General features: G+C 60.7%; 60 protein-coding genes (2 of these 60 running past the window's edge). 39 read left to right on the top strand and 21 right to left on the bottom strand.

Annotated features, from left to right (window positions below; genetic code table 11):
• Positions 1-1,097, bottom strand: the 5' portion of a protein-coding gene (locus ABK249_RS09740; protein WP_348862736.1) for an MFS transporter. Its footprint begins 130 nt before the window's first position; only the first 1,097 of its 1,227 coding nucleotides appear in the window; it begins with the start codon at positions 1,095-1,097; its stop codon lies off the left edge, out of view.
• A 143-nt stretch (positions 1,098-1,240) separates the two neighbouring features.
• Positions 1,241-1,723, bottom strand: a complete 483-nt coding sequence (locus ABK249_RS09735) for a DUF2306 domain-containing protein (RefSeq protein WP_348862735.1) — start codon at positions 1,721-1,723, stop codon at positions 1,241-1,243.
• A gap of 104 nt (positions 1,724-1,827) precedes the next feature.
• Between ABK249_RS09735 and ABK249_RS09730 the strand changes: the two genes are divergently transcribed.
• The 6 genes from ABK249_RS09730 (at position 1,828) to ABK249_RS09705 (ending at position 10,861) form a co-directional block, all read left to right on the top strand.
• Positions 1,828-2,637 carry a LytTR family DNA-binding domain-containing protein gene (locus ABK249_RS09730; protein WP_348862734.1) on the top strand — a complete coding sequence of 270 codons (810 nt, stop codon included), beginning with the start codon at positions 1,828-1,830 and terminating at the stop codon, positions 2,635-2,637.
• Positions 2,638-2,791: 154 nt separating this feature from the next.
• Positions 2,792-6,277 carry a carbamoyl-phosphate synthase large subunit gene (gene carB, locus ABK249_RS09725; protein WP_348862733.1) on the top strand — a complete coding sequence of 1,162 codons (3,486 nt, stop codon included), beginning with the start codon at positions 2,792-2,794 and terminating at the stop codon, positions 6,275-6,277.
• An 8-nt stretch (positions 6,278-6,285) separates the two neighbouring features.
• A complete protein-coding gene (locus tag ABK249_RS09720) occupies positions 6,286-7,572 on the top strand; it encodes a UDP-N-acetylglucosamine 1-carboxyvinyltransferase (RefSeq protein ID WP_348862732.1) in 1,287 nt (428 codons plus the stop codon).
• Between the two features lie 173 nt (positions 7,573-7,745).
• On the top strand, positions 7,746-8,954 hold the full coding sequence (locus tag ABK249_RS09715) for a T6SS phospholipase effector Tle1-like catalytic domain-containing protein (RefSeq protein ID WP_348862730.1): 1,209 nt from the start codon (positions 7,746-7,748) through the stop codon (positions 8,952-8,954).
• Positions 8,955-9,283: 329 nt separating this feature from the next.
• Complete coding sequence (greA, locus tag ABK249_RS09710; protein ID WP_037147954.1) at positions 9,284-9,760, top strand: transcription elongation factor GreA; 477 nt, start codon at positions 9,284-9,286, stop codon at positions 9,758-9,760.
• Between the two features lie 42 nt (positions 9,761-9,802).
• Positions 9,803-10,861 carry a glycosyltransferase family 4 protein gene (locus ABK249_RS09705; protein ID WP_348862775.1) on the top strand — a complete coding sequence of 353 codons (1,059 nt, stop codon included), beginning with the start codon at positions 9,803-9,805 and terminating at the stop codon, positions 10,859-10,861.
• Here the strand turns inward: ABK249_RS09705 and ABK249_RS09700 are convergent.
• Genes ABK249_RS09700 through ABK249_RS09685 form a run of 4 tightly spaced genes read right to left on the bottom strand, consistent with a single transcriptional unit; the run spans position 10,845 to position 14,237 of the window.
• Positions 10,845-11,867: a glycosyltransferase gene (locus ABK249_RS09700; protein ID WP_348862729.1), complete on the bottom strand. Its 1,023-nt coding sequence runs from the start codon at positions 11,865-11,867 to the stop codon at positions 10,845-10,847. The genes ABK249_RS09705 and ABK249_RS09700 overlap by 17 nt on opposite strands.
• Positions 11,864-12,895, bottom strand: a complete 1,032-nt coding sequence (locus ABK249_RS09695) for a glycosyltransferase (protein ID WP_348862727.1) — start codon at positions 12,893-12,895, stop codon at positions 11,864-11,866. Before ABK249_RS09695 ends, ABK249_RS09700 begins: the two co-directional genes overlap by 4 nt.
• A gap of 14 nt (positions 12,896-12,909) precedes the next feature.
• Positions 12,910-13,719 (bottom strand): glycosyltransferase family 2 protein, encoded by an 810-nt coding sequence (locus tag ABK249_RS09690; protein WP_037147960.1) that lies wholly within the window; start codon positions 13,717-13,719, stop codon positions 12,910-12,912.
• 8 nt (positions 13,720-13,727) lie between these two features.
• The gene (locus ABK249_RS09685) at positions 13,728-14,237 is read right to left on the bottom strand and encodes an Lrp/AsnC family transcriptional regulator (protein WP_233469781.1); all 510 of its coding nucleotides are present in this window, start codon (positions 14,235-14,237) and stop codon (positions 13,728-13,730) included.
• 176 nt (positions 14,238-14,413) lie between these two features.
• Between ABK249_RS09685 and trxB the strand changes: the two genes are divergently transcribed.
• The 4 genes from trxB (at position 14,414) to ABK249_RS09665 (ending at position 18,357) form a co-directional block, all read left to right on the top strand.
• Positions 14,414-15,388 (top strand): thioredoxin-disulfide reductase, encoded by a 975-nt coding sequence (gene trxB / locus ABK249_RS09680; RefSeq protein WP_037147964.1) that lies wholly within the window; start codon positions 14,414-14,416, stop codon positions 15,386-15,388.
• A 15-nt stretch (positions 15,389-15,403) separates the two neighbouring features.
• A complete protein-coding gene (locus ABK249_RS09675) occupies positions 15,404-16,300 on the top strand; it encodes a LysR family transcriptional regulator VtlR (RefSeq protein WP_037148640.1) in 897 nt (298 codons plus the stop codon).
• A gap of 597 nt (positions 16,301-16,897) precedes the next feature.
• A complete protein-coding gene (locus ABK249_RS09670) occupies positions 16,898-17,194 on the top strand; it encodes an ArsR/SmtB family transcription factor (RefSeq protein ID WP_037147966.1) in 297 nt (98 codons plus the stop codon).
• A gap of 41 nt (positions 17,195-17,235) precedes the next feature.
• A complete protein-coding gene (locus tag ABK249_RS09665) occupies positions 17,236-18,357 on the top strand; it encodes an alkene reductase (RefSeq protein WP_037147968.1) in 1,122 nt (373 codons plus the stop codon).
• Between the two features lie 191 nt (positions 18,358-18,548).
• Here ABK249_RS09665 and ABK249_RS09660 read toward each other — a convergent pair whose 3' ends face one another.
• Positions 18,549-19,559, bottom strand: a complete 1,011-nt coding sequence (locus ABK249_RS09660; RefSeq protein ID WP_037148643.1) for an NAD-dependent epimerase/dehydratase family protein — start codon at positions 19,557-19,559, stop codon at positions 18,549-18,551.
• Between the two features lie 96 nt (positions 19,560-19,655).
• On the opposite strand from ABK249_RS09660, the gene ABK249_RS09655 reads away from it, so the two are divergent.
• Positions 19,656-20,564 (top strand): LysR family transcriptional regulator, encoded by a 909-nt coding sequence (locus ABK249_RS09655; protein WP_348862726.1) that lies wholly within the window; start codon positions 19,656-19,658, stop codon positions 20,562-20,564.
• A 15-nt stretch (positions 20,565-20,579) separates the two neighbouring features.
• Here the strand turns inward: ABK249_RS09655 and ABK249_RS09650 are convergent, their stop codons facing one another.
• Entirely contained in the window at positions 20,580-20,843 is a 264-nt protein-coding gene (locus tag ABK249_RS09650; protein ID WP_037147972.1) for a DUF2188 domain-containing protein, read from the bottom strand.
• A 209-nt stretch (positions 20,844-21,052) separates the two neighbouring features.
• On the opposite strand from ABK249_RS09650, the gene ABK249_RS09645 reads away from it, so the two are divergent.
• The 4 genes from ABK249_RS09645 to ABK249_RS09630 all read left to right on the top strand — a co-directional run bounded on the left by ABK249_RS09645 (position 21,053) and on the right by ABK249_RS09630 (position 25,427).
• Entirely contained in the window at positions 21,053-22,168 is a 1,116-nt protein-coding gene (locus ABK249_RS09645; RefSeq protein ID WP_415926433.1) for a calcium:cation antiporter, read from the top strand.
• 168 nt (positions 22,169-22,336) lie between these two features.
• The gene (locus tag ABK249_RS09640) at positions 22,337-23,452 is read left to right on the top strand and encodes a 5-methyltetrahydropteroyltriglutamate--homocysteine S-methyltransferase (RefSeq protein ID WP_081952745.1); all 1,116 of its coding nucleotides are present in this window, start codon (positions 22,337-22,339) and stop codon (positions 23,450-23,452) included.
• Positions 23,453-23,557: 105 nt separating this feature from the next.
• Positions 23,558-23,968 carry a DUF3597 domain-containing protein gene (locus ABK249_RS09635; protein WP_348862724.1) on the top strand — a complete coding sequence of 137 codons (411 nt, stop codon included), beginning with the start codon at positions 23,558-23,560 and terminating at the stop codon, positions 23,966-23,968.
• Positions 23,969-24,200: 232 nt separating this feature from the next.
• Entirely contained in the window at positions 24,201-25,427 is a 1,227-nt protein-coding gene (locus tag ABK249_RS09630) for a PQQ-dependent sugar dehydrogenase (RefSeq protein WP_348862723.1), read from the top strand.
• A gap of 34 nt (positions 25,428-25,461) precedes the next feature.
• Here ABK249_RS09630 and ABK249_RS09625 read toward each other — a convergent pair whose 3' ends face one another.
• From ABK249_RS09625 to ABK249_RS09615, 3 genes are all read right to left on the bottom strand, one after another.
• Positions 25,462-25,854, bottom strand: a complete 393-nt coding sequence (locus ABK249_RS09625; RefSeq protein WP_348862722.1) for a type II toxin-antitoxin system VapC family toxin — start codon at positions 25,852-25,854, stop codon at positions 25,462-25,464.
• The gene (locus tag ABK249_RS09620; protein ID WP_037147984.1) at positions 25,851-26,123 is read right to left on the bottom strand and encodes a type II toxin-antitoxin system Phd/YefM family antitoxin; all 273 of its coding nucleotides are present in this window, start codon (positions 26,121-26,123) and stop codon (positions 25,851-25,853) included. The genes ABK249_RS09625 and ABK249_RS09620 overlap by 4 nt, the downstream gene beginning before the upstream one ends.
• Before the next feature lie 101 nt (positions 26,124-26,224).
• Positions 26,225-27,427 carry a pyridoxal phosphate-dependent aminotransferase gene (locus tag ABK249_RS09615; RefSeq protein WP_227703227.1) on the bottom strand — a complete coding sequence of 401 codons (1,203 nt, stop codon included), beginning with the start codon at positions 27,425-27,427 and terminating at the stop codon, positions 26,225-26,227.
• Positions 27,428-27,637: 210 nt separating this feature from the next.
• On the opposite strand from ABK249_RS09615, the gene ABK249_RS09610 reads away from it, so the two are divergent.
• The 3 genes from ABK249_RS09610 (at position 27,638) to ABK249_RS09600 (ending at position 29,325) form a co-directional block, all read left to right on the top strand.
• Positions 27,638-28,579: an EAL domain-containing protein gene (locus ABK249_RS09610; RefSeq protein WP_348862721.1), complete on the top strand. Its 942-nt coding sequence runs from the start codon at positions 27,638-27,640 to the stop codon at positions 28,577-28,579.
• A 71-nt stretch (positions 28,580-28,650) separates the two neighbouring features.
• Positions 28,651-28,923, top strand: a complete 273-nt coding sequence (locus ABK249_RS09605; RefSeq protein ID WP_348862720.1) for a hypothetical protein — start codon at positions 28,651-28,653, stop codon at positions 28,921-28,923.
• Between the two features lie 186 nt (positions 28,924-29,109).
• On the top strand, positions 29,110-29,325 hold the full coding sequence (locus ABK249_RS09600) for a cold-shock protein (RefSeq protein ID WP_003494703.1): 216 nt from the start codon (positions 29,110-29,112) through the stop codon (positions 29,323-29,325).
• Positions 29,326-29,404: 79 nt separating this feature from the next.
• On the opposite strand, the gene ABK249_RS09595 is transcribed toward ABK249_RS09600, so the two are convergent.
• Together ABK249_RS09595 and ABK249_RS09590 are read right to left on the bottom strand one after the other, a co-directional pair.
• Positions 29,405-30,052: an MBL fold metallo-hydrolase gene (locus ABK249_RS09595; protein WP_348862716.1), complete on the bottom strand. Its 648-nt coding sequence runs from the start codon at positions 30,050-30,052 to the stop codon at positions 29,405-29,407.
• A 173-nt stretch (positions 30,053-30,225) separates the two neighbouring features.
• Complete coding sequence (locus tag ABK249_RS09590) at positions 30,226-30,429, bottom strand: hypothetical protein (protein ID WP_037147989.1); 204 nt, start codon at positions 30,427-30,429, stop codon at positions 30,226-30,228.
• Positions 30,430-30,596: 167 nt separating this feature from the next.
• Between ABK249_RS09590 and ABK249_RS09585 the strand changes: the two genes are divergently transcribed.
• The 5 genes from ABK249_RS09585 to ABK249_RS09565 all read left to right on the top strand — a co-directional run bounded on the left by ABK249_RS09585 (position 30,597) and on the right by ABK249_RS09565 (position 34,668).
• Entirely contained in the window at positions 30,597-31,226 is a 630-nt protein-coding gene (locus ABK249_RS09585; protein WP_227703231.1) for a DUF1236 domain-containing protein, read from the top strand.
• 228 nt (positions 31,227-31,454) lie between these two features.
• Positions 31,455-31,931: a MarR family winged helix-turn-helix transcriptional regulator gene (locus ABK249_RS09580; protein WP_348862773.1), complete on the top strand. Its 477-nt coding sequence runs from the start codon at positions 31,455-31,457 to the stop codon at positions 31,929-31,931.
• Between the two features lie 36 nt (positions 31,932-31,967).
• Positions 31,968-32,666: a response regulator transcription factor gene (locus tag ABK249_RS09575; RefSeq protein ID WP_348862715.1), complete on the top strand. Its 699-nt coding sequence runs from the start codon at positions 31,968-31,970 to the stop codon at positions 32,664-32,666.
• A 27-nt stretch (positions 32,667-32,693) separates the two neighbouring features.
• A complete protein-coding gene (locus ABK249_RS09570) occupies positions 32,694-34,073 on the top strand; it encodes an ATP-binding protein (RefSeq protein ID WP_348862714.1) in 1,380 nt (459 codons plus the stop codon).
• Positions 34,074-34,086: 13 nt separating this feature from the next.
• A complete protein-coding gene (locus ABK249_RS09565; RefSeq protein ID WP_348862712.1) occupies positions 34,087-34,668 on the top strand; it encodes a DUF1349 domain-containing protein in 582 nt (193 codons plus the stop codon).
• A gap of 23 nt (positions 34,669-34,691) precedes the next feature.
• Here ABK249_RS09565 and ABK249_RS09560 read toward each other — a convergent pair whose 3' ends face one another.
• The 5 genes from ABK249_RS09560 to ABK249_RS09540 all read right to left on the bottom strand — a co-directional run bounded on the left by ABK249_RS09560 (position 34,692) and on the right by ABK249_RS09540 (position 37,783).
• Positions 34,692-35,033, bottom strand: a complete 342-nt coding sequence (locus tag ABK249_RS09560; RefSeq protein WP_037147995.1) for a tRNA-binding protein — start codon at positions 35,031-35,033, stop codon at positions 34,692-34,694.
• Positions 35,034-35,044: 11 nt separating this feature from the next.
• Positions 35,045-35,863, bottom strand: a complete 819-nt coding sequence (proC, locus tag ABK249_RS09555) for a pyrroline-5-carboxylate reductase (protein WP_227703236.1) — start codon at positions 35,861-35,863, stop codon at positions 35,045-35,047.
• The gene (locus ABK249_RS09550) at positions 35,863-36,363 is read right to left on the bottom strand and encodes a type III secretion system chaperone family protein (protein WP_037147997.1); all 501 of its coding nucleotides are present in this window, start codon (positions 36,361-36,363) and stop codon (positions 35,863-35,865) included. Before ABK249_RS09550 ends, proC begins: the two co-directional genes overlap by 1 nt.
• A 330-nt stretch (positions 36,364-36,693) precedes the next feature.
• Entirely contained in the window at positions 36,694-37,494 is an 801-nt protein-coding gene (locus tag ABK249_RS09545; RefSeq protein ID WP_348862711.1) for a hypothetical protein, read from the bottom strand.
• A gap of 34 nt (positions 37,495-37,528) precedes the next feature.
• A complete protein-coding gene (locus tag ABK249_RS09540) occupies positions 37,529-37,783 on the bottom strand; it encodes an accessory factor UbiK family protein (protein WP_210052843.1) in 255 nt (84 codons plus the stop codon).
• Positions 37,784-38,013: 230 nt separating this feature from the next.
• On the opposite strand from ABK249_RS09540, the gene lgt reads away from it, so the two are divergent.
• The 8 genes from lgt (at position 38,014) to ABK249_RS09500 (ending at position 44,864) form a co-directional block, all read left to right on the top strand.
• Positions 38,014-38,841 (top strand): prolipoprotein diacylglyceryl transferase, encoded by an 828-nt coding sequence (gene lgt, locus ABK249_RS09535; protein WP_415926432.1) that lies wholly within the window; start codon positions 38,014-38,016, stop codon positions 38,839-38,841.
• Positions 38,842-38,858: 17 nt separating this feature from the next.
• The gene (locus ABK249_RS09530) at positions 38,859-39,959 is read left to right on the top strand and encodes a class I SAM-dependent methyltransferase (RefSeq protein ID WP_227703240.1); all 1,101 of its coding nucleotides are present in this window, start codon (positions 38,859-38,861) and stop codon (positions 39,957-39,959) included.
• A 102-nt stretch (positions 39,960-40,061) separates the two neighbouring features.
• Positions 40,062-40,856, top strand: a complete 795-nt coding sequence (gene pgeF / locus ABK249_RS09525; RefSeq protein ID WP_227703241.1) for a peptidoglycan editing factor PgeF — start codon at positions 40,062-40,064, stop codon at positions 40,854-40,856.
• Between the two features lies 1 nt (position 40,857).
• On the top strand, positions 40,858-42,009 hold the full coding sequence (locus ABK249_RS09520; RefSeq protein WP_348862709.1) for a M24 family metallopeptidase: 1,152 nt from the start codon (positions 40,858-40,860) through the stop codon (positions 42,007-42,009).
• Positions 42,010-42,093: 84 nt separating this feature from the next.
• Positions 42,094-42,855, top strand: coding sequence for a hypothetical protein (locus ABK249_RS09515; protein ID WP_348862708.1), 762 nt, complete (start codon positions 42,094-42,096; stop codon positions 42,853-42,855).
• 139 nt (positions 42,856-42,994) lie between these two features.
• Complete coding sequence (locus ABK249_RS09510; protein ID WP_037148006.1) at positions 42,995-43,927, top strand: ribose-phosphate pyrophosphokinase; 933 nt, start codon at positions 42,995-42,997, stop codon at positions 43,925-43,927.
• A gap of 61 nt (positions 43,928-43,988) precedes the next feature.
• Positions 43,989-44,492, top strand: coding sequence for a Kazal-type serine protease inhibitor family protein (locus ABK249_RS09505; RefSeq protein WP_415926430.1), 504 nt, complete (start codon positions 43,989-43,991; stop codon positions 44,490-44,492).
• A gap of 114 nt (positions 44,493-44,606) precedes the next feature.
• Positions 44,607-44,864, top strand: a complete 258-nt coding sequence (locus tag ABK249_RS09500; RefSeq protein ID WP_037148011.1) for a hypothetical protein — start codon at positions 44,607-44,609, stop codon at positions 44,862-44,864.
• A 31-nt stretch (positions 44,865-44,895) separates the two neighbouring features.
• On the opposite strand, the gene ABK249_RS09495 is transcribed toward ABK249_RS09500, so the two are convergent.
• Positions 44,896-46,341, bottom strand: a complete 1,446-nt coding sequence (locus tag ABK249_RS09495; protein ID WP_348862705.1) for a hypothetical protein — start codon at positions 46,339-46,341, stop codon at positions 44,896-44,898.
• Positions 46,342-46,580: 239 nt separating this feature from the next.
• Between ABK249_RS09495 and ABK249_RS09490 the strand changes: the two genes are divergently transcribed.
• The 5 genes from ABK249_RS09490 (at position 46,581) to prmB (ending at position 52,384) form a co-directional block, all read left to right on the top strand.
• On the top strand, positions 46,581-47,195 hold the full coding sequence (locus tag ABK249_RS09490) for a 50S ribosomal protein L25/general stress protein Ctc (RefSeq protein ID WP_037148015.1): 615 nt from the start codon (positions 46,581-46,583) through the stop codon (positions 47,193-47,195).
• A 221-nt stretch (positions 47,196-47,416) separates the two neighbouring features.
• The gene (locus tag ABK249_RS09485; RefSeq protein WP_348862704.1) at positions 47,417-49,795 is read left to right on the top strand and encodes an EAL domain-containing protein; all 2,379 of its coding nucleotides are present in this window, start codon (positions 47,417-47,419) and stop codon (positions 49,793-49,795) included.
• Between the two features lie 65 nt (positions 49,796-49,860).
• On the top strand, positions 49,861-50,586 hold the full coding sequence (locus ABK249_RS09480; protein ID WP_348862703.1) for a substrate-binding periplasmic protein: 726 nt from the start codon (positions 49,861-49,863) through the stop codon (positions 50,584-50,586).
• A gap of 82 nt (positions 50,587-50,668) precedes the next feature.
• Entirely contained in the window at positions 50,669-51,397 is a 729-nt protein-coding gene (gene pth, locus ABK249_RS09475; RefSeq protein WP_348862702.1) for an aminoacyl-tRNA hydrolase, read from the top strand.
• A gap of 45 nt (positions 51,398-51,442) precedes the next feature.
• The gene (gene prmB, locus ABK249_RS09470; protein WP_348862701.1) at positions 51,443-52,384 is read left to right on the top strand and encodes a 50S ribosomal protein L3 N(5)-glutamine methyltransferase; all 942 of its coding nucleotides are present in this window, start codon (positions 51,443-51,445) and stop codon (positions 52,382-52,384) included.
• A gap of 31 nt (positions 52,385-52,415) precedes the next feature.
• Here the strand turns inward: prmB and clpS are convergent, their stop codons facing one another.
• Positions 52,416-52,724 carry an ATP-dependent Clp protease adapter ClpS gene (clpS, locus tag ABK249_RS09465; RefSeq protein WP_037148023.1) on the bottom strand — a complete coding sequence of 103 codons (309 nt, stop codon included), beginning with the start codon at positions 52,722-52,724 and terminating at the stop codon, positions 52,416-52,418.
• Between the two features lie 180 nt (positions 52,725-52,904).
• Between clpS and ychF the strand changes: the two genes are divergently transcribed.
• From ychF to ABK249_RS09450, 3 genes are read left to right on the top strand one after another with little or no spacing between them, the layout of a single operon-like run.
• On the top strand, positions 52,905-54,008 hold the full coding sequence (gene ychF / locus ABK249_RS09460) for a redox-regulated ATPase YchF (protein WP_348862700.1): 1,104 nt from the start codon (positions 52,905-52,907) through the stop codon (positions 54,006-54,008).
• Between the two features lie 20 nt (positions 54,009-54,028).
• Positions 54,029-54,499 carry a MaoC family dehydratase gene (locus ABK249_RS09455; RefSeq protein WP_348862699.1) on the top strand — a complete coding sequence of 157 codons (471 nt, stop codon included), beginning with the start codon at positions 54,029-54,031 and terminating at the stop codon, positions 54,497-54,499.
• Positions 54,496-54,963, top strand: coding sequence for a MaoC family dehydratase (locus ABK249_RS09450; protein WP_348862698.1), 468 nt, complete (start codon positions 54,496-54,498; stop codon positions 54,961-54,963). The genes ABK249_RS09455 and ABK249_RS09450 overlap by 4 nt, the downstream gene beginning before the upstream one ends.
• A gap of 37 nt (positions 54,964-55,000) precedes the next feature.
• Here the strand turns inward: ABK249_RS09450 and ABK249_RS09445 are convergent, their stop codons facing one another.
• Positions 55,001-55,208, bottom strand: partial view of an adenine phosphoribosyltransferase gene (locus ABK249_RS09445; RefSeq protein WP_037148030.1) — the 3' portion only. 332 nt of this gene lie beyond the right edge of the window; only the last 208 of its 540 coding nucleotides appear in the window; its start codon lies beyond the right edge, outside the window — the gene reads right to left on this strand; the stop codon is at positions 55,001-55,003.

The raw sequence follows: 55,208 nt of genomic DNA, 5'->3' as shown, positions 1-55,208 counted from the left end.
GCAATGCCGCCGATCCCGAAGGCGATCCCGAAGAAGATACCGGCGATCATGCCGACCCGGCCCGGCACCAGTTCCTGCGCCATGACGACGATCGCCGGGAAGGACGATGCCATGATGAAGCCGATGATGGCCGAGAGCGCGATCGTCACCGGCAGGTTGGCGAAAGGCATGGCGAGCGTGAAGGGCAGCACGCCGAGAATGGAGAACCAGATCACCACCTTCGAACCGAACCGGTCGCCGATCGGTCCGCCGATGACGGTGCCGAGCGCCACGGCGCCGAGGAAGATGAACAGCATGATCTGCGACTGCTGAACCGTCACGCCGAAACGCTCGATGACGAAGAACGTGTAGTAGCTGCCGATCGACGCCATGTAGGCATTCTTGGAGAAAGTCAGAAGCGCCAGCACCGCGAGCGCAATGGTAACCGTCCGCCTTGAGAGGTTGTGGGCGTTCAGCACCCGCTTGCGCCCTTTGTTGGCGATCATATGCGCCTTGTACCAGCGCGCCACCCCGGTGAGGATGATGATGCCGAGCATGGCGCCGATCGAGAACCAGGCGACACTCCCCTGCCCGTTCGGCACAATGATGAAGGCTGCGAGCAGCGGGCCGATCGACTGGCCGAAATTGCCGCCGACCTGGAAGACCGACTGCGCGAAACCATAACGGCCTCCGGAGGCAAGCCGCGCGACCCGCGATGATTCCGGATGGAAGACGGCGGAGCCGATGCCGATCAGCGAGGCGGCTATGACCAGTACGGCATAGGAATGCGCGCTCGCCAGCATGAAAAGGCCGATGAAGGTCGAGCCCATGCCAACCGGCAGCGAATACGGAAAAGGCTTCTTGTCGGTAATGATGCCGATCACCGGCTGGAGGAGCGAGGCCGTGCACTGGAAGGCCAGCGTCAGGATGCCGATCTGCCAGAAATCCAGCGCGTAATCCGTCTTCAGCATCGGGTAGATCGATGAGATCATCGACTGCATGATGTCGTTGATCATGTGGCAGAAGCTGACTGCCAGGATGATCGGCAGCACCGTCACGTCAGCCGCGGCGGCTGCCATCGTGGGGCCAGAGACGGGTTTTGAGGTTGCATCGGCCATCTTCGTTTCCTCCGCGCAAGCGGTCGTCGTCTCGGATGGCCGTTGCTACAGTTTTCTTTCCTGCAGCACTAATCCGGTAAGCCCAGCCTGTCCATGTCAGCAAGGCTGCTATCGGTACGGTTTGGAAAAATTTTTGACGGAAATCAAGTCTCGCGCGCTGCAAGCTTGCGCTGCAAAAACAGCAGCCCAGCGATCGCGGCAATGGCAAGCATCAGGCCCCAATCGGGTCCGCCGGAAAAGACGACGGCGTTCATGATGCGCCCGGGAATGAGCGTGAACAGGCCGGCGCCCACGATGCCGCCGATATACATGCCGACTACCGACGCCTTATGCGCCCGGATATTGTGGGCCCGTGCGGCGCTGATCGCGCGCCAGACACCGACAAGCACGAAGATCGAGAGCAGATGGATCGGGCTGAAGCCATAGAACAAATTGATCTCGTGGATGAAGAAGCTGGAGAAAGAGGTGATGACCATCAGCGCCATCCAGATCTTGCCGAGCAGCCGGTGTGCGGGCGTGCCCTTGCGGTTCACGAGGATATAGGCGCCGAGCACGGCGGCCGGCAGGACGGCTGCCACATGGATCTGCACGGCAAGCGGGGAATCGAGAAGCGGCTGGAGATTCATGGAGAACGCCTCATGGAATTCGTCGAGCGATTGAACTTGGCGCCTGTTTCCGCCACAACTGACCCACCCCACAACCGGAATGGCGCAGACGGCGGATAAACTTCGTGATTCACCCGTTTTTCAGCTCCACGCTTCGTGAATTGCAGCTGTTCATCCGCTCCTGGCGCTTCTGGACGACCTTCGCGCTTATCGTTCTCATCTTTGCCGTCAGCGGTCCCTACGGCACGTCGGAGCGAATGATGTTCGGCGTCCGGCTCGGTTACTGGCTGATCGTGCATGCGGTCACCTGGACGATCGCCATCGGTCTTTCCGTCACCGCCGAAGTGCTGTTGCGCAATCGCCTTCGCCATACGCTGGCGCGGATGATGATCGGTTCACTGGTCGCTGCCCTGCCGATCGGCTTTGCGCTCGGCGTGATCGACTTTGCTTTCTCCGGCGCGTGGAACGAGATGAACAACGGCCTGCAGCGGGCGCTGGTGGCCCTGCCGCTTTGCGCCCTCTTCTGCCTGCTCACTTATACCGCCATGCACCGGCAGATCGCCGAGGTTTCGACGCCGCCGCCGGTAACGCCCGCACCGGCGGCGTCGATACCGTTGGCGGACCCGGAAATCCTCAGCCGCCTCAAACCACAAAATCGCGGCCCGCTCGTTCGGCTCTCGGTTGAGGACCATTATACGGAAGTGGTGACGACGCGCGGCCGGGAGTTGATCCTGCTGCGCTTCGCGGATGCCTTGAGAGAGCTCGGCACTACGCCCGGACTCCAGGTTCACCGGTCGCATTGGGTGGCGGATCAGCATGTCGAGAAACTGAGGCGCGATGGCGGCAAACTCTTCGTTGTCATGAAGGACGGCGTGGAAGTCCCCATCAGCCGGCCCAACATGGATGCGGCGAAGGCGCGCTTCGGAGACCTTTAAGGATTCTGTCGATTTGGCGATTTATGGGGTTCCGTTCGGAAAAACATTTGCCTATAAGCCGCTTCTAGCCTGAAAAGACCTTAAATTGCGCACCCGGCCGGCAAATCTTCGCCCTGGCCGGTTTTTCGCGCAGGAAAAAAGCGGAAAGACTTCTATGCCCAAGCGCCAAGATATCAAATCGATCCTCATCATCGGCGCGGGCCCGATCGTCATCGGCCAGGCATGCGAGTTCGACTATTCCGGCACCCAGGCCTGCAAGGCGCTGCGGGAGGAAGGCTACCGGGTCATCCTGGTCAATTCCAACCCTGCCACCATCATGACCGATCCCGGCCTTGCCGACGCGACCTATGTCGAGCCGATCACGCCGGAGGTCGTCGCCAAGATCATCGCCAAGGAACGCCCGGACGCGCTGCTGCCGACCATGGGCGGCCAGACGGCGCTGAATACTGCCCTCTCCCTGAAGCGCATGGGCGTGCTCGACCGCTACAATGTCGAGATGATCGGCGCCAAGCCCGCCGCGATCGACATGGCCGAGGACCGAGCCCTCTTCCGCGAAGCCATGGCCCGCATCGGCCTCGAAACGCCGAAATCAATGCTGGCCAACGCCACCGACATCAAGGATGCCGACCGCAAGACCCATGAGGCCGAGCGCGCCAAGCTGCGCGACAGCCTTTCCGGCGCCGAGCTCGACAAAGCGCTCGACGCGCTGGAAAACCAGTGGAACCTCGGCGAGAGCGACCGCAAGCAGCGCTATATGAATCATGCCATGGCGATCGCCGCCCAGGCGCTCGACCATGTCGGCCTTCCGGCGATCATCCGCCCTTCCTTCACGCTCGGCGGCACCGGCGGCGGCATCGCCTACAACCGCTCGGAATTCTTCGAAATCGTCTCGGGCGGCCTCGACGCCTCGCCGACCACCGAAGTGCTGATCGAGGAATCGGTGCTCGGCTGGAAAGAGTATGAGATGGAAGTGATCCGCGACAAGGCGGACAACTGCATCATCATCTGCTCGATCGAGAACATCGATCCGATGGGCGTCCACACGGGGGATTCGATCACGGTTGCGCCGGCGCTGACGCTGACCGACAAGGAATACCAGATCATGCGCAATGCCTCGATCGCGGTGCTGCGCGAGATCGGCGTCGAGACCGGCGGCTCGAACGTCCAGTTCGCCGTCAACCCGAAGGACGGCCGCCTCGTCGTCATCGAGATGAACCCGCGCGTGTCGCGCTCCTCGGCGCTAGCCTCGAAGGCGACCGGCTTCCCGATCGCCAAGGTCGCGGCGAAGCTCGCCGTCGGCTATACGCTGGACGAACTCGAAAACGACATCACCGGCGGCGCGACGCCCGCTTCCTTCGAACCGTCGATCGACTATGTCGTGACGAAGATCCCGCGCTTCGCCTTCGAGAAGTTCCCGGGCGCCGAGCCGATCCTGACGACCGCGATGAAGTCGGTCGGCGAGGTCATGGCGATCGGCCGTACCTTTGCGGAATCGCTGCAGAAGGCCTTGCGCGGCCTCGAAACCGGCCTGACCGGTCTCGACGAGATCGAAATCCCCGGCCTCGAAGAGGGCGAAGACCGCCACAACGCCATTCGTGCCGCAATCGGCACCCCGACGCCGGACCGTCTGCGCATGGTCGCCCAGGCGCTGCGCATGGGCATGTCCGAGGCGGAAGTCCATGAGGCCTGCAAGATCGACCCGTGGTTCATCGCCCAGCTCAAGGCGATCATCGACATGGAGGCCCGCATCCGCGAGCACGGCCTGCCGACCGACGCAGAAAACCTGCGCATGCTGAAGGCCATGGGCTTCTCCGACGCCCGCCTCGCGAGCCTCTCGGGCAAGCGCCCGAAGGAAGTCGCCGAACTGCGCAACAGCCTCGGCGTCCGCCCGGTCTTCAAGCGCATCGACACCTGCGCCGCCGAGTTCGCCTCACCGACCGCCTACATGTATTCGACCTACGAGACGCCCTTCGTCGGCGCACTCCGTTCGGAAGCAGAAGTCTCCGCGGCCAAGAAGGTCGTGATCCTCGGTGGCGGCCCGAACCGCATCGGCCAGGGCATCGAGTTCGACTATTGCTGCTGCCACGCCGCCTTCGCTCTCAAGGATGCGGGCTATGAAGCGATCATGATCAACTGCAACCCGGAGACGGTCTCGACCGACTACGACACCTCCGACCGCCTCTATTTCGAACCGCTGACCGCAGAGGACGTGATCGAGATCCTGCGCGCCGAGCAGGAAAAGGGCGAAGTCGTCGGCGTCATCGTCCAGTTCGGCGGCCAGACGCCGCTGAAGCTCGCCGAAGCGCTCGAAAAGAACGGCATCCCGATCCTCGGCACAGCGCCCGACATGATCGACCTTGCCGAAGATCGCGACCGCTTCCAGAAGCTGCTGATGAAGCTCGACCTCAACCAGCCGAGGAACGGCATCGCCTATTCGGTCGAACAGGCACGCCTCGTCGCCGCCGAGATCGGCTTCCCGCTGGTGGTGCGTCCTTCCTACGTGCTCGGCGGCCGCGCCATGCAGATCATCCATTCGGAATCGATGCTGCAGACCTACCTGCTCGACACTGTTCCGGGCCTCGTGCCGGAAGACATCAAGCAGCGCTACCCGAACGACAAGACCGGCCAGATCAATACGCTGCTCGGCAAGAACCCGCTGCTCTTCGACAGCTACTTGACCAATGCGATCGAAGTGGACGTCGACTGCCTTTCCGACGGCACGGACGTCTATGTCGCTGGCATCATGGAGCATATCGAGGAGGCCGGCATCCATTCGGGCGATAGCGCCTGCTCGCTGCCGCCCCGTTCGCTCTCGAAGGAGACGCTTGACGAGTTGGAACGCCAGGCCAAGGCGATGGCGAAGGCGCTCAATGTCGGCGGCCTAATGAACGTCCAGTTCGCCATCAAGGACGGCACGATCTACGTGCTCGAAGTCAACCCGCGCGCCTCGCGCACCGTGCCCTTCGTCGCCAAGACCATCGGCGCACCGATCGCCAAGATCGCCGCCCGCGTCATGGCCGGCGAGAAGCTCGACGCGACCTTCGCCGCCTATGGCAAAAAGCCCGATCCGCGGGCGCTGAAGCATATCGCGGTCAAGGAAGCCGTCTTCCCGTTCGCCCGCTTCCCCGGCGTCGATACGCTTCTGGGTCCTGAGATGCGGTCGACCGGCGAAGTCATCGGCCTCGACACGGATTTCGCGCTCGCCTTCGCCAAGAGCCAGCTCGGCGCCAATGTTGAACTGCCGCGCGACGGCACCGTCTTCGTCTCCGTCCGCGACGAAGACAAGGTACGCGTGCTCCCGGCGATCCGCATCCTGACGGAGATCGGCTTCAAGGTGCTCGCAACCGGCGGTACCGCCCGCTTCCTTGGCGAACACGGCATCACCGCCACCAAGATCAACAAGGTTCTGGAAGGCCGTCCGCATATCGAGGATGCGATCCGCAACCGCCAGGTCCAGCTCGTCATCAACACGACCGACGGCAACAAGGCGATCTCGGATTCGAAATCGTTGCGCCGCGCGACGCTGATGCAGAAGGTGCCCTACTACACCACCATGGCCGGTGCCGAAGCGGCAGCACTCGCCATCAAGGCGCTGAAGGCCGGCAATCTCGAAGTCCGGCCGTTGCAGAGCTATTTTTAGGAAAACCGATGGCTGACCTGATCATCGACGGCGGGCGCCCAGTCTCCGGAACAGTTCGGCCCTCCGGCAACAAGAATGCCGTCCTGCCGATGCTGTGCGCTTCATTGCTGACCGATGAGGCGGTGACACTGGAGAATGTGCCCGAGATCAGCGACATCGACAAATTGCTGCAGTATTTCGCGGCGATGGGCTCGACTATCGACCGCGATCTGGATGGTCAGCGTCTGACGATCAGGCATGATGCAGCAGCCTTCAAGAACGGCCAGGCGCAACTGCCGGTCGGCATTCGCGCCGCCGTGCTACTCCTCGGTCCGGTCCTGCTGCGCAACGGCCGCCTTACATTCGACACCACCGCCAAGGGCTGTGCGCTGGGTGTGCGCGAGATCGACCCGCATCTCGACATCATCGAAAGGCTGGGCGGCCGCATCGTCGCCGATCATCCCTATGAGATCGAGCGTCAAGGCGCGATGGTCGGAGCGGACCTATGGCCGGATTATGCTTCGGTAACGGCGACGGAAACCTTTGCGATGATCGCCGCGCTCGCAGAAGGCACGTCCACACTCACCAATGCAGCCTCCGAACCGCATGTGCAAGCGCTGTGCGAGATGCTGCTGGCCATGGGCGCCAGGATCGAAGGTATCGGCACATCGCGCCTTACGATTCACGGTGTCGATCGCCTCGGCGGCACGGTCGCACGCGTTCCCGACGATCACCATGAAGTCGCAACCTATCTGGCCATTGGTGCCGTCACCGGTGGACGCCTGACTGTCGAAACGGATATGGGCGGCCATATGCCGCTGATCCTGCGCCAGTTCGAAAAGCTTGGCCTCCGCTTCGAAATCGGCGATGGAGCGATCACCGCAAGTGGCTGGACGCGCTCGATCACCGAACCCTATACGCTGGAAATGCTGCCCAAGATCGAGGCCGCGCCCTGGCCCTATTTCCCTGCCGATCTCCTGCCGCAGGCGATTGGCGTATCGGTCGGCTGCACTGGCGATATCCTGTTCTGGAACAAGGTCTACGAAGGCGCGCTCGGTTGGAGTTCCGAGCTTTTGAAATTCGGTGCACGGGTGCATCTGTCCGATCCGCATCGTCTGATTGTCTGTGGCGGCAACCAATTGCGCCCGGCCACAGTCGAGGCGCCTTACATCATCCGCGTGGTGCTCGCGCTGTTCATCGCCGCCATCCAAATCGATGGCCGCTCCACCATCCGCAATGCCGACCCGATCCGCCGCGCCTATCCGCATTTTGTCGAGAAGCTCACCGCACTCGGCGCCGAGGTGCGCTGGCAGTAATCCCTTGCGCGGGCGGGGGCTGATATGCAGCGCCCTGACGCACCGTAGGAGTATTTCCAGGCAAGGGGGCTACCGCTTTGAGTTGCAAGATTCGGAGAGCATTCTGGCAATCTACCCAGAATTGAAGTTTGCTGCTCCGGATGCTACCTTGCGCTTGGCATTCGGGGGCGGCCATGTCCAAGAATATCATCATTCTCTTCGATGGCACGTCGAACGAAATATCGGCGGACCGGAGCAATATCCTGAGGCTGTTCGGCACGCTGAGGCGATCTGCCGAGCAGATCGTCTATTACGACCCCGGTGTCGGCACCTTCGGCGCGGCCAATGCCTGGTCCAGATTCTACCGGAAGTCCTTCGAAGTGTGGGGGCTTGCGACCGGTTGGGGCCTCGACCAGAATGTCAAGCAAGCCTACCGATTTCTGGTCGAGAACTACGACCAGGGTCCTGCCGATGCCAATGGCCGCCATCCCGACCGCGACCGCATCTATATCTTCGGCTTCAGCCGCGGCGCCTATTCGGCGCGCGTGCTGGCCGGCTTCATCCATGCTTTCGGCCTGACGACCAGATATCATCTCAATCTGCTCGATTACGCCTACAGGACCTACAAGGGCATTCCTGATCAGGAGGAGAGCAGTGGAAATGCCCCCGGCGAGGGAGAAACGCCATCAGCTTTCCTCAGCATGCGGCTCTACGAGCGGATGCTCCGCAACGATCGCCCGCCGATCAGGCTGCTCGGGCTCTTCGATACGGTGGCTTCGGTCATCGAGCCGGGCAAGTGGTATCCCCAGTTCAAGACGCATCCCTTTACCCGCAAGAACCCCAGCGTCGAATGGGTGCGGCATGCGGTGGCGATCGACGAGCGGCGCACCATGTTCCAGCCCGAACTCTGGACGCCCGGACAGGAGTATTGGGGAAGCCCCTTCAAGCCGAAGACCCCTGCGCCACAGGATTTCAAGGAGGTCTGGTTCGCGGGCGTCCATGGCGACGTGGGCGGCGGATACGCGGAAGAGGAAGGCGGCCAGATCAAAATACCGCTCGACTGGATGATCCGCGAGACGGAGCCAGCAGGGCTCGTCTACGTCACGCGCACGATCAACAACATCGTGCTCGGCAGGAACGACAACAAATATGTTCCTCTCGATCCGCTGGCATCCCTCCATGATTCCATGACGATCGGCTGGAAAATCCTCGAATATGCCCCGCGCAGCGTACCCGAGACCTCCTGGCGCAAACGCGGGCATCGGGGCGGGTTCTACATACCGCTCGGCGACCGGCGCCTGGTGCCGGAAGGCGCGATGATCCACGAAACGGTCAGGGCGCGCATGAATGCGGGCGGCTACAATCCGCCCAACCTGCCGGACAATCCACAATTCGTTGCCTGAACTCATCATCCTGCAACCCCTGCGGAAACAGCCGTATCCGTCAACGCCGGCCCGGATATCCGGGCGATTTCTGGCGATTTCCTCACTCGCTTTGTTCGTCGAATGTTCTTTCATCCGTTTGTCAAGTCATTGACAAAACGGCGGCCTTGGATTCTCATGTGAGCATGGGGAACTCCTCCGACAGAGTGTCGAAATTCCTAGCGTTCGCTGTCGAAATTCTGTTATAGTGACCCAAATTCTGATGTTGCGATGGTTCCGAAGTTTTACTCCGGAACCTGTTTCTTTTTGTGTCCGCGGTAACCGCGGGCATGAGTCTGAAGGACAGTGAAATGGTTGAAAAGGTACCGATGACGCAGAACGGTTTTGCCAAGCTGCAGGAAGAACTGCGCTGGCGCCAGCAGGAGGAGCGTCCCCGTATCATCGAGGCAATTGCGGAAGCGCGCGCCCATGGCGACCTTTCGGAAAATGCCGAATACCATGCCGCCAAGGAGGCCCAGAGCCACAATGAAGGCCGCATCACCGAACTCGAAGACCTGACGGCGCGCGCCGAGGTGATCGATCTTTCCAAGATGTCCGGCTCGAAGATCAAGTTCGGCGCAACCGTGAAACTTGTCGACGAGGATACCGACGAGGAAAAGACCTATCAGATCGTCGGCGACCAGGAGGCCGATGTGAAGGCAGGCCGCATCTCCATCTCTTCGCCGATCGCCCGCGCCATGATCGGCAAGGAAGCCGGCGATTCCATCGAAGTGGTCGCCCCCGGCGGCTCCAAGGGCTACGAGATCCTCTCCGTTTCCTGGGGCTGATCGCCTTTGGAAAACAGGGGGGGAAAGAACGGCGATCCCGCCATCATCGATATCCGCGACGTCGAAGTGATCGCGCCGAATTTCAAGCGGCGCCTCTCCGGCGTCACGTCGACGATCATCCAGCTCATCCCGGTCCAGAGGTCGCTCGGCCAGAAGGTTGCAGCGCTTGGGCCGGGCCTGCCTGCCGATCTGCCGCATATCCGATATCGCGATCTCCTCGCCCTCTGGCATCCGCCCCTCGGCAAACGTTTCCGCATCTGGCATGCCCGCCGCAATGTCGAGATGCTGCCGGCGATTTTCATGCGCGACGTGTTGCGCATGCCGCTGAAGATCGTCTTCACCTCGGCCTCGCAGCGCCGCCATACAGGCTGGACGAAATGGCTCATCTCGAAGATGGACAATGTGATTGCCGTCTGCGGCAAGACGGCCGATTACCTTACCGTCCCGAACACGGTCATCCTGCATGGCATCGACACTGACCGCTTCTCACCACCCGGAGACAAAGCTGAAGCCAGGCGAGCACGCGGCCTCGATCCTGCGAAAAAATTCGTCGGCTGCTTCGGCCGCGTGCGGCACCAGAAAGGTACGGATGTCTTCGTGGATTCGATGATCCGCCTGCTGCCCGACCGGCCTGACTGGGCGGCGATCGTCGCCGGGCGCGCCACCGGCCCGCATGTGGATTTCGAGAAGGGCCTGAAGGACAAGGTCGCTGCCGCCGGTCTCGCTGACCGCATCCTCTTCGTCGGCGAGCACACCAATATCAACGAATGGTACCGCGCCCTCGACCTCTTCATCGCCCCGCAGCGCTGGGAAGGCTTCGGGCTCACCCCCCTCGAAGCCATGGCGACGGCCGTACCGGTGATCGCCACCGATGTCGGCGCCTTCCCGGAGCTTCTGGTCATCGGTGAAGATGAAACCGGTGTGATCATCGACCGCGGCAGCGTCGATGCCATGGCCGAAGCCGCGGCCCTCTTCATGGATGATGACGGGCGGCGGCAAGCCGCGTCGATCCGCTCGCGTGATCATGCGGTCGCGAATTTCAGCATCGAGGGCGAGGCAAAACGCCTCAGCAATATCTACCGGATCACGGCTTCCGCGTGAAAAGCCTCATATAAGCGCCGGCAACCGCCTCCTCGGAAAACTGCTGCATCAGCGTTTTGTATCCGCCTTCTGCGACCGTCGCGGCGAGCGCCCTGTTCGTGATCAGCTCTGAGATCGCCCGCGAAAATCCGGCGGGGTCGTCGATATCGACCAGCAGTCCGTTTTCTCCGTCGCGCATGAACCAGGTCGGCCCCTCCGAGCGTGACGAAACGACCGGCCGCTTCTGCGCCCAGGCCTCCAGAATGACATTGCCGAGCGGCTCATGGCTGGACGGCATGACGAAGATATCGGCGGCGGCAACGTAAGGCCTTGCATCCTTCTGCCAGCCAAGGAAGCGCACGCGACCGGTCATGCCCCGTTCCCTGACCTGCGCTTCGAGCGCTTCCTGCTCTTCTCCCTCGCCAGCCAGCCAGAGATAGGCGTCCGGCACCGCCGCCATTGCATCGATCAGCGTATGAAAACCTTTCCGCTTCACGAAACGGCCCATGGACATGATGACCGGCACGTCCTCCGGCGTATCTGCCGAAGCACGCGAGGCCGGCGGCATGGCATCCGCATTGGTGAAATTGGAGATTACCTCGATGCCGCGCGTCCAGCCGAGTTTCCGGACCTGATCCGCAATGCCGGGTGTGTTGCAGACGATGACATCCGTGTTCTTGAAGTAACTGAGCCTGGCCGGATAATCGCCCAGTCGTGAAATCTTGATGCAGCCTTGATAGGCCGGCATCAGTTCGCTGGCGCGCGGAGCCCACGCCATCAAGGCATCCGGCTTTTCTTTCTTCGCCAGTCGAGCGACCTTCGCCGGCAGCAGGAGGCGATCGAGCGAGAGATTGCGAAAATTGCTTTCGATAATCTCCGCCACGCCCTCGATATCTTTCCGCCAGACACGGCCGGGTCTGATGATGGCGCGTTGTTCGACACCGCGACGGGCGAGCGCGTTGACGAGATGGACGAAAAAGCGTTCCGCGCCGCCATCCTTGCCGAAATGATAGTGATGGACCTTCATGACGCGGTTGAGCCGGTTTCGAACAGACGGATATAGGCATCGGTGATCGCCTTTTCCGAGAACCGCTCCTGAAGGGTGCGATGCCCTCCATCCACAAGACGTTGCCTGAGTGCCGGATCGTCCATCAGGCGCCGGATCGCCGTTGCCAGGCCGTCATGGTCGCCCGGATCATACATGAGCGCATCCGTCTCATCCGTCATCGCCCAGGAGGGGCCTTCCGCCCGCGACGACACGGTCGGCTTTCCGGCCGCCCAGCCCTCAAGGCAGACATTCCCGAGTGGCTCGTGCAGGGAGGCGATGGAAAAAACATCGGCGGCGGCGATATAGGCATAGGCATTCGTCTGCCAGCCGGCAAAGCGCACGCGCGACCGAAGACCGAGCTCATCGACCAGCCGTTCGAGATTTTCCCGCTCCGGACCGTCGCCGACCAGCCAGAGATAGGCATTCTCGGCCTTCGTCATGGCGCGGATCAGTGTATCGAAACCCTTTCTCGGCACGAAGCGGCCGAGCCCCAGAACGACGAAGGCATCCGCCGGCGTCTGAAGACTCTCCCGCGATACCGGGCTCACCGGAGCCGCTCGCGTGAAATTCGTGATGACTTCCAGCCCCCGCTTCCAGCCGAACGAGCGTACCTTCTCCGCCACGTCCGGCGTCAGGCAGACGAGGATTTCGGAATTCCGGTAATACCCCAGATGCTCCGGATAGTCGCCGAGCCGGGAAATCCGCCGCGCCTTCTTGTAATCGGGCATGAAGCGGCTCGCCCTTAATTGCCATGTCATGATCACATCGGGCTGGTATTCGCGCAGGATCCTCCACATGCGGAACGACAGCCAGAAGCGCGACAGCGAGATGCGCCGGAATATGCCCAGATAAACCTTGCCGCATTTCTCGAGATCCTTCTGCCAGGTCCGTCCCGGCCGGATCAGCATGCGCTGCTCGATGCCGCGTTCGTGCAGGGAGTTGGCGAGATTGACGAAAAAGCGTTCCGCGCCGCCCTCCTTGCCGAAATGGATGTGCAGGACCTTCATGCGTGTCTCCCGTTTCAGCGCGTCGGCGCGTCGTCCCGATTGGGGCGCTCCGTCAGCGCCTGGCGTTGGTAAAGCTTGGCCTCGGTGAGGAAGGCGTAGACCGCGACCGTCATCGCCTCGATGAACCCTGGCGCGCCGCAACGCCACAAACCGTTTCTCAGGTAAAGCCGGTAGAAATAAAGCAGGGGCGAAATGAAGAGCTTGACCGGCCTCGGCTTCTTGCCCTCCGCGAATTTCTGGTCCGCCTTGAGCGTTGAATACTTGTTTTCTTTAAGAATCTGCTCGTCGATGAGGATCGGCCGGTAGTGCAGCAGGCTGCCGGTCTTCGTCCTGGCGACCTTGCCGTCCGGCACGATACCCTCATGCACCGCCTGGTCGAGGTCGAAAGCGCCCCTTCCCTTGCGGATCAGCCGCAGGATCTTGCGCTCGTGAACCTTCTCGGGCGTGTAGCCGTAACCGATGAGATAGGGCCGTCGCGCCATCTTCCAGCCGACGATCTCCATGGGAGCCGCGACAAGCTCCGGCAGGAGCTTCCGCAGGGATACGTCCAGCCGCTCATCCGAATCGATGCTGAAACACCACGGCTCCCCGCACTGCTCCAGCGCGAACTGCTTCTGCCCCGCGTATCCACGCCATTTCTCATGGAAAAGCCGGATCGGCCAACCTTTGTCGATATAGGACTGGACCAGATCGATCGTTCCGTCCGTAGATCCAGAATCGACGATGACGATATCGGCGAAGTCGACGAGGCTCTCGATGCAGTTGCCGAGATAGGCTTCCTCGTTCTGGCAGATGATGAATGCGGAGATCGGAAGCCTGGCCATTGCCGAACTCAGATTTCCACGAGGCCGAGTTGTTTCACCTGCCGGATCGTCAGCATGGTGCGGACGGTATCCACATGTTCGTCCGCCGTCAGGACCTCGATGACAAAATCCTGGAAGACGGTGAGGTTCTGCGCCGTGCAGCGCAGCAGGAAATCGCTGTCTCCGTTGACCATCCAGGCCTCGCGCACCAGCGGCCATTGCTGCACCTTGGAAGCGAAGGCCTTGAGATCCGCATCCGACTGGCGCTTCAGCCCGACCATGCAGAAGGCGACGAGATCGAAGCCGAGCTTCGGGCCGTTCAGAAGCGCGTGATAACCCTCGATGATGCCGGCTTCCTCGAGCTTGCGCACCCGGCGCAGGCACGGCGGCGCGGAGATGCCCACACGTTCCGCGAGCTCGACATTCGTCATTCGCCCGTCGCGCTGAAGCTCTCTGAGGATTTTGATATCAATGGCGTCCAGATCGGCACGAAGCACGGCTTTCCCCTTTTGTCGAAAGGCTTTTAGCGGAAACGGCATTTAACGCAAGGATCATGGCCCCGCATGCCAACTGATCTGTTGTTAATGCAAAGCTGCCCTTGCATTCCTGCATGGATCGATCTTAGATGACGTTTTAAAGCGGCAGACCGGAAATCGACCCCCTATATGTGGGCTGAAAAAACATGAGTCGATCGGTCTTTGAAAGGAAACTGCATATGTCCGCCCGTCACACGGAGGTTTTGATCATCGGTTCCGGCCCGGCCGGTTACACCGCCGCCATCTATGCGGCACGCGCCATGCTGAAACCCGTGCTGATCGCCGGCCTGGAACAGGGCGGACAGCTCATGATCACCACGGATGTGGAGAACTATCCCGGCTTCGGCGATCCGATTCAGGGGCCCTGGCTGATGGAGCAGATGCTGAAACAGGCGACGCATGTGGGGACAGAAATCGTCAACGATCTCGTGACCGAGGTCGAGCTCGACCACCAGCCGTTCACTGTCCGCACGGATTCCGGCGCCGTCTGGACCGCCGATACGCTCATCATCGCCACCGGCGCCAAGGCGAAATGGCTCGGTCTTGAAAGCGAGCAGCACTTCCAGGGATTCGGGGTCTCCGCCTGCGCCACCTGCGACGGTTTCTTCTACCGCAACAAGGATGTGATCGTGGTCGGCGGCGGTAATTCCGCGGTCGAGGAAGCGCTCTATCTCTCGAATATCGCCAGGTCCGTGACTGTGGTCCACCGCCGCGATAGTTTCCGCTCCGAAAAAATCCTGCAGGAACGCCTTTTCCAGCGTCCGAATGTCAGCGTGCTGTGGAACACGGAAGTGGCCGAAATCACCGGCAAGCCGGCCAAGGCGCCACTGCCGCCATCCGTCGAGGGCGTGAAGCTGCGCAACACTGAAACGGGCGCGATCACCGAGCGGCCGATCGATGGCGTCTTCGTGGCGATCGGCCATGCGCCGGCGACCGAACTCTTCAAGGGCAAGCTGAAGACGAAGCCGAACGGCTATTTGTGGACGGCACCGGACTCCACCGCGACCGACGTGCCCGGCGTCTTTGCGGCCGGCGACGTGACGGACGACACCTTCCGCCAGGCGGTCACCGCTGCCGGCATGGGCTGCATGGCAGCTCTGGAAGCTGAACGTTATCTCGCCGGTCTCCAGCCGGTGGCCGTGGCCGCGGAGTGACGTTCAGGGATGGGTATGCCGCTTGATTGGGATAAATTGCGCATTTTTCACGCTGCGGCGGAGGCTGGTTCGTTCACCCACGCGGCGGACAAGCTTCACCTTTCCCAGTCGGCGATCAGCCGTCAGGTCAGCGCGCTGGAACAGGATGTCGGGGTAAAACTCTTCCATCGCCACGCGCGCGGCCTGATCCTCACGGAGCAGGGCGAACTCCTTTACCGCACCGCGCATGACGTCTTGCTGAAGCTCGAAACAGTCAAGATGCAGCTCACCGAGACGACGGAGAAGCCGTCCGGCAAGCTGCGCGTCACCACGACGGTCGGCCTTGGCCAGGGCTGGCTGACCGACAAGGTGCAGGAGTTCCTTCAGCTCTATCCGGAAATGTCGATCCAGCTCATCCTCGACAACGAGGAACTGGATGTGAACATGCGCCATGCGGACTGCGCGATCCGGCTCCGTCAGCCGCAACAGTCCGACCTCATCCAGCGCAAGCTCTTCACCGTGCACATGCACGTCTATGCCGCCCCCTCCTACATCAATCGCTATGGGGAGCCGCAGTCGATCGAGGATCTCGACAATCACCGCATCATCACGTTCGGCGAACCGGCGCCGAGCTATCTGCTCGACGTCAACTGGCTGGAATATGCCGGCCGCTCGTCGGACAACACGCGCACGCCGCATCTGCAGATCAACAGCCAGACCTCGATCAAGCGGGCCTGCCTGCTGGGAATCGGGATAGCCTGCCTGCCGGATTACATCGTCGGCCGCGACCCTGGACTGATTCAGCTCGCGATCAATGCGGATATTCCATCCTTCGATACCTATTTTTGCTATCCGGATGAAATGAAGAACGCCGCGAAGCTCAAAGTCTTTCGTGATTTCGTCGTCGGCAAGGCCCGCAACTGGAATTTCTGAGCACCGATCAGGCGGTTCAGATGCGCCTCAAGCCCTTTAAACCTGAAGGATTCCAGCGCCCTAGCGTTGCCTGATATGTGTTTGCCGAGATCTTCCGATTGCAGCATTGCATGTTGCGCATGGCTGGCCTGCACAAAAGGGCATTGTTCACTGCACAAAAAACCACCATATCGCACACAGCTGATGCACATGGTGGCTTTTTCCTCCCAGTTCCACCGCAGCAGCTGTTCCCCTCTGGAGGTTTTTTGACCTTCACACTTATAGGGCCCTGGAGCGATCCGGTGGCCCTCTTTTTTTGCCCTGCGTGCAGCGAGCTCTTTTTTCTCCCGTCTCAAAACCTCTGTTCAATATTCCATCCGCACCCTTGTCGAGCGGTCTGCCCTTCCCCATATACTCTGGTAGCTGGCGCCTCCCGACGACATCCCAGTCGTCTGCGCTGGCTGTTCCCCTCTGGAGGTTTTGACCTTCACAACTGAAAGGGCCCTGGAGCGATCCGGCGGCCCATTTTTTTTACGGACTTTCGTTTTTCGCAAACGCCTTCCTTTAAATCGTCATTGGACGATCTATATATCGGTAAACTCCGATGCGGATCCTCAGATGGACAAGACGGAAATCCTGAAGGCGCTGGCGCATCCGACCCGGGTCGAATTCCTGGAATGGATGAAGGAGCCCGAGCGCCATTTCTCAGATCAGGCGCATCCGCTCGAAATGGGTATCTGCGCCAACCAGTTCGAAAAGCGCTGCGGCCTCTCCCAATCGACGGTCTCCGCGCATCTTTCGACGCTCGAAAAGGCTGGATTGCTGAAGATCGATCGCGTCGGCCAATGGGCGTTCTACCACCGCAATGAGGAAACCATTGCGGCCTTTCTCGACGAGCTCAGGTCAACCCTCTGATGCCGGCTCAATCCTCCCAAGTGCAAAAAAAGGAATTTCCGATGGCCAATCTTTTTGATCCGACCAAATTCGGCGACATCGAACTCGCCAACCGCATCGTCATGGCACCGCTCACCCGTAACCGATCGCCGAAGGCAATTCCGAACAATCTCAACGTCACCTATTACGAGCAACGTGCTACGGCCGGCCTGATCATCACCGAGGGAACGCCTGTCACCCAGCAGGGCCAGGGTTATGCCGATGTCCCGGGTCTTTACCTGCCGCAGGCAGTCGAGGGCTGGCAGAAGGTCACTGATGCCGTTCACAGGAAAGGCGGCAGGATCGTCACCCAGATCTGGCATGTCGGCCGTGTCTCCCACGTCTCGCTGCAGCCGAACGGTGCTGCGCCCGTTGCCCCCTCCGCCATCCCAGCCGGTACGAAAACCTACATCATCAATCCGAACGGCAGCGGCGCCTTTGTCGAAACCTCTGCGCCACGGGCGCTCGAACGCTCCGAAATCGCCGGTATCGTCGACGATTTCCGCAAGGGTGCCCGCGCCGCAATCGATGCCGGCTTCGACGGCATCGAACTGCACGGCGCTAACGGCTACCTGATCGACCAGTTCCTGAAGTCAGGTGCCAATCAGCGCACCGACGACTATGGCGGCTCGATCGAGAACCGCGCTCGCTTCCTGCTGGAGGTCGTCGATGCGGTCACCAGGGAAATCGGCGCCGGCCGGGTCGGCATCCGGCTGTCGCCGGTTACCCCGGGCAACGGCATCACCGAGACCGATCCGCAGCCCCTCTTCAACTACGTGGCCAAACAGCTCGGCCCGCGCGGCCTCGCCTTCATCCATGTGATCGAGGGCGCAACCGGGGGTGATCGCGATTTCTTCCAGGGCGACAAGCCCTTCGATTATCAGGAGCTCAAGGCCGTCTATCGCAAGGCCGGCGGCACCGGCGGCTGGCTGGTCAATAACGGATACGATCGCGAAAGCGCCATCGAGGCGGTCGAGAGCGGATATGCCGATGCGGTCGCCTTCGGCAAGCTGTTCCTTGCCAATCCGGACCTCGTTGATCGGCTCCGGCAGAATGCGCCTCTCAATGAGCCGGACAAGGCCACCTTCTATGGCGGCGGCGCAAAGGGGTATACCGATTATCCCGCGCTCGAAGCCGTCGCTTGATAGGAAAGCGAGGGGCCGCGCCATGAGGCCCTTTCGCTGGTGACTAAACCTCGCATCTCACTCGGCGTCATCCTCGGGCTTGTCCCGAGGACTTGCCCACATCGACCGTTTGTAGATCCTCGGGTCAAGCCCGAGGATGACGAAGGAACAGCCGACGGCCTTCCCAAGAGCAGTCAGCAGGCCCTTTTTCGTTAGGCCAGCAGTGCCACCGGCTTTGCCCCCTTGGCCAGCTTCGCTTCCAGGCACCCAAGGTCGATAAGCGCCGCCCTGACCGCCTCATCGATCGGCGTCGACGGCTCCTCCCCGAGGAACGCCAGAAGCTTGTCGTTGCGCATCCGGACCGGCATCTTCCAAAGGTAACGCATCTCGCCGAGCTCGCGGAACAGGGGCACGAAGGGTGACGCAAGCGTCAGCAGCCACCAGGGGAAGGCCTTGACCTTCGGTTTCCTACCGACGACACGACCGATCGCTGCGATCATTTCACGACCGCCCTCATCCCAGAACCCGTTCATGTGGAAGAGCGTAAAACGCGGCAATTCACTCTCCCTGCCGATCAGGCGCAGCATGGTTTCCGCGACATCCGGGAGGTAGGCCCATTGATGGCCGACGTCCCTGGCATTCGGCCGGCTGACGGACGTCACCGGCTTGCCGGCCTTCACCAGTCCCTGGCCGAACCAGCTATTGCCCGCGCCGGGACCGAAATAATCGCCGGCCCGCACGATCAGCACCGGCACGCCCTCCTCCGAAGCCGCCTTCAGTCGACGCTCCATCTCGACGCGGATCTTTCCCTTGCGGGTGACAGGGTTTTGCGGGCTTTCCTCGGTAACATTCGGAAAGACGTCCGGCCCGTAGTTATAGACCGTACCCGGCAGCAGGATGCGGGCACCTACGTCTCTTGCCGCCGCGACCGTATTGTCCAGCATCGGCAGGACCAGCTTTTCCCAGTCCTTGTAGCCCGGCGGATTGACGGCGTGGACGATCAGCCTGACGTCCTGGGCAGCGCGACGAACATCGGCGGCACTCATCGCATCGCCTTGGATCCAATGGAAACGCGGCTCGCGCCGGGTAGCTTCGTCGGCCTTTCGGTTCAACGCGCGAACAGTCCAGCCGCGGGCTACGAGTCCGCGCGCCACATAGCCGCCAATGCCGCCGGTGGCACCGAGGACAAGAGCGACCGGTTTGGCGATCGAGATATTGGTCATGGCGATATTCCTTTTCAGTGCGGTTTCGATGGCTGGAATATCGCGCGGTTTCGCACTATACGGAATTGACGGAAACTTTTTGGCATCCATACAAAAATGAATGACATCAGCTGGGATTTCTACCGAACCTTCCTCGCCGTGCTGCGCTTGGGCTCGCTTTCAGCGGCGGCACGCGAACTCGGCCTCACCCAACCCACCGTCGGCCGGCATATCGACGCCCTGGAACAGGCGGTCGGCTACCAGCTCTTCACCCGCTCGCAACAGGGTCTTTTGCCTACCGATCCGGCGCTGGCGTTGAAACCCTATGCCGAGAACCTAGCCGCCACGACGGCTGCCATGCAGCGGCTCGCGTCGGGTGAATTCGGCGCCATACGAGGCACGGTCAGGATCAGCGCCAGCGACGTGGTCGGCGTGGAAGTCCTGCCGCCAATTCTCGCGGCGCTTCAGGACGAACATCCAGGCCTCGAACTGGAACTCTCACTTTCGGACTCATTGGAGGATCTTCTGAAGCGCGAGGCGGATATCGCCGTGCGCATGACGAGCCCGGCTCAGGAAGCGCTCGTCGCCCGTCATATCGGAGACATTCCGCTCGGGCTCTATGCTCATCGCCGCTATTTGGAGCGGCACGGACCTCCGGAAAATGCGGAAGGACTTCTGGCCCATCGGCTGATCGGCTTCGATCGTCGCTCGGCCTTTGTCCGCGCGGCGGCGGACCGCATCCGCACCAGCGCCCCGGCCTTTCCGGATCTGGAACGCGTCCGCTGGAGCTATCGCGCCGACAGCAACCTCGCCCAGCTTGCGGCGATCCGGGCCGGCGCGGGCATCGGCATCTGCCAGGTCGGCATCGCCCGGCGCGATCCGGATCTCGTCCGGGTCCTGCCGGATATCTTTCAACTGCCGCTCGACACCTGGGTCGCCATGCACGAGAACCTGAAATCCTCACCGCGCTGGCGCGTTACCTTCGACGCACTCGTGAAAGGCCTTCTGAAGTACGCCCGCAACTGACGGCCTTGACCGGCATCAGCGGGCGTCGGCGCCCTCGTCCCCATCCACGACCTCGGCTTCCGGGCGATCACCGCCCTCGCTGTATTCGGTGTGCCAGACGCCCTTTTCGTCCTGCCAGCTGATCTCCTCCGGTTCGCCGCCAACCTGCTGTTCTGCAGCCACGATACGGGCTGCCTGCAGGGCATCTGAATGCGTAGGGAAAGTTTCCGAATAGACGTCACCCTGACGATATGCCCAGCCGCCGTCGTGCTGTACGACCTTGTAGACGATCTTGGTCATTCTTCCTCCTTGTCCTTTCATGGCCACAACGATCTCTCCGGATCCGTCTCCAGACGCGGTATCGGGGTAAAGAAGCAAAAGAGGTGCCCCGAAGTTCCAGGCCACATGTTAAATTATGGCATCAAAGCGCGGCTGTCGCAAATCCTTGAAGAGAAAAACGAACCTCCTTGATGCCGCAAGTCGCCGCGTTAGATTGTGTCCGCAAAAGCATGGAGCCGCCGGTGGGACTTCTCCCTCTTCTGAAACAGGAACGATCCCTCATCGCAGCGCTTGCGGCAGCCTTTATCGCCTATGCCGTTGAGCATTCGATCCTGGAAGGCGGCCGGACCGCCTCGGCGGTCGCCGCCGTGGTACTGATCGCGGTCATCATCCTCGCGTCGACGCGCGTCGCCCACCATGCGGAAGTGCTCGCCCACAAGGTCGGCGATCCCTACGGCACGATGATCCTGACGCTTTCGGCCGTCGCGGTGGAAGTGCTGATCCTCGCGATCATGATGGGCAACACGACATCGCCCACACTTGTACGCGACACCATCTATGCCGCGGTCATGCTGGACATCAACGGCATCCTCGGCCTTGCCGCCCTGCTCGGTGGACTTCGCCATGGAGAGCAGCCTTATAACGACGATTCCAGCCGCACCTACAGCGTTATGATCCTGACGGCCATGAGCATCTCCATGGTGGTGCCGGAGTTCATTCCGACCTCCAAATGGCATTACTATTCCGCCTTCACGATCGGTGCGATGATCGCGCTCTACGCCCTCTTCCTGCGCATGCAGGTCGGCACGCACAGCTATTTCTTCAGCTACAGCTATCCCCGCACGAAAACGGCAGCAGGGGGGCACACCCCGCAGAAGGAAGCCAAGGAGGAGGAGGCTGTGGCCTCCATTGTCATCATCCTCTTCGGCGTCCTGATCATCGGCTTTCTCGCGGAATTCATGTCGGCCTTCATGAACGTCGGGCTCGATGGCACCGGCGCGCCGCCGGCCTTGATGGCGGTCGTGGTCGCGGCCATTTCCGCGGCACCCGAAATCCTGACTGCGCTGCGTGCTGCGCTCCGCAACCGCATGCAGTCGGTCGTCAACATCGCCATGGGTGCCTCGCTGTCGACGGTCATCCTCACCGTGCCGGTGATGGAGGCGATCGCTCTTTACAGCGGCCAGCCCTTCATCATGGCCATGACTCCGGTCCAGACGGTGATGGTGGCCGTCACGCTGGTTGCCGTGGCGATCAACCTCAACGACGGCCAGACGAATGCTATCGAGGGCATGACCCATTTTGTGCTTTTCGCCACGTTCGTGATGCTGACGGTCCTCGGGCTCTGACAAAAAGCGATTCCGGAACAACAACTTGCATATGCATACGGAATCGGGTTGAGAAGACGTTGAATCAACCTGCGAAATGTGCTGTTTCACCTTCAAAGGCGCATACCTGTATACACGCCTTCGCCGCTGCACGGCTGTTGCAGCTTATATCCGTGAATGGAGGACCCCATGCCGACACCGCCCTATAGAGCCGATCACGTTGGTTCGCTCCTGCGCCCCGCTTCCGTCAAGGAGGCCCGCAGGAAGTTCTACGAAGAGAAGAGCATTTCCGCCGACGAGCTGAAGGCTGTCGAGGACGAGGCCATCAAGGACCTCGTGAAGCTGCAGGAAGGCGTCGGCCTCAAGGTCGTCACCGACGGCGAAGCGCGCCGCCATTTCTGGCACTATGACTTCCTCGGCGAGCTCGACGGGATGGAGTTCGTCACCCGCGAAGCGCATAAGGGCGTCACTTTCCACGGCGTCAAGCTGCCGCCGACCTTCCCGACCATCAACGGCAAGCTCGACTTCCCGGATAATCACCCGCATCTGGAGCATTTCAAGTATCTCGCTTCGGTGACCAAGGTTACGCCGAAGATCTCCATTCCCGGCCCGAGCGTCGCTCACTACCGCACCGCCAAGGCGGACATCCATCCTGCCGAATATCAGGACGTCGAGGTACTGTTCGCCGATCTCGCCAGGACCTATGCTAAGGCCGTGCAGAAGTTCTACGAAGCCGGCTGCCGCTATCTGCAAATGGACGACATCTACTTCGCCTATCTGGGTGACGAGAAGCAGCGTGCCATGAAGCGGGAAGAAGGTTTCGATCCTGACTGGCTGATTCAGAAATACGCATGGATGATGCATGAGGCGATCAAGGACCGTCCGAAGGACATGCTGATCGGCATGCATATGTGCCGTGGCAACTTCCGTTCCACCTGGGCTGCCGAGGGCGGCTACGACGCAGCAGCCGACGCGATCTTCAACCATACCGGCGTCGACATGTTCTTCATGGAATACGATACCGAGCGGGCCGGCGGGCTGCAGCCGCTCAGTCTTCTCAAGAAGGGCAAGCAACGCGTCTATCCAGGCTTCATCACCACCAAGACCGGCGAACTGGAAAGCCTGGATTCGCTCCGCCGTCACTTTGACGAGGCTTCGAAATACGTCGATCTCGACCAGCTCGGCATCGCACCCCAATGCGGCTTTGCCTCGACCGAGGAAGGCAATTCGATCACCGAGGACGACCAGAAGCGCAAGCTGGAGCTCGTCGTCAAGACAGCCGAAATGATCTGGGGCACGGCCTGACAAGTTACGCGGCCGCAGCCCGCGACGGATTGCGGCCCCTCCTCTTGAGAAAAAAATCCTCCGCGATAATTCTTAGTTGGTACGTAGCCAACGAGGGACCACGACATGGGTATTTTCGACAAGATCAAGAATGCTATTTTCGGACGGGCGGAAGCGGCTGAGACTGCAGCGCCCGCCACCTCCGCCCCGACTGCGGCGCAATTGGCTCCGGCAGCTACGCAGGCAGCACCGGCGGCCCCTGCTCCCTCCACCTCGACGCCGGTGGACGTCACGCCCGTTCTGGACGCCGCCGTCAAGAAAAGCGGCCAGAAGCTCGACTGGCGCAAATCGATCGTCGACCTGATGAAGGCACTTGATCTTGATTCCAGCCTTTCCGCCCGCAAGGAACTGGCGGACGAATTGGGATATGCCGGGGCGAAGGACGGCTCGGCCGAAATGAACATGTGGCTCCACAAGGCCCTGATGAAGAAACTTTCCGAGAACGGCGGCAAGGTTCCTGCCGACCTTCTCGACTGAGTTTCCGGGACAACGATCAGACGAAAGGCCCGCCGCATTGGCGGGCTTTTTTGCTTGTGAAGGGGCAAGCGAAGAGCTCGACAGGAGCCAGATAAAATTATCTTGAATGGGGCGTGTGCGATCATTCCGGGTAGACGCCCTAGATGAAGGTGTCGTTCGACACGCGTTCGCCGCATGCGGAGTGTCGGTTCTGGCTTCGCGGCGAACGCCGCCTCATTGAAGGGAGTTTACGATGAAACGCCTCAGCCTTCTCCTGACCGGTTCGGCTCTCTCCGCAGCGTTGATCGCGGCGCCGGCCTTTGCCCAGACGACCGGCCAGCCTGTGGAAACCAAACGCCCCAATGCTCCCGACCAGCGGCCCGCCTTTGCCGGCCAGACGCGCGCGCCGCAACCCGCGCAGATGCCGAAGATCGCGCCTGAGGTCGTTGCGGAAGACCTGCCGCATCTCTGGGCCATGGAATTCCTGCCCGATGGCCGCATGCTGGTAACCGCCAAGCAAGGCGCCATGCACATCATCTCGGAAGAAGGCGAAGCCGGGCCGGCGATCGATGGTGTTCCCGATGTCCTTTCCGGCGGCCAGGGTGGATTGCTGGATGTCGCGCTCGCGCCCGATTTCGCCACCTCCGGCATGATCTTCTTCTCCTTTTCTGAGGAGCGGGAAGACGGCAACGGTACATCGGTCGCCTCGGCAAGGCTGGTTCCGGGCGATAACGGCGGCGGCAAACTGGAAAACGTCAATGTCATCTTCCGTCAGATGCCGAGCTACGACGGCAACAAGCATTTCGGCTCGCGCCTCGTTTTTGGCCCGAACGACGAGCTTTACGTCACCGTCGGCGAGCGCTCCGATCCCGAACCGCGCGTCCAGGCGCAGGATCTTTCAAGCGGTCTCGGCAAGGTCTTCCGCATCGACAGGAGTGGCAAGGCCCTGCCGGACAACCCCTTCGTCAACCGCGAGGGCGTACAGCCGGAAATCTGGTCCTACGGTCACCGGAACCTGCAGTCGGCCACGCTCGACGGTCAGGGCCGCCTCTGGACGGTCGAGCATGGCCCCCGTGGCGGCGACGAGTTGAACCGGCCGGAAGCCGGCAGGAATTACGGCTGGCCGGAGGTCACCTACGGCATCGATTACAGCGGCGCTCCGATCGGCGAAGGCATCACCGCCATGAGGGAAACGGAACAGCCGGTCTACTATTGGGATCCGGTCATCGCGCCATCCGGCATGGCCTATTACGATGCTGATCTTATCCCGGAATGGAAAGGCGCATTCCTGATCGGCGGGCTCGTTGCACAGGGCGTTGTCGTTGTCCACATGGATGACGACAAGGTCGCCTACGAGGAGCGCGTGCCGCTCCAGGCCCGCATCCGCGATGTCAAGGTCGGTCCAGACGGCGCAGTCTACGCGGTCACCGAACGGCGCGGCGGCGGTGGATCGACGATCCTCCGGCTGACCAAGAGCTGATAGGCCTACAAGGTACTCTCCCGCGCCGCCTCCGCTAGAATTTGAACGCGAGGCGGTGCCCGACGAGTGCTCGGTCTATCGTCACGAGCTGCAATCCTTCGATCTGGCATTGCGCCAATAGCAGCCGGTCGAAGGGATCGCGCGTTTCGGGTTCCGGCTCGGCGGCGGTGATGACGTGCGGAATGCCGATGGGCAGAATGGTGAGACCTCCGCCTTCCAGAACGATCTGCATGTCCTCAAGCGGCACGCCAGGATCGAGCTTTCCGAGGCGCGACTTGATCGCGATCTCCCAAAGGCTGGCGACACTGACGAAACCGGAGAAATCCGCGGCGCTGATGAGCTTGCTTATGTTTGGGAACCGTTGACGCGTGTCGGCACGCAAAATAGCTAGAATGATATGCGTGTCGAGAAGACACGGCTTGGTCAAGGCAACGGCCTCAGTAGGAAATCTTCCGGCAGCGGATCGTCGAAATCATCCGAAATATATGGGACGGGATTGGTAATGCCCCGAGCACGAAGATGAGCCTGGATCGCATCCAAATCAATCCCGCCTTTCTTCTTCGGCAGCTCTTGATGCGGCACGAGGTCGAACACCGGCTTGCCGTCGCGCGTCACGATGACGGTCTCGCCTTGCTCCACATCCTGGGCAAGTTCGTCGAGACGGCTCTGAGCTTCGCGAATAGAGACGGTTTTCATACGAGAAATGTATGTTCGGCTGCGCCTATCGTCAACAGAAGCCTTCGAATGCAAAACCCGCCGTCGCCGGCGGGTCTGGTCGTTAAAATGTGGCCGCGGCTTTACTTGCAGGCAGCACAGAAGCGCTGGATGCGCATGCAGGCTTCCTCGAGCAGGGTTTCCGAAGTTGCATAGGAGATGCGGAAATTCGGGCCGAGACCGAAGGCGGAGCCGTGAACGACGGCAACTCCTTCCGATTCCAGAAGCTCGGTGACGAAATCCTCGTCCGTTTCCATAACCTTGCCGCTCGGCGCGGTCTTGCCGATAAGGCCCGCACAGGACGGATAGACGTAGAAGGCGCCTTCCGGAACCGGGCAGGAGATACCGGATGCCTGGTTCAGCATGGAAACGACGAGGTCGCGCCGCCCCTGGAAGATCTTCTTGTTCTTCTCGATGAAGTCCTGCGGGCCGTTGAGCGCCTCGACGGCAGCCCACTGCGAGATCGAAGAGGTGCCGGAGGTCTGCTGGCTCTGGATCGCATCCATGGCCTTGATCAGTTCCTTCGGGCCGGCCGCGTAGCCGATACGCCATCCGGTCATGGCATAGGCCTTCGATACGCCGTTCATGGTCAGCGTGCGATCGTAAAGCCTGGGCTCGACCTGAACCGGCGTCGCGAACTTGAAATCGTCGAAGGTCAGGTGCTCATACATGTCGTCCGTCAGGATCCAGACGTTCGGATATTTGACGAGGACGTCCGTCAGGGCCTTCAGTTCGTCATGCGAATAGGCGGCACCAGACGGGTTCGACGGCGAGTTGAAGATGAGCCACTTGGTCTTCGGCGTGATCGCGGCTTCGAGGTCAGCCGCCGTCAGCTTGAAATTGTTTTCCTGCTTGGTGGAAACGAAGACATTCGTTCCGCCAAAAAGGGCGACCATTTCCGGATAGGAAACCCAATAGGGCGCCGGGATGATGACTTCATCGCCGGGGTTAACCGTCGCCATCAGCGCGTTGAAAAGAATCTGCTTTCCGCCCGTCCCGACGATTACCTGCGAGGCATCGTAGTCGAGATCGTTTTCACGCTTGAACTTCCTGGCGATAGCCTCGCGCAGAGCCGGGATGCCGGATACCGGCGTGTATTTGGTCTCGCCGCGGTTGATGGCATCGATTGCCGCCTGTTTGATATTGTCCGGCGTGTCGAAATCCGGCTCGCCCGCCCCCAGGCTGATGACATTGCGACCCTTGGCTTGCAACTCGCGCGCCTTCTGGGCGACGGCGATGGTAGCGGAGGGCTTCATGCGGGAGAGAGCGTCGGCGAGAAAGGCCATGATCTGGGTCCTGAGGAGCTGTTGAACAAGGGCGGGATCGCGCGAGGAGACCGCCGCTAAGCTCTATGTCTAAACTACGACGCCGTTTCAAGCGGAAAGCTTGAATATGAGCCATCAAAGACGCTGATAAAACCTTCTAAATCTTCTTTACAGCCGCGTAACCCTTCGCTGCTACAACCATCGGGATCAGCAACGAAAAGTCCGACAAGCATGACGCCGAGAAGCATTTTCGCCAATCTGGTGCGCAGCGAAAGCGGGGCCTTTTCCACCGGCTACGGTCCCTTCACGCTGCAATCCGCCCTGCAGCCGATTTTCCGCTCGAACGGCACTGGTCTGGAGATAGAAGCATTCGAAGGTCTTGTGCGCGTTTCGCGCCATGACGAGCCGGTCTCGCCGGGCGAATTCTTTCGCCTCGTTTCGTCCACCGATATAGCCGATATCGACAGCATCCTGCGCACCATCCACATCCTCAACACCGGGCGGCTCAATCGTTCACGGACGGGGATATTCGTCAAGTTTCATCCCGGCCTCTTCCGTGCGCCGCAGGAAATGCGCCAGGAGGTTGAGCGCATCAAACTCGCCGGCCATGAGGCAGGTCTTGGACCCGCTCGGATCGTCTGCGAGATCTCGGAAAAGTTCGGTGTGGCCGACGACATCGTCGCTTCCTTCATCGAACACATGCGGGCGATAGGTTTCCGCGTTGCGATCGATGATTACGGCGCGGGCGATTCCGATCTTGCCCGGCTGAAGCGCGTCAAACCGGACTACGTGAAGTTCGACGCCTCCTGGGTCCGTGACTTCCTCGACAATTCCGCCGGCTATGCGCTCCTGCGCGTCATCGTCCGGCAGATGCTGGACGAAGGCATCGAGCCGATTTTCGAGGCGCTCGAAGAGGTCTGGCAGGTCGATCTGTGCGAGGAGCTCGGCGTTCCGCTGATGCAGGGTTATGCGCTCGCCCGGCCGGAACTTGCACCGACAACCTTCAATGAGACCTTCCCGGAAAGCCTTGCGGATTTTGCCGGCGCACCGGCGCCTCGCAATGAAGATGCGCCGTCGGTCGATCACCCTGCGCCGTCGCCCACTCCCGTTTCCCGACCCGCATTGGCAAGACACGCACGCACTTTCGGCCGGCGGCAATCCGCAACGGAATGAAACGGTCCGAAAATACACGGGATTCCTGAAACTCATGCCGTCTGCCGGCTGAAATCCGGCATAAAACCGTCTTGACAGGCGCTCTGCGTGCCGACCGGAAAAAAATCTTCCTTTCTCCTGGTTGGCTCAAAAACGGCGCAGGCGCCTGTCAAGAAAGCATTGCCGACGATGATTTCCTCCTCCGGATGTCAACAAAAGGCCGCAACCCAGTGTTCTCAGTCATCTTTGCCGATGTCAGCTTTCTCCTCATCGAACCGGTTCAAAAAACTTTTTCTTGCCAATTTCTGATAAACACAGCACTCTGTGCAAGTTCGGGCAATTTACGAGCATGGGAAGACCTATAATGATGCGCTCCGAAGGCGCGAAGACTTCGGGCGGTAGGCTGGGGGCAGAGATATTCAAAGCTATTCCTGCCGGTCACCGCGGTAAAGACAGGGACCCTTTCTTAAAGCTGCCTGCCGCCGCCCTTCGGGGCAACACTGTTATGCTGTCCGCCGCTGAACACGGACAGAGAGAAAAGGACCTGCTGCATGGCCGAAACTGGCACTGTAAAATTCTTCAATACCGACAAGGGCTTCGGCTTCATCAAGCCTGATAATGGTGGCGCCGATATCTTTGTTCATATCTCTGCCGTACAGGCGTCCGGCCTGTCCGGATTGTCGGAAAACCAGAAGGTGAGCTTCGACACGGAACCGGATCGTCGCGGCAAAGGCCCCAAGGCCGTCAACCTGCAGATCGCTGGTTAAGCCTAGGAGGCTTTCTATTCGAGTTGAAGCCCGGCAGGTTTGCCGGGTTTTTTTCTTTGTAATCCTTGGCGGAGACCTCTCAGAGGCCGCGCAGGAAGGGGTTGTTGCGCCGCTCGTCGCCGATCCGGCTACCGGGACCATGACCGCAAATGAAGCCGACATCATCGCCGAGTGGCAGGACTTTGTCGCGGATCGACGCAAGCAGCGTCTCGTGATCCCCGCCCGGCAGATCGGTGCGCCCGATCGAACCGTTGAACAGCACGTCGCCGAGATGTGCGAATTTCTGTTTGCGGTTGTAGTAGATCACATGCCCCGGAGCATGGCCGGGACAGTGAAAAACCTCGAATACATGATCTCCGAACGAAACCGTGTCGCCCTCGTTGAGCCAGCGGTCGGGCACAAGGTTGCGCACCGCCATCTTCACCCCGAATTTTTCGGCCTGGGTCTCCAGCTTCTGCAGCAGGGGAAGATCCGCCTCATGCGGCCCGATCACCGGGATACCCAGCACCTCGCGCAATTCGTCAGCGCCGCCTGCATGGTCGATATGACCATGCGTGAGCCAGATTTCCCTGAGCGTTATCCCGTTTTCACTCACGACCTGAAGGATCGTAGGCACATCGCCACCCGGATCGATGACCACGCCTTCCCTGGTTTCGTCATCGAAGAGGATCGTGCAATTTTGCTGGAATGGCGTAACCGGGATGATGCCGGCCTGTAACTTGCCCATGATGCCTCGGCTTGAAGCGCGTCGCTTGATAGTGGGAACCGATCCCGGGACAGCGACATGCGGAAAACAGGAAGACGAAGCGCGCTGCATGAATCCGTTTAGATGTAACCCGCTTCAAGCGATAATGTCAGCGGGGATATAGCGGCAAACGGAAGACATTTCAGCCAAAAAAATCAATTGTCAGCGACGGCCGCAAAACGCGCGTCGACAGAGACCGGCGGAGCAAGCGACACGGTCGCAAGCAGGAAAGCACATACTACGATCTTGAGGGCAAAGACGGTCACCAGAACACCCCTGAGCGGATTGACCGGTGCGGTCGTTTCCATCTTGATGGGCGGAAGAGCGGAAAAAGTCCGGGCTGTCGGCTGAATGGTCATGGGCTTCTCTCCAGTGTCTGTGGCTGGATCAATGGACATCGCGCTCAAAAGTTCCGGACGTTCTCCTATCGTGGCCGACCGGCCACAGCTTGAAGGATCCGTTTGGTCTGGCGGAACCCAGCGGGACATATGGGGGTTTCCCTCCAATCAACGTGAGGAGAAACTCCATGACGAGTTGGTTGAAATTTCCCAAGTGGACGTGGTTGGGGCTTGGCGCCGCTCTTTCGGCCCTCGCCTTGCCCGCCCAGGCCCAGATGGCCACGACCACCGCATCGGACATCGTCGTCCGCTCCGGTCCCGGCCAGGATTACCCCGAGATCGGACTTGCCACCCGCGGCAGCCCGGCGACGATGGATGGCTGCCTCGAAGGCAGCAACTGGTGCCGTATCGAGGTCAACGGCATGCGCGGCTGGGTATTCGCCGAATACCTGACCATCCGCCATAACGGCACACCGGTTGTGGTCCAGGACTATCGGACCCGTTACGAGGTGCCGGCCGTGACCTATGAGACGACGGCAAGCGTTCCGCCTGCTCCGGTTCCCGGACCTGGCGACATCATGCTTGGCCCGGTCGGCGAGGTGGACGTGATCGATCCGCCGGATACCGTCATCAGCTATATCGAACAGCATCCGGTCGACCCGATCCGCGTCCGCGATGAAGTGGTCGTTGGGGCGACACTGCCGCCCGATGTTATCATCCGCGAAGTGCCCGACTATGACTACGACTATGTGGTCGTCAACGACCGGCCCGTTCTGGTCGATCCGGGCACTCGCCGTATCGTGCATATCTACGAATGATCGATATCGCGGAGGGCGCCGCCCGGCTGGCGCCCTCCGCCCCCCGAGCATGCCATCCGATCCGTCCTTCAAGAAATGCTGTTGATTGTTCAAGCTGTTCGCGCTTTATGACGAACGAGCGTCTACAGTGCTTGAGTGTTGAAAGAGCTTCGGCCATCGCATGGAACCATGACGGGAAAGGAAACGGGAGTGTCGCGCGCATCGACGGGAAAAGCCGTCAGGAAGGTCATGCCGCCGATGCCGGTGGTTGACGAAGCCCAGATCGACTTCGAGACCATCGAGTTGCTTTTCTTCGCCTATCGCGACTTCGTATCCGACCCGGATGCGATCCTTGCCAAGATCGGCATGGGCCGCGCCCATCACCGCGTCGTCTATTTTGTCTGCCGCCAGCCGGGCATGATGGTGACTGACCTTCTCGATACGCTGCAGATCACCAAGCAGAGCCTTGCGCGCGTCCTCAAACAACTGATCGAATCCGGCTATATTCGCCAGATGGCGGGGGCCAAGGACAGGCGGCAGAGGCGGCTCTACCCGACGCTTGCCGGACGCGAACTGGCGCTCGCCCTTTCCGAGCCGCAATCGCGCCGTATCGCTCGCGCGATGGAGGATTTCACGCCCGAGATGCGGACCGCGGTCAAGGAATTCCTGCGCCGCATGCGTGGGCGAGACGAGAATCTCGAACCCATCGAAAACGAGCTGGATTAGGTTGAGGACTGATAACCCTCAGTTGGGACTGGACCGATGACGAAAACGCCTCCTTCCGACGACGCACCCCACCTTCTCGTGGTCGACGACGATACCCGTATCCGTAATCTCCTTAACCGCTATCTGATGGAACAGGGATTTCGCGTGTCTGTCGCGGGCGACGCGGCGGAGGCTCGCCGCAAGCTTGAAGGCCTGCATTTCGACCTCATCATTCTCGACGTCATGATGCCGGGCGAATCCGGCCTCTCGCTGACGCAGTCTCTTTTTCAGAAGAAGACAACTCCGGTCATTCTGCTGACGGCCCGCGCTGAAATGGAGTCCCGCATCGAGGGACTGGAAGCCGGCGCCGACGACTATCTCTCGAAACCCTTCGATCCCCGCGAACTCGTCCTTCGCATCAACAATATCCTGCGCCGCAGCTCCTCGCCGGAAACGCCGAAGATCGAGCAGGTCATGTTCGGCCCTTTTACTTTCTCCATCCCGCGCAAGGAATTGCGCAGGGCGGCAGAAACCATCCGGCTGACCGACCGCGAGCAGGAGATCATGCTCCTCTTTGCGCTGCGCGCCGGCGACACAATTCCGCGCCACGAATTGATCGGCGACGATGCGGAAGTGGGCGAGCGCACGATCGACGTGCAGATCAACCGTTTGCGGCGTAAGATCGAGGACGATCCGGCCAATCCCGTCTACCTCCAGACGGTGCGCGGCATCGGATACCGGCTGAGCATCGACTAGCCCGATGGGGCACGGATGGAAGGCAGGATGGCACTTTTCGACACCCTGAAGCGCGACATGGACCGGTTCACCCTTCCCGGCTGGCGTCCGCTGACCCGATGGCTGCGACGGCGCCTGCCGACCGGTCTCTACACCCGCTCGCTGCTCATCGTCATCCTGCCCATGCTGCTCCTGCAGACGGTAGTCGCCGCCGTCTTCATGGAACGGCACTGGCGCATGGTCACCGAACGCCTTTCGGAAGGCACCGTCCGGGACATCGCCAGCATTATCGAAGTCATCAAGAGTTATCCGCAGGACAGCAATTACGATGCGATCACCGGCATTGCCGGCAACGCTCTCAATCTCACGATTGCGGTGGAAGAAAACGGCCAGTTGCCGCCGCCACGCCCGCGCCCCTTCTTCTCCCTGCTAGACAACGTGCTTGCCGATCAGATCAATCGCCAGATCCAGATGCCCTTCTGGATCGATACGGTGGGCGACAGCCGGCTCGTCGAGATCCGCGTCAAGTTCGACAGCCGCGTATTGCGGGTCTTTGCCCGCCGCGGCTCCACCTATGCCTCGAACACGCATATCTTCCTGGTCTGGATGATCGGCACTGCCCTGGTGCTGGTGGGCATTTCCATTCTCTTCCTGCGCGGCCAGATCCGGCCGATCCTGAAGCTCGCGCAGGCTGCCGAAAGTTTCGGCAAGGGCCAGAGCACCGAGGGTTTCTCACCGCGCGGCGCCGACGAGATCCGCCGCGCCGGTCTCGCCTTCATCCAGATGCGCGAGCGGATCGAGCGGCAGATGGAGCAACGCACGACCATGCTTGCCGGCATCAGCCATGATCTCCGGACCATCCTGACCCGCTTCCGGCTCCAGTTGGCGCTTGCCGGCGACAAGCCGGAGCTTGCCGGCATGAGCCAGGATGTGGAGGACATGCAGTCGATGCTGGAAGGCTATCTGGCCTTCGCCAAAAGCCAGGCCGAGGAAGATTTCGGCGAACTGCGGCTGAGCGAACTCCTGGGAAAACTGCAGTCGGACTTTGCTTTGCAGGGCAAGACCATGACCTATGAGATCGAGGGGGAGGACGAGATCGCAGTGCGCCCCAATGCCTTCGCCAGGCTCGTCGGAAATCTCGTCTCAAACAGCGAACGCTACGCCGACAATCTGCATGTCGACGCGAGGCATAGCGCCAAATGGCTGACGCTCACCCTCGACGATGACGGCCCCGGCGTTCCGCCCGAAGCCCGCGAAGACGTCTTCAAGCCCTTCTACCGGCTCGACGAGGCGCGCAACCTGAACGCCTCCGGCACGGGCCTGGGTCTCGCCATCGCCCGCGACATCGCCCGTGCCCATGGCGGCAACGTCACACTTGCCGAAAGCCCACAGGGCGGCCTGCGAGCCGTCGTGCGGATACCGGCTTGAACGGGAGAAACGGATGCCGGTCGATCTTTCCGACATGCAATGGCTGAACCCGCCGCCGGAAGTCCGCAAAAACGGCGACCGGCTGATCGCCCGCTCCGGCCCGGAGACCGATTTCTGGCAGGAGACTTATTACGGTTTCCATCATGACAACGGCCATTTTCTCTACCGGCACCGCCTTGGCGATTTCACCGCAGAGACATCCTTCGTGGGGCGCTATGAAGCACTCTACGATCAGGCGGGCCTGATGCTCCGCCATGACGAAAAGCACTGGATGAAATGCGGCATCGAATTCACCGACGGTGCCCGCCATTTCAGCACAGTCGTCACCAACGGTCATTCCGATTGGTCCGCCTTCCGTCTCGATGAGGATTTTGAAGAAATTTTCGTCCGCGTCACCCGCATGGGCGACGCGCTTTTCATCCAATACCGCACGGACAGCCGGCCGGATTGGCGGATGGCGCGGCTGGCCTGGTTTCCGCCGGAATTCGCCGAAATCTCGGTCGGAATGACCTTCTGCTCGCCGAAGCGGGAAGGTTTCGAGGTGGAATTCCGGTCCTTCAGCCTGACCGACGTCAAAAGCCGCGATATTCACTGAAGAGTCGCCGCGCGAAATCCGTCCTACATCAGCCTTTTGCCGTTCGGCACCGGCTGTTCGACGGCGGCAAGCACGATCGCGCCCTTCTCGTCCTCGAAACCGAGGGTCAGCACCTCGGAACGGAACGGGCCGATCTGCCGCGGCGGAAAGTTCACCACGCCGAGCACCTGCCGGCCAACCAGCGTCTCCGGCGTATAATGCACCGTGATCTGCGCCGAGGATTTCTTGACGCCGATTTCGGGGCCAAAATCGATCTTCAGCTTGAACGCCGGCTTGCGGGCTTCCGGAAACGGCTCCGCCTCGATGATCGTTCCGACGCGGATATCGACTTTCTCGAAATCGCCGTAGGTGATCTCTTCTGCCATGACACCTTCGCTCAGCTTCCGAGTTCTTCCGCCCGCTTGCGGGCCGCGGCGATCGCCTTGTCGAACAGCGGCTGCATGCCGTCTTCGGCCATCAGCACTGCAAGCGCTGCCGCCGTCGTGCCGCCCGGCGATGTGACGTTCTGACGAAGTTTCGAAGCGTCTTCGGGGGACTGGTGCAGAAGCTCACCAGCCCCCGAGACAGTCTCCCGCGCAAGCCGCATGGCGAGGTCCGCCGGCAGGCCGGCTTTGCGGCCCGCCTCAGCCATGCACTCCACGAGATAGAACACATAGGCCGGACCGCTGCCAGAAACGGCGGTCACTGCATCGATATCCGCTTCGCTCGACACCCATTCCACGGGCCCGCTGACCTTGAGTAGAGACTGCACCGCCTCTCGCTGGGCATCGCTGACCTTGGGATTGGCATAGGCACCGGTAACGCCGCGGCCGATCATCGCCGGCGTATTCGGCATGGCGCGCACCATCGCCGCATCGCCAAGGTGGCTTTGAAGATAGGACAGTGTCTTGCCGGCAGCGACGGAGACCACGACTGTCCCCGGACCGACAGCCGGCTTCAACGGCGGCAGGACCGCATCCATCAATTGCGGCTTGACTGCAAGGAACAGGATATCGGCCGAAAACCTTTCCGGCAGGGCGGTGAAATGACGCGCGCCGGCATCGGAAATGATCGCCTTCATCGCCTCCGACGGCGACGGATCGACAACCGTGACGGAAGCGCCGGGCACGCCGTTCTTCAGCCAGCCGGAAAGCATCGCGCCGCCCATGTTGCCGGCGCCGATGAGAAGGATCGATCCGAGCTGGACCAAGGTCATCAGGCTTCGCCTACGGTTTCAAACAGAACGGCATCCATGGCCGCTTTCGCTTCCATGCCCGACCATACGACAAACTGGAAGGCCTGATAATAGGCCTCGCAGGCTTCCAGCGCGCTCGACAGCAGCACTTCCACCTGCTGATTGTTCGGCTCCGCACCGCCGGCCAGCAGCAAAGATTGCCGGAAGATGATGACGTCTTCCTGACGCCACAGGTCGAAATGGCCCATCAGCACCTGCCCGTTGATATGCGAGAGCAGGCGAATGACTTCATTGACGCGTATGTCGGGAATCTTGATATCGAAGGCGCAGGCCAGATGCAGTGCCTCGAATTCTTCCATCCAGGAGAAGGAAACGTGGTAGTCGGCCCAGCGCCCTTCCACGGTCATGGCGATTTCATCTTCGCCCGACCGTTCGAACGTCCAGTCGTTCGAGGCTGCGACGAACTCGATCATGTCGACCGGATTCGACTGACGTTCGATTTCCAATTCCATAAGGCTCATGCGGCACCTTCTTGACCGGGATGATTGCGGATTCGTGCGAAAACGCCAAAACACGCGAACAATGACCGGGAACAACACGTTCGATGATCGCCCGACACCTCCAGAATAACGCAGTCACCCTGTCTGGAGCTTACCAACCCGTTTCGAATCATCGTTTAAAATCAGTGTACCTAGACGGAGTCCGACTGGCAGCCCCTTTCACTCGATTTTACTCAATTCCGCTGGGAAACTTCTTCGCGTCCGGGATCAGAACGGAGTCATAACCGACTCTGGCGACTGACTTTTTTGCCAGTGTCCACAGGGGAGGATTTTTTCAATGGCGAGGTTGGATCAGGTGTCGGAAAGCTCGATCCCCAACGTGTGCTTGAGGTGAGCCCATGTTGCCGCTTCGAACCGCTCGGGCCATTCCACGCCGATCTTCGTCGCCACCCTGCGTGCCCGCGGCAGATACGCGTCCGCATAGGCAAGATTGGCTGAGATGATCGCCTCTTTCGTCGGGGAAGGCAGAGGCAACCTGGCGAGGACCTGCTTTTGCTCCTCGGTGATCAGCCTGTTCAGATGAAGAGCCCCTCCCCGATTGGGAGCGGCTGTCTCTTCTATCAGAAGCTCGATGAGAAGATTCCTGAGATGAAAGATGCCGGTGATCCCGTTCAGATATTCCCCTCTGCCGATCGCGAGCGGCAGCAGCCCGAAAATCCGGATGAATTCCTCGAACTGCCATTTCATGCGCGCCGGATTGGGACCCGTCCCTGATGGAGGCGGCTGCAAGGTTTCCAAAATCCGGCCGTGATCGAACACGACCTTCAACCCGCCGGCGTTTCGCCGGGCCATTTGATCGGGATTGATGATGTCAACGTCAATGCGCAGCCAATCGGCCGTGATGGCGTTGATCAGCGTGGATTTGACCTGCCGGTCCCGCCAGAGGACGATTTCGCCCGTCTTGCCGACAGCTTCGCGCCAGAGGGCGGCGAATTCATCCGTGGGACCATCGCGGGAAACCGCCAGGAAATCGATGTCGCTATATGCGTCCTCGATTCCAGCGCCGTAGCTGCCGCTTAAGAACAGCGCTGTGATCGCCGGTTCGTTTCTGAGGGCGGCAGCGATATCGTTGATGACGGTCGCCTTGTCCATTCCACTGCCCCCGCCCTCATAAACGGTACCGGTCTCATTGGCCCGAAAGCTTCGCCTCCAGCGCCTCGATACGGGCTTTCAAGGCCTCGTTTTCGTCGCGGGCGCGGGCGGCCATTTCGCGGACGGCCTCGAATTCCTCACGCTTGACCACGTCCATATTGTTCAGGAAGCGCTCGGCCTGCGCGTGGAAGGCTGTCTCGAACTCCTTGCGCACGCCTTGCGCGGCTCCCGCGGCATCGGTCATCAGCCGCGCGAAATCGTCGAGAATGCGGTTCGTGCCGGTTGCCATGATCTTACTCCCGTATGTCTGGCCGCCCACTCTAAGAAAGCGCGGCCCGAAAATGTCCATGAAGATGAAGTAGGGCCTGCCGCGACCCGTTGCAAGCGTCATCCACCGCCGGCACGGGCGCTTGCTGAGATTCGCCTTGACCGGCGATGGCCGCAACGCCATGTTCCGCGACGATATGAACAGGTTGAGAACCCGATAACTTGTACGAAGCGCTACATCTTTTCGCCCTGATGCCGTTCCCGAACATCGATCCGGTGGCCTTCTCCATCGGCCCGCTGGCCATCCATTGGTACGGTCTGGCCTATGTCGCCGGCATCCTGCTCGGCTGGCTCTATGCGCGCCGTCTGGCGGCAAACGGCTCGCTCTGGAAGGGTGGTCAGTCTCCGATCACCATTGCCCACCTCGACGACTTCCTGGTCTGGGTCGCTGTCGGCGTCGTGCTCGGCGGCCGCATCGGCTACGTGCTCTTCTACGATTTCGCTGCCGTTTTGCAGAATCCGATTCGGGCAATCGAGATCTGGAACGGTGGCATGTCCTTCCACGGCGGTTTCCTTGGCGCGACGATCGCCATGATCTTCTTTGCCCGCCGCAATGGCATTCCGGTCTGGAGCATGTTCGATACGGTGGCTGCCGTCGTGCCTTTCGGACTCTTCTTCGGCCGCATCGCCAACTTCATCAACGGCGAGCTTTGGGGACGATTGAGCGACATGCCCTGGGCGGTCGTCTTCCCGACCGGAGGGCCGTTCGCGCGCCATCCAAGCCAGCTTTACGAAGCGGGCCTCGAAGGAATCGTGCTCGTTCTGGTGCTGGCGCTGATGATTTTCGGCTTCAAGGCGCTGAAGGCCCCTGGCACGGTCTGCGGCACCTTCGTCGTCGGATATGCTCTCTGCCGTATTTTCGTGGAGTTCTTCCGGGAGCCGGATGCCCAGCTCGGCTACTTGCTCGGCACGAACTGGCTGACGATGGGCATGGTGCTGTCGCTGCCGATGATCGCTGTCGGCCTTTGGGCCGTCGCCCGGGCACGCGCGGCGGCCGCGTCTGCGTCTGCTCAGGTTTGAGGCGGAGGCGCACGGCCGTGAGCACGCCCCTTACAGACAAGATAAAGAACCTCATCCGGGCGAGCGGCCCGATCAGCGTCACCGATTATTTCGCGCTCTGCCTCGCCGATCCGGAATATGGCTATTACCGCAGCCGCGAGCCTTTCGGCCGGCATGGCGATTTCATCACCGCACCGGAGATCAGCCAGCTTTTCGGCGAGATGATCGGCATCTTCGTCGTGCATGCCTGGCAGCGCCATGGCAGCCCGGCAGCCGTCCGGCTGGTCGAGGTCGGGCCCGGCCGCGGCACGATGATGGCCGATATGCTGCGGGTGATCAAACGCATCGCCCCCCTGCTCTTCGAAGGCCTGAATGTTCATCTGGTCGAGACCAGCGAAAGGCTTCGCGGCGTGCAGCGCGTGACGCTGGAGGCCTATTCCACCAAGGTTACCTGGCACGACAGTTTCGAAGATGTGCCGGAAGGTTTTACGCTGATCGCCGCGAATGAACTCTTCGACGCGATCCCGATCCGCCAGTTCGTCAAAACACCGACCGGCTTCCGCGAGCGTCTTGTCGGCCTGAATGCCGACGGTGAACTCACCTTCGCCGCCGGCGTCGCGACGCTCGATCCCGATCTTCTGCCATCGTCAATGGCCTCCGCTCCCGACGGCACGGTCTTCGAACTGGCGCCGGCACGCCAGGCGGTCATGCAGACGCTCTGCGACCGGCTGAAGACGTTTGGCGGAACCGCGCTGATCATCGACTACGGCCATATGGTCACCGGCTTCGGAGACACGCTGCAGGCCGTGCGCAACCACGATTTCGATCCACCGCTCGCCCATCCGGGCGAGGCGGACCTGACGAGCCACGTGGACTTCGAGGATCTGGCCAGGATCGCCCTTTCCATGGGTGTTCACCTGAACGGCGGCTTGCGCCAGGGCGAGTTCCTCTACGGCCTCGGCCTTGCCGAACGCGCCACGGCACTTGCGAAGGACAAGGCGCCATCCGAACAGCGGCTGATTGCCGCCGCGGTCGATCGGCTGGCGGGCGAAGGTGCGGGCAAGATGGGAGAGTTGTTCAAGGTGATCGCAGTTTCCAGCCCGGCCTTGAATTTGATGCCGTTCCGGCCGGTGGATTGACATCCGCCCTTTCCTTGCGCCACTCTCGCCCTAAATCGAAGCAGCGCGCAAGTTTCATCGCTTGCAGAAAACCTCTTGAAATCAACGGGATAGACAACGCCGATGCAGGACAGCCCCTTGCCGACGCCCATCGAGAGCCCCCTGTTGAGCGAGATGGCCGGCAATCGTATCCGCCATGGCTTCTTCACCCGTCAGGGCGGCGTATCCGAAGGACTTTATGCCGGCCTCAATGTCGGCATCGGCTCGAACGATCACCGAGAGAGAGTGATCGAGAACCGTGCGCGGGTCGCCGCCTGGTTCGGTTTGCCGGTCGAGAAGCTTGCAACCGTCCATCAGGTCCACTCACCCGACGTCTTCATCGTCGACGAGACCTATGCCGGCGAGCGGCCGCAGGTGGATGCGATGGTGACGTCGATCCCCGGCGTGGCGCTCGGCGTGCTTTCGGCCGATTGCGGGCCGATCCTGTTTGCCGACGGTGAGAGCGGCGTGATCGGCGCGGCCCATGCCGGCTGGAAGGGTGCGCTTGGCGGCGTGCTTGAAAACACGATCGAAGCGATGGTTTCCCTTGGCGCCATGCGCGACAGGATCACTGCGGTGCTCGGTCCCTCGATCGGCCCGACGAGCTATGAAGTCGGCCCCGAATTCGTCGAGCGCTTCCTCGCCTTCGACCCGGCATACGAAGAATTCTTCATGCCCTCATCGAAGCCGGGACATGCCATGTTCGACCTGCCGTCGCTGACGATCAGGCGGCTGACGGCCGCAGGCGTGCGCGCCGAAAATTTGGGCTTCGATACTTACCCGGATACGGAACGGTTCTTTTCCTATCGCCGCACGACTCACGCCAGAGAGCCGGATTACGGCCGCCAGATTTCAGCCATTGCACTTCGGGAGGATTGATATGGCTCTGCATTTCGAGAGAAGCGAATATGCTGACCGCCTCGCGCGGCTGACGGAGAAGATGCGCGCCGAAAAGCTCGATGCGCTGCTGCTTTTTGCCCAGGAAAGCATGTACTGGCTGACCGGCTACGATACCTTCGGCTACTGCTTCTTTCAGACGCTGGTGGTCAAGGCCGATGGCACGATGACGCTGCTGACCCGCTCGGCCGACCTGCGCCAGGCGCGTCAGACCTCGATCATTGAGAATGTCATCGTCTGGGTCGACCGGGTGAATGCTGATCCGACGCTCGACCTAAAGAACCTGTTGAGCGACATGGATCTGCTCGGCGCGAAGATCGGCGTCGAGTACGACACACACGGGATGACCGGCAGGGTCGCCCGCCTGCTTGACAATCAACTCTCCACATTCGGCCAGATCAGCGATGCCTCCTATCTCGTCAGCGCGCTCAGGCTCGTCAAAAGTCCGGCGGAGGTCGCTTACGCCAGGCGCGCCGCCGAACTTGCGGATGATGCACTCGATGCGGCGCTGCCTCTCATCAGGGCCGGCGGCGACGAGGCGGAAATCCTCGCTGCGATGCAGGGCGCGATCTTCCTGGGCGGCGGTGATTATCCGGCCAACGAATTCATTATCGGGTCGGGCGCCGACGCGCTCCTCTGCCGCTACAAAGCCGGCCGTCGAAAACTCGACGCGACCGACCAATTGACGCTTGAATGGGCCGGTACGGCGGCACATTATCATGCTGCCATGATGCGCACGATCATGGTCGGCGAACCGTCCTTCCGCCACCGGGAGCTTTACAAAGCCTGCCTCGAGACGATCCAGGCCATCGAGGGCGTGCTGCGCCCCGGCCACACGTTCGGCGACGTCTTCGACACGCATGCCCGGATCCTCGACGAGCGCGGGCTCTCACGCCACCGCCTCAATGCCTGCGGCTATTCGCTCGGCGCCCGTTTCTCGCCCTCGTGGATGGAGCACCAGATGTTCCATGTCGGCAACCCGCAGGAGATCCTGCCCGACATGACCCTCTTCGTGCACATGATCATCATGGATTCCGACAGCGGTGCAGCCATGACGCTCGGCCACACCTATCTGACGACGGGTGCCGATCCGCAGCCGCTTTCGCGCCACGGTCTGGACCTTATTTTGCGCTGATTTCCCGCTTTGATCTGGCAATTGACAGGTCCCGAAGGCGACCAATAAGCTTTCGTGACAGGGAATCTTTGACAGGAGGCGGGCATGCAGCTTTTCGGAAGATTATTTTCCGCCACCCTGCTCGCCATAATTCTGTCCTCTTGCAACACGACGGAGGCCCTGACGCCACAGGCGAACGTGGGCACGGGCAATGGCGGGGCTTCGACGCCTGTGACACAGGCCGAGGCGGACCGGATGGCGCGCTCGCAGCAGCCGGAGACCTATAATAATAGTAGCAGCACCTATGCCCAAGGCGGAGCAACGGGACCGCAGAACACGCTGGAAGCCCAGGCTCGCGCTCTGGAATCAGGCAATACGGTATCCCCCTCCTCCTCCGGCCCACCGCCGCAATGGGATGGACAGGGACAGGAGCAGGCGACGCAACAGCCCGCAACGGCTGCTGCACCCCGGCAGGCATCGTTACCGCCCCCGAGTTCCTCCGCCAGCACGATCCGTTTCCTGCCGATCATCGGCGCGCCGGTCCAGGCGGTGACACCGCTTTCGCGTCAGCTCGGCGCCGAGGCGCGCGCCAGCGGGCTTACCATCCGCCCGTCAGGCGATGCCGGCACAGAGAATATCCTGAAGGGCTACTTCTCCGCCTTCGTCGACGGCGGCAAGGTCACCATCGTCTATGTCTGGGATATCCTCGACAATTCCGGCGCGCGGTTGCATCGCATGCAAGGGCAGGAAAGCGTGCCGGCCAAAGGCTCCGATCCATGGGCCGCGGTACCTGCTTCCACCATGGAGGCGATCGCCAGCAAAACCATTCAGGACTATCTGAGCTGGCGGCAATCGCAGAGGGGCTAGGGCCTGAAGCTCTAGTGGCTCCATAAGCAACCGGTCATAGTTTCTTCACAAAAAACCGTGGTGAGGCGCAAAACGCTATTGCATTCGGGGCCGGCGGCGGTAAAAGGCCCGCATCCAGCTTCAAAACAGGCGGACCGCAATGAAGGTTTTCGCAGGCAATTCGAACCGGCACCTCGCCGACGCGATCTGCAGCTATCTCAATGTTCCAGTCGGAAAAGCCAGTGTAAGGCGATTTGCAGACCAGGAAATCTTCGTTGAAATCCAGGAGAATGTACGCGGGGAAGACGTTTTCGTCATCCAGTCCACGTCCTTTCCGACCAACGACCACCTGATGGAACTGCTGATCATGATCGATGCGTTCCGGCGGTCTTCCGCCAAGCGCATCACCGCCGTCCTCCCCTATTTCGGCTATGCCCGCCAGGACCGCAAGGCCGGCCCCCGCACACCGATTTCCGCCAAGCTCGTCGCCAACCTGATCACCGAGGCCGGTGCCGACCGCGTGCTGACGCTCGACCTGCATGCCGGCCAGATCCAGGGCTTCTTCGATATCCCGACCGACAATCTCTTCGCGGTGCCGATCCTCGCCCGCGACGTCAAGGAACACTATGACCTGAACAACGTCATGGTCGTTTCGCCGGATGTCGGCGGCGTCGTGCGCGCCCGTGCGCTCGCCAAGCGTATAGAATGTCAGCTTGCCATCGTCGACAAGCGCCGCGAGCGTGCCGGTGAATCCGAAGTCATGAACGTCATTGGTGACGTCTCCGGCAAGGACTGTCTGCTGATCGACGACATCGTCGATTCCGGCGGCACGCTCTGCAACGCTGCCGAGGCGCTGCTGAAGAACGGCGCCACCAGCGTCACGGCCTATATCACCCATGGCGTGCTGTCGGGCGGCGCGGTTGCCCGTATCGCCGCTTCCAAGCTGCGCGAACTGGTAATCACCGACTCCATCCAGCCGACGACCGCGGTGCAATCGGCTCCCAATATCCGTGTCATCACCACCGCCAGCCTGCTTGGTGAAGCGATCAACCGCACGGCGATGGAATCGTCCGTCTCCAGCCTGTTCGACTGACCTTTTTCGGTAAAACATGTTCCGATAAGCTCCTCGTGCGTACAACGAGGAGTGAGTCGCTATGGTTTCCTTTTCCGGACAATCGAAGAGATTGGCCCTGTTCCTGCTTATTCCCATGCTTTCAGGCTGCGTCGAGGGCGGCCCGGGACCCGGAGGTTATTATCCTCCGCAGCGGCCTCCACGACCCGAGCCGCAACCGCAAATGTGCACAATGGAATATCGGCCGGTCTGCGGCGAGCGCGGCGGGCGCTTTGAAACCTTCGGCAATGCCTGCCAGGCGCGCGGACGCGGCTTCCGTATCGTAAGCTCCGGCGAATGCCGTCGCCAGCCTGGACCGCTTCCTCCGCAGGGCCGTCCGGATCGTCCCGATCGCCCGGATTGGAACCAGCCTGGTCGTCCCGACAGGCCGGATCGTCCCGGAAGGCCTGAACAGTCCGGCTTCTGCACGCGCGAATACCGCCCGGTCTGCGGTCAGCGTGGATCGCGGACGCAGACTTTTCCGAATGCCTGCGAAGCCGCCAATGCCGGATTTGGCGTTGTTGCTTCCGGCGAATGCCGCCGCTGAATGCGGACAAGGAGCAAGTGAAAAATTGATCGGCAAAACGTCGGGACAGCTGTTCCGGCGTTTTGCTTTGCGGCGCGGCTTCGGTTAGTTAAGCGCCTTTCCAAGGAGTTCCGCATGGCCGCACGCGACCGCTATTCCCGAAAACTCGAATGTTCCCAATGCGGCAACACCGGTTTTGCCGAAGTCTCCGAAACGGATGACAAGCGGCAGAGCAATCGCGATTTCCATATCGATGAATTGCCGCTTGGCTTCTCCACGGAGTTCGCGTCCACCGATCCGCGCAAATACATGCTGCGTTGCGGCCAGTGCGGCCACAAGTTCCGCTTCGAGCAGAAAAGCGTCTATGCGCCGGGTGGCGAGCCCCGGCGCTAGGTCGAGTGGCGGGTGCTTTACTGGATCGGCCTTACTGGATCACTTGCCCGTTGACGCTGAGTGCCTTCCCGTCCTCGAATCTGATATCCCAACGCAGCCGTCCGTCCGGCTCCGTTTTCGCCATGCCTTTTGCCATCATGATGGCGAAGGAAACCTGGTTGAACTGCGGATCAACCTTGGCAGCCCCCTGGAAATACTGGATCAATCTGTCGATATCGCGGGCGAGGATCGAGGTTTCGAGATTGTAGCGATCCTTCTGGTCCGGGTAGCCGCTGATCTCGCCTGACGCCTCGACATCGTAGAGCGACGATCTGGCAATGATTTTCGGAAAATCGATCGTCAGCTGGCCGTCATCGAGGATCGCCTTGCCCAGACGCTCGCTTTCTGCCTCCGGCAATGGTCCAGGCTTCGACAGATCCATCTCCATCAAGGTATCCACAAAGCGCGTGAAATTGAGAGCGGCGATCCCGACTTCCATCTCGGCCATATCAGGCACCAGCCGAGCATAGACTTCCGGGACAAGACCGGACGGTGTGGAAATCTTCTCCACGCCGAGACCGACGCCGATGCGCGTCGCCTCGGAGGGCTCCGTCATCGTCAGGGTATAGTTGAGCTTATCGACCCCGATATCACCGACCTGACTTGCCACGGTGAACTTGTTGAACGCGATTTTCTCCGAAAGCGATGTGAAGAACGGCATCGCACTGCGGATGAGTTCCTTCAACTCTGCGATCTCGGCTTCCGAGGGCCGTTCATCCTTGACCAGTTCCAGCATGAACGAGACGAGTTTCTGGATATTCTGCGCGACCACGCCTTCGACGCCGACGTCGAAATCGAGGCTCTCGGCGCGTATCTGCACCGGAGGCGCCTGTGGAGTGGCGATCCGCTCGTAGAACCTCGAAAACGACCCTGTGCCGTGAAAATCCGTAGCTCCGGCGGTCGCGCTATTCGTCGCCCCGAGGGAGTAGTTCATGCCCGCGAAGCTTGCTTCGATCTCTTCCGTTCCGCTTTTCGACACCATGCGGATCGGACCGGATGTCGCCTCGCCCGAACGCAGATAGCTGATTGCCGGATCGAAAATGCCGGAAAACACGGCGTCCGTGACGGAATAGGTCAGGCTGGTCGGCTTCCCATCAGGCGCCCTGCCCTGCACGGAGAAATTCATGTTGCTGTCGCTGTTCAGCTTCCACTGCCCATTATTGAGTGGCGCCGCGAAGAGCGTGAACGGCGTCAGGCCCGAGACCGTGAAATTCTTCTTGTCGATCGTCTCGATAAGCCTGGCGATGTCGTAGGTGACCTCGTAACGGTCACCGGCCGGCCTCACAGTCAGAAAGCCGCTGCTGCGCGCGGAATCCGGCAGGAAATGGCTCAGATTGTCCTTGAGCATGCGGGCGCCCCGATCGTCGATCTCCGCCGCTTGCACGGAATAGATCGAAAATGCCGCTACCAAACCGGTCGCGATCAAGGTTCTTTTCATGCACAGCCCTTCCCGTGTTCAATCACAGGCCAATTTGGAAGATGGGTTCGGGAAGTCAAGTTGAACCAGCGCCTTTCCGGGCTGAAAAGCTTGCACTCCAAACCCTGTTGTATTATAGCCCGCCGGTCCGCGTAGACACCCTTGGAGGCAACGCGGATGAAGTGCACCTCGTGCCTTCGGTTTGACGCAGCGGCCAGCGCTTGCGGAAAACTCTCCAAACAACCTCGAAAGGACATGCCATGAGCCACGCATCTTACGAGCTCAAGGCCGAGGCGCGCGAACGGGTAGGTAAGGGGTCCTCCCGTGAACTTCGCCGCAACGGTTTCATTCCCGCTGTCATCTATGGTGACAAGCAGGCCCCCCTCGCGATCGCACTCTCGACCAATGAAGTGACGAAGCGCATCCATGCCGGCGGTTTCATGACCACCATTGCAACGATCGATGTCAACGGCCAGAAGATCCAGGTCCTGCCGAAAGACTACCAGCTCGATCCGGTCCGTGATTTCACCATGCACGTGGATTTCCTGCGCGTCTCCGGCGACACGGACGTCACCGTCGAAGTGCCGGTTCACTTCGTCAACGAAGAGAAGTCCGCAGTCAAGATCGGCGGCGTTCTCAACATCGTTCGTCACGCGGTCGAATTCCATTGCCCGGCAAACGCCATCCCGGAATTCATCACGGTTGACCTCACCGGCGCCAAGATCGGCGACAGCATCCATATTTCCGCCGTCACCCTGCCGAAGGGTGTGCGCCCGGTCATCGCCGATCGCGATTTCACCATCGCGACCATCGTTGCTCCGGCCGGCGGCGTTGAGGAAGCCCAGGAAGAAACGCCTGCTTCCGAAGCTGAATAAGCAAATCAAAGCAGAATGTTTGATCTCGAAACCCGCCTTCGCGAGAAGGCGGGTTTTCTATTGGCCACAGAACACAATGTCGCAACGCTATTTCCGCAATTCTTTCAAATCTTGGCATATTCGTTTCAGTGAAGTTTAATGAATGCGTGAAACTATGCTCACTGCTTCAGCATGAGGGGACAATCCGGCATCAACCGGAAGATATATTGCAGGGAAGACGGATGAGTCGTTCCGTTGAGAGCCGTTTTATCGCGATCATTTCTGGCGCGCTTCTGGTCGTCGTCGCACCGCTGTTCACGCTGTTCCTGGCGCTTTCCTCGCAACAGGCTGCCGTAAACCTCAGCGAGCACGTCAATCTCGTGCTGGTCACCAATTCCCAGGCGCTCGGCAAGCCGCTCTGGGAGCTCGATACGGATAGCATCCACCAGATCGCATCCATGCTGGTGGCCGACCCTGCCATTCAGGGGGTGCAGATCAACGACAGCACGGGCAAGCTGAATATTTCCGAAGTGGATGTGAATCCCGCTGATTTCCGCGGTCTGAAATCGATCTCCGAGCCTATCGTCTACAAGTCGCCGCAGGGCATGCGGGATGTCGGCAATATTACCGTCTATGTGCCCGAACTCGGATGGTTCTCGGCACTACACCAGATGGAAATGGCCTTCATCTCCATCTTCATCATCGCCATTCTGACGGTTTTCGGCGTGGCGATCCTCGGCAACCGCGTAATGGTGATCAAGCCCCTGCTGCGGCTGACGGCCGCGATCGAGGCGACACGGCGGCTAGGCTCGCGCCACCACGTCGACTGGCGCTCGAACGACGAGATGGGGCGCCTGGCGAAAAGTTTCAACGAGATGCAGACGCTGCTGGAACGCGAGGAACGCGAGCTCAAGCGGGCACATCAGCAGACGACGGAAATCTATAACCTGACGCCGGCCATGCTGTTTTCGCTCACTCCCCGCGATCAGATCGCAGCGGTCAGCGATTACTGGCTTCTTGCCACCGGCTATAGCCGCGAGGACGTCATCGGCCGCCCATTCTCGGATCTCGTCGATTTTGCAGATCGGGAGACCTATCGGCAGCGGAAGGCACAGGGGAAATCAAACGGTCCGGCGAGGGAAGTCACCGTCCGCTTCCTTTGCGCCGATGGCCGCCTGATGGACGTGCTGATTGTCGAAACGGAACTGGGCGCTGCGGGAGCCAGCATGCCCGGTTCGCTCAGCGTCATGACCGATGTTACCGAACTCAAGCAGTCGGAACTGCGCAATCATCAGCAGGCGATCTCCGACCATCTGACCGGGCTTCTGAACCGCCAGGGTTTCGAAGCCATGCTCGACCGGAAGATCAGCGAAGCGGACAGGACCAGGACGGAAGTCGCCTGTCTTTTTGTCGACCTCGACCGCTTTAAGGCAATCAACGACAACCTCGGACACGCAGCCGGAGACAGCGTTCTTTGCCAGTTCGTCGAGCGGACGCGCCCCCTGCTGCGCCATACGGACAGCGCCTCGCGCCTCGGGGGCGACGAGTTCGCCATACTGATCGCTGGCGAAAGCACCGAACGCCGCGCGACCGAGCTTGCCCAGAAGATTGTCGATACGTTCGAGGTGCCTTTCCGCATCCAGGGCACCGGCGTGCGGCTCAGCGCCAGCATCGGCCTCGCCTTCTACCCCAGCCACGCCGCCAGTGCTGCCGAACTTCTGCAAAAATCGGACATGGCCATGTATGCCCGCAAACGCGACGGCAAGAACGGGGCACAGGTCTACGACCCCGCAATCCTCGACCAGACGCGTGAACGGGCGGAGATCGAGAGCGACATTGAGGTCGCCATCGCCGCAAGCTGGTTCGAGGCACATTTCCAGCCGATCGTCGATATCGACACCGGCATTCCTTCCGGCTTCGAGGCCCTCATGCGCATGCGCCATCCGCGCAAGGGGCTGATGTCACCGGCCGGCATCATCAGCGTTGCCGAGGAAACCGGCTCGATCAGTCAGATCGGCAACCTCATCCTTGAAGACGCGATGGCCAACCTCGCGCGCGTCTCTCGTCTCCCCGGCATGGAAGAAGCATATGTCGCCGTGAATTTCTCGCCGCTGCAATTCGAGCCCGGTTTGCTGGCGCGACTGACAGGCCTGCTTGGTCATTACGGCATGCAACCGTCGCGCCTTGTGATAGAGATCACCGAAGCGGTGTTGATGCACGACAACCCCGAAATCCGCACCATACTCAACGAGCTTCATCAATTCGGCTGCCTTATTGCACTTGACGATTTTGGCACCGGCTATTCGTCACTGAGCTATATGAGCCGTTTCCCGGTCGATGTCGTCAAGATCGACCAGTCTTTCGTCCGTTCGCTCACCGACAAGGCGGATGATATCGGCAGCAAGAACCGGATGCTGATCGAAGGCATCAGCGCCATTTCCCATAAGATGAACTGCAAGGTCGTCGCCGAAGGCGTCGAAACCGAAGAACAGCGCGCCTTGCTCAGACAGATGGGCATCGATTATGCCCAGGGCTATCTCTTTTCGAAGCCCCGGGAAATTTCCGAACTGCTCTCGGCCCTATCAGCCCGGCAATCCGACGCAAGGTTCATGGCAGGTTAGCGGCCAGCGCCTTCCGGACGAGATGCTGGGTCAGAAATGGCTACATGCTTGCCTGGAGGGAAAAGATGAAGACTGCATCGCTGCTTCTTGCCGGTCTCAGCCTCGCGCCGGCTGCCATTGCCCAACAACCGATCATGTTTTCGACCGAATCCTATCCGCCGTTCGGCTATCGGGAGCCGGACGGCACTTATCGTGGCGCCGGCGTCGACCAGATCGAGATCATCATGCATGGCGTCGAAACGCCTTTCGTGATGGAGATCATGCCCTGGGCCCGCGCCATCATGCTTGCCGAGACGCAGCCCATGCACTGTGTCTTCGCTGCCGCCCGCACGCCGGAGCGCGAGCCTCGTTTCAAATGGGTGATGCCGCTCTTCATCGACCGCAACATTCTCATCCGGCATATCGGCTCCAAGGTCGATGCCAACACGATCGAGGAAGCCAGGCAATATGCGGTCGGCACCCATAGGGGAGACTATACGGAAGCTCTGTTGAGGAACTCCGGCTTTCCCCGGATCGACCTGAGTGCCGACTTCGATACCACGCTCCGAAAACTGCTCGGTGACCGCATCGACATGATGCCGATGTCGCAAGGCGTCTACGAGAAACTGAAAGCGGAAGGAACGCCGATCGAGCAGGTCATGATCTTTTCCGAACAGCGTCTGGGCATAGCCTGCAACAAGGACGTTCCGGACGAACTGATATCGAAGATGCAGGCAAACCTCGACGAGATGATCAGGAACGGCGCTCAGGACGCCATATTCAGGCGCTACGGCATCGATGAACCGCAATAGACGACGTGGCTCACGGAAACAGGTTGACTTTGCCGGCGTTTCGCGTTGGTGAAGGCGATCAGCGCAGAACGGATTTCTCCATATGCTTATCATCGCAGGTCTCGGCAATCCCGGCTCCAGATATGCGGGCAACCGCCACAATATCGGCTTCATGGCTGTCGACGCGATCCAGCGGCGACCCGGATTCTCGCCCTGGTCGAAAAAATTCAAGGCGGAGATTTCCGAAGGCGAGCTGGGTGGCGAGAGAGTCTTGCTGATGAAACCGCAGACCTTCATGAACCTCTCCGGCGAGGCGGTCGGCGAAGCCATGCGCTTCTACAAGCTCGGCCCGCAAAATGTCGTCGCCATCTATGACGAACTCGACCTGCCGCCCGGCAAGGCCCGCATCAAGACGGGCGGCGGCCATGGCGGCCACAATGGAATCAAATCGCTGGATGCCCATCTGGGCAAGGATTATCGCCGCCTGCGTCTCGGCATCGGTCATCCCGGGGCCAAGGAGCTCGTGCACAACCACGTGCTCGGCGATTTCGCCAAGGTCGACCAGACCTGGGTCACCCCCCTCCTCGACGCGGTGGCCGACAATGTCGAGATGCTGGTGAGGCAAGAGGATTCGCAGCTCATGAACAAGCTGGCGCTCGCGATCGGCGGCAAGCCGGACGAGGAAAAGCCGAAAGCTGAAAAATCGCCGCAACCAAAACCTGTTGGTAAATCGCACATCCACCAGGCACGCGGCGGCGCAAAACCGAATATCCCGACCACCGGCCCCATGGCCGAGATGCTGAAGAAGATGTTCGGCAGCAAGGGTGAGTGAGGGGTTACGAGCCCCCAATGCAAGACGGAAACTGAAAAGCACCAGATGATTAACGCTCTCGACACGGATAACATAGCTGCCGAACTGGTCACGCTGCGCGACTACTGGCGCTATGCGATCTCCCGCTTCAACGCGGCGAACCTGAGCTTCGGCCACGGCACGACGACAGCCGGCGACGATGCCGCTTTCCTGATCCTCGACTCCCTCGACCTGCCGATCGATGCGCTCGATCCTTTTCTCGATGCGCGCCTGCTCCCGTCGGAGCGCAAGCTGCTGGCCGAACGCATCGAGACGCGCGTAACCACCAGAAAGCCCTCTTCCTATCTGACCGGTCGCGCCTACATCCAGGGCGTTCGCTTTCATGTCGATGAACGGGTCATCGTGCCCCGCTCCCATATCGGTGAAATCCTGTTCACTGAATATCTCGGCGAGAACGGCTCCTCCTTCCTGCCCGATCCACTGAGCGTCGAAAGCGCCGTCGACATCTGCACGGGGTCTGGATGCCTCGCGGTGCTTGCCGCGAAATTTTTTCCGAACGCGGAAGTGGATGCCGTCGACCTCTCCTTCGATGCGCTGCAAGTCGCCGCGCTCAATCTCGCGGAACACAATGTCGAGGATCAGGTGACCCTTCATCAGGGCGACCTCTTCGCACCACTCGGAAAGAAGAAATACGACCTGATCATCACCAACCCGCCCTATGTCGATCACGAGGCGATGGCAGCATTTCCGGAGGAGTTTCAGGCCGAGCCGGCCATGGCCTTCGACGGCGGTGAAGACGGGCTCGACATCGTCCGCAGCCTGCTGGCGGAAGCGCCGAAACACCTCAATCCCGATGGCGGCATGATCTGCGAGATCGGCTCCGGTCGTGAAATCCTGGAAGAGGAATTTCCCGATCTCGACTTCCTGTGGCTGGAAACCGCCGAATCCCAGGATGCGGTTTTCTGGATCACGGCCGAATCGCTCGGCGTCAGGGCGAAGAAGAAATAGGCAAGCACGCCCCTCGCCGTCGCAAGCCCGTTTATTCTTCGGGCTCGGTCGTGAACATCAGCGGAAAGCCGGCCTCCTTGGCGAGGTCCATCGCTTCCTTGGACTTGGTCTCGGCAATATCCCTGGCGCAGACCACGACCACGGAAGTGCCCAGGCGGTGGGCGGTCAGCATCACGCGGTAGCCGGTCTCCTCGCTCATGCGGAACACGGCCTTCAGCACCATGATGACGAATTCGCGCGGCGTATAGTCGTCGTTCACCAGAATGACCTTGTAGAGCTTCGGCCGCTCCAGCTTGGGCTTGGTGATCGTCTTTGGTTTGAGGATGATGTCTTCGGCCATCGGCTTCTCCTGATGACACGGGCCTCTGCCAAGGCATACGGCTATATTGCACCGCACCCGGAATATTTCAAGCAACCGCGGCGTGATCGAATGTTCTATTGCCGCCGAACCCTTGACCCGGCACGCCCATTCCCCCATAGCCACAGCAACGAAAATTTCATAGATACAGGGTCCGGACCCATGGGTTTCAAATGCGGTATCGTGGGCCTGCCGAATGTCGGCAAGTCCACGCTCTTCAATGCGCTCACCAAGACGGCCGCGGCGCAGGCGGCCAATTATCCCTTCTGCACGATCGAACCGAACACCGGTGAAGTGGCGGTTCCCGATCCGCGCATGCAGAAGCTTGCGGCCGTGGCAGGCTCCAAGGAAATCATCCCGACCCGCATCTCCTTCGTGGACATCGCCGGCCTGGTGCGCGGCGCGTCCAAGGGTGAGGGCCTCGGCAACAAGTTCCTGGCCAATATCCGCGAAGTCGATGCGGTGGTGCATGTGCTGCGCTGCTTCGAGGACGACGACATCACCCATGTCGAAGGACGCATAAATCCGGTCGGAGATGCCGACACGATCGAGACCGAACTGATGCTCGCCGATCTGGAGAGCCTTGAGCGCCGCATCGAGCAGACCCGCAAGCGCGCCACCGGCAAGGACAAGGATTCCATGGCGCAACTGCCGGTGATGGAAGCCGTGATCAAGCTTCTGAACGACGGCAAGCCCGCCCGGCTGCTCCTGAAGTCCCTTTCAACCGAGGAGGTCGGCATCCTGAAGGATCTCAACCTTCTGACCTCGCATCCGGTTCTTTACGTCTGCAACGTCGCGGAGGCAGACGCCTCGACGGGCAACAAGCACACCGAAGCCGTCGCCGCCATGGCAAAGGAACAGGGCGCCGAATGCGTGATCATCTCGGCTGCGATCGAGTCCGAGGTCGCGCAGCTTCCGGAAGACGAGGCGAAGGAGTTCCTGTCTGCTCTTGGGCTTGAAGAAGCGGGCCTCGACCGCCTCATCCGCGCCGGGTACCACCTCCTCGACCTGATCACCTATTTCACCGTCGGCCCAAAGGAAACCCGCGCCTGGACGATCGTACGCGGCACCAAGGCACCTGCCGCCGCCGGTGTTATCCATACCGACTTCGAGCGTGGCTTCATCCGCGCCTTCACCATCGCCTATGACGACTATATCGCCTATGGTGGCGAGGTGGGCGCCAAGGAGGCCGGCAAGGCGCGCGACGAAGGCAAGGAATACGTCGTGCAGGATGGCGACGTCATCCACTTCCGCTTCAACACCTGACCTGGGAGGCGGAGGCGCCGATGATGGAGGAACGGTATTTCTTCGAGGATTTCGCTGAGGGCCGCGTTTTCCCGCTCGCGACGAAACGGGTGACGGCCGAAGAGATCATCGAATTCGCAGCCGAGTTCGATCCTCAACCCATGCATCTCGACGAGGCGGCGGGCAAAGCCAGCATCCTCGGCGGTCTGTCGGCCTCCGGCTGGCATACGGCGAGCATGTTCATGCGCATGATGTTCGACGGCTGGCTGTCGCGCTCGTCGTCGGAAGGGTCGCCCGGCATCGAATTCATGCAATGGAAGAAGCCGGTACTGGCCGGCTACACACTTTCCGGCCGTTCCACGGTGCTCGAATCCCGCCCTCTCCGCTCCCGCCCCGGCATCGGCCTTGTGAAATTCCTGCACGAGGTGGAGAACCAGCACGGCGAGGTGGTGATGCGCGGCGAAAACCCGATCATGATGCGGCTCCGCGAGGCACAGGAGAACGCGGCGTGAGACTGATCGAACTCTCCCCGCCGGGCCGCAAGATCATCACCGGCACCCTCGCCTTCACCGCCGAGGATATCATCCGCTTTGCAAAGAAATTCGATCCGCAACCCTTCCACGTCGATGCGGAGGCGGCAAGGGATTACGTCTTCGGCGGTCTCTGTGCATCCGGGTGGCATACCTGCGCCGGCTGGATGAAGACCTACATCGCCTATTGGACGAAGGAAGCAGCGCGCCTCGAAAGCGAGGGGATCTCTCCGCCCAAACTCGGCCCCTCTGCCGGTTTCAAGAAGCTGCAGTGGCTAAAGCCCGTCTATGCCGGCGACAGCATCACCTATTCCATTTCCGTGACGGAAAGCCGCCCGCTCGCCTCGCGCCCCGGCACCTGGATCAACATGACTGTCAATGACGGCGTGAACCAGCATGGCGACGTCGTGATGCGGTATGAAGGCACTGTACTGGAATTCGACTAGGCGCTTATGCCGGCAGGCGCCTTCGCCTGCCCAATTCTCAATGGCCGGCGAATTCCACCAGCGTTCGGACCTCAACCCCAAGCGCTTCGAGTTTCTTGCGGCCGCCAAGATCCGGCAGGTCGATGACGAAACAAGCCGAGACGATCTCCGCGCCCAGCTGCCTGAGCAGCCTGACTGCGCCTTCTGCCGTACCGCCTGTGGCAATCAGATCGTCGGTCAGGATCACCTTCTCGCCGGGCTTCAGC

Origin of the sequence: Neorhizobium phenanthreniclasticum (assembly GCF_040066075.1) — a bacterium.
Classification (GTDB): domain Bacteria; phylum Pseudomonadota; class Alphaproteobacteria; order Rhizobiales; family Rhizobiaceae; genus Neorhizobium; species Neorhizobium petrolearium.
This window is presented reverse-complemented; position numbering and strand designations above follow the sequence as displayed.

Bases quoted from the DNA above. Each gene is read 5' to 3' on its own strand.
- ABK249_RS09735 (WP_348862735.1), bottom strand. From the start codon at position 1,723: ATGAATCTCCAGCCGCTTCTCGATTCCCCGCTTGCCGTGCAGATCCAT.
- carB (WP_348862733.1), top strand. From the start codon at position 2,792: ATGCCCAAGCGCCAAGATATCAAATCGATCCTCATCATCGGCGCGGGC.
- ABK249_RS09720 (WP_348862732.1), top strand. From the start codon at position 6,286: ATGGCTGACCTGATCATCGACGGCGGGCGCCCAGTCTCCGGAACAGTT.
- ABK249_RS09715 (WP_348862730.1), top strand. From the start codon at position 7,746: ATGTCCAAGAATATCATCATTCTCTTCGATGGCACGTCGAACGAAATA.
- greA (WP_037147954.1), top strand. From the start codon at position 9,284: ATGGTTGAAAAGGTACCGATGACGCAGAACGGTTTTGCCAAGCTGCAG.
- ABK249_RS09700 (WP_348862729.1), bottom strand. From the start codon at position 11,867: ATGAAGGTCCATCACTATCATTTCGGCAAGGATGGCGGCGCGGAACGC.
- ABK249_RS09695 (WP_348862727.1), bottom strand. From the start codon at position 12,895: ATGAAGGTCCTGCACATCCATTTCGGCAAGGAGGGCGGCGCGGAACGC.
- ABK249_RS09690 (WP_037147960.1), bottom strand. From the start codon at position 13,719: ATGGCCAGGCTTCCGATCTCCGCATTCATCATCTGCCAGAACGAGGAA.
- ABK249_RS09685 (WP_233469781.1), bottom strand. From the start codon at position 14,237: ATGCCGTTTCCGCTAAAAGCCTTTCGACAAAAGGGGAAAGCCGTGCTT.
- trxB (WP_037147964.1), top strand. From the start codon at position 14,414: ATGTCCGCCCGTCACACGGAGGTTTTGATCATCGGTTCCGGCCCGGCC.
- ABK249_RS09675 (WP_037148640.1), top strand. From the start codon at position 15,404: ATGCCGCTTGATTGGGATAAATTGCGCATTTTTCACGCTGCGGCGGAG.
- ABK249_RS09670 (WP_037147966.1), top strand. From the start codon at position 16,898: ATGGACAAGACGGAAATCCTGAAGGCGCTGGCGCATCCGACCCGGGTC.
- ABK249_RS09665 (WP_037147968.1), top strand. From the start codon at position 17,236: ATGGCCAATCTTTTTGATCCGACCAAATTCGGCGACATCGAACTCGCC.
- ABK249_RS09660 (WP_037148643.1), bottom strand. From the start codon at position 19,559: ATGACCAATATCTCGATCGCCAAACCGGTCGCTCTTGTCCTCGGTGCC.
- ABK249_RS09655 (WP_348862726.1), top strand. From the start codon at position 19,656: ATGAATGACATCAGCTGGGATTTCTACCGAACCTTCCTCGCCGTGCTG.
- ABK249_RS09650 (WP_037147972.1), bottom strand. From the start codon at position 20,843: ATGACCAAGATCGTCTACAAGGTCGTACAGCACGACGGCGGCTGGGCA.
- ABK249_RS09645 (WP_415926433.1), top strand. From the start codon at position 21,053: ATGGAGCCGCCGGTGGGACTTCTCCCTCTTCTGAAACAGGAACGATCC.
- ABK249_RS09640 (WP_081952745.1), top strand. From the start codon at position 22,337: ATGCCGACACCGCCCTATAGAGCCGATCACGTTGGTTCGCTCCTGCGC.
- ABK249_RS09635 (WP_348862724.1), top strand. From the start codon at position 23,558: ATGGGTATTTTCGACAAGATCAAGAATGCTATTTTCGGACGGGCGGAA.
- ABK249_RS09630 (WP_348862723.1), top strand. From the start codon at position 24,201: ATGAAACGCCTCAGCCTTCTCCTGACCGGTTCGGCTCTCTCCGCAGCG.
- ABK249_RS09620 (WP_037147984.1), bottom strand. From the start codon at position 26,123: ATGAAAACCGTCTCTATTCGCGAAGCTCAGAGCCGTCTCGACGAACTT.
- ABK249_RS09615 (WP_227703227.1), bottom strand. From the start codon at position 27,427: ATGGCCTTTCTCGCCGACGCTCTCTCCCGCATGAAGCCCTCCGCTACC.
- ABK249_RS09610 (WP_348862721.1), top strand. From the start codon at position 27,638: ATGACGCCGAGAAGCATTTTCGCCAATCTGGTGCGCAGCGAAAGCGGG.
- ABK249_RS09600 (WP_003494703.1), top strand. From the start codon at position 29,110: ATGGCCGAAACTGGCACTGTAAAATTCTTCAATACCGACAAGGGCTTC.
- ABK249_RS09595 (WP_348862716.1), bottom strand. From the start codon at position 30,052: ATGGGCAAGTTACAGGCCGGCATCATCCCGGTTACGCCATTCCAGCAA.
- ABK249_RS09590 (WP_037147989.1), bottom strand. From the start codon at position 30,429: ATGACCATTCAGCCGACAGCCCGGACTTTTTCCGCTCTTCCGCCCATC.
- ABK249_RS09585 (WP_227703231.1), top strand. From the start codon at position 30,597: ATGACGAGTTGGTTGAAATTTCCCAAGTGGACGTGGTTGGGGCTTGGC.
- ABK249_RS09580 (WP_348862773.1), top strand. From the start codon at position 31,455: ATGCCGCCGATGCCGGTGGTTGACGAAGCCCAGATCGACTTCGAGACC.
- ABK249_RS09575 (WP_348862715.1), top strand. From the start codon at position 31,968: ATGACGAAAACGCCTCCTTCCGACGACGCACCCCACCTTCTCGTGGTC.
- ABK249_RS09570 (WP_348862714.1), top strand. From the start codon at position 32,694: ATGGCACTTTTCGACACCCTGAAGCGCGACATGGACCGGTTCACCCTT.
- ABK249_RS09565 (WP_348862712.1), top strand. From the start codon at position 34,087: ATGCCGGTCGATCTTTCCGACATGCAATGGCTGAACCCGCCGCCGGAA.
- ABK249_RS09560 (WP_037147995.1), bottom strand. From the start codon at position 35,033: ATGGCAGAAGAGATCACCTACGGCGATTTCGAGAAAGTCGATATCCGC.
- proC (WP_227703236.1), bottom strand. From the start codon at position 35,863: ATGACCTTGGTCCAGCTCGGATCGATCCTTCTCATCGGCGCCGGCAAC.
- ABK249_RS09550 (WP_037147997.1), bottom strand. From the start codon at position 36,363: ATGAGCCTTATGGAATTGGAAATCGAACGTCAGTCGAATCCGGTCGAC.
- ABK249_RS09545 (WP_348862711.1), bottom strand. From the start codon at position 37,494: ATGGACAAGGCGACCGTCATCAACGATATCGCTGCCGCCCTCAGAAAC.
- ABK249_RS09540 (WP_210052843.1), bottom strand. From the start codon at position 37,783: ATGGCAACCGGCACGAACCGCATTCTCGACGATTTCGCGCGGCTGATG.
- lgt (WP_415926432.1), top strand. From the start codon at position 38,014: ATGCCGTTCCCGAACATCGATCCGGTGGCCTTCTCCATCGGCCCGCTG.
- pgeF (WP_227703241.1), top strand. From the start codon at position 40,062: ATGCAGGACAGCCCCTTGCCGACGCCCATCGAGAGCCCCCTGTTGAGC.
- ABK249_RS09520 (WP_348862709.1), top strand. From the start codon at position 40,858: ATGGCTCTGCATTTCGAGAGAAGCGAATATGCTGACCGCCTCGCGCGG.
- ABK249_RS09515 (WP_348862708.1), top strand. From the start codon at position 42,094: ATGCAGCTTTTCGGAAGATTATTTTCCGCCACCCTGCTCGCCATAATT.
- ABK249_RS09510 (WP_037148006.1), top strand. From the start codon at position 42,995: ATGAAGGTTTTCGCAGGCAATTCGAACCGGCACCTCGCCGACGCGATC.
- ABK249_RS09505 (WP_415926430.1), top strand. From the start codon at position 43,989: ATGGTTTCCTTTTCCGGACAATCGAAGAGATTGGCCCTGTTCCTGCTT.
- ABK249_RS09500 (WP_037148011.1), top strand. From the start codon at position 44,607: ATGGCCGCACGCGACCGCTATTCCCGAAAACTCGAATGTTCCCAATGC.
- ABK249_RS09495 (WP_348862705.1), bottom strand. From the start codon at position 46,341: ATGAAAAGAACCTTGATCGCGACCGGTTTGGTAGCGGCATTTTCGATC.
- ABK249_RS09490 (WP_037148015.1), top strand. From the start codon at position 46,581: ATGAGCCACGCATCTTACGAGCTCAAGGCCGAGGCGCGCGAACGGGTA.
- ABK249_RS09485 (WP_348862704.1), top strand. From the start codon at position 47,417: ATGAGTCGTTCCGTTGAGAGCCGTTTTATCGCGATCATTTCTGGCGCG.
- ABK249_RS09480 (WP_348862703.1), top strand. From the start codon at position 49,861: ATGAAGACTGCATCGCTGCTTCTTGCCGGTCTCAGCCTCGCGCCGGCT.
- pth (WP_348862702.1), top strand. From the start codon at position 50,669: ATGCTTATCATCGCAGGTCTCGGCAATCCCGGCTCCAGATATGCGGGC.
- prmB (WP_348862701.1), top strand. From the start codon at position 51,443: ATGATTAACGCTCTCGACACGGATAACATAGCTGCCGAACTGGTCACG.
- clpS (WP_037148023.1), bottom strand. From the start codon at position 52,724: ATGGCCGAAGACATCATCCTCAAACCAAAGACGATCACCAAGCCCAAG.
- ychF (WP_348862700.1), top strand. From the start codon at position 52,905: ATGGGTTTCAAATGCGGTATCGTGGGCCTGCCGAATGTCGGCAAGTCC.
- ABK249_RS09455 (WP_348862699.1), top strand. From the start codon at position 54,029: ATGATGGAGGAACGGTATTTCTTCGAGGATTTCGCTGAGGGCCGCGTT.